The organism is Streptomyces sp. NPDC031426 (genome assembly GCF_055581585.1).
In genome coordinates this window covers 268,510-326,180 of record NZ_JBVIJE010000007.1, presented here as the reverse complement: position 1 = coordinate 326,180, position 57,671 = coordinate 268,510, and the positions used below count along the sequence as shown (strand labels likewise).

The 57,671-nt window shown below is 71.5% G+C and carries 47 protein-coding genes, 2 tRNA genes and 2 pseudogenes (2 of these 51 only partly in view); 27 read left to right on the top strand and 24 right to left on the bottom strand.

Annotated elements, in window-relative coordinates; all coding sequences use genetic code 11:
• Nucleotides 1-2,432: the 3' portion of a PAS domain-containing protein gene (locus ACZ5NH_RS16980; protein WP_468775936.1), read on the top strand. The gene continues 2,122 nt to the left of window position 1, outside the view; 2,432 of the gene's 4,554 nt are visible here — the last part of the coding sequence; the start codon falls outside the window, past its left edge; the stop codon is at nt 2,430-2,432.
• A gap of 75 nt (nt 2,433-2,507) precedes the next feature.
• On the opposite strand, the gene ACZ5NH_RS16975 is transcribed toward ACZ5NH_RS16980, so the two are convergent.
• From ACZ5NH_RS16975 to ACZ5NH_RS16945, 7 genes and pseudogenes are all read right to left on the bottom strand, one after another.
• Entirely contained in the window at nt 2,508-4,163 is a 1,656-nt protein-coding gene (locus tag ACZ5NH_RS16975; protein ID WP_468775934.1) for a long-chain fatty acid--CoA ligase, read from the bottom strand.
• Nucleotides 4,164-4,308: 145 nt separating this feature from the next.
• On the bottom strand, nt 4,309-4,902 hold the full coding sequence (locus tag ACZ5NH_RS16970; protein ID WP_468775932.1) for a SigE family RNA polymerase sigma factor: 594 nt from the start codon (nt 4,900-4,902) through the stop codon (nt 4,309-4,311).
• Between the two features lie 562 nt (nt 4,903-5,464).
• On the bottom strand, nt 5,465-6,640 hold the full coding sequence (locus ACZ5NH_RS16965) for a lipid-transfer protein (RefSeq protein WP_468775930.1): 1,176 nt from the start codon (nt 6,638-6,640) through the stop codon (nt 5,465-5,467).
• Nucleotides 6,637-7,050 (bottom strand): MaoC family dehydratase, encoded by a 414-nt coding sequence (locus ACZ5NH_RS16960; RefSeq protein ID WP_468776200.1) that lies wholly within the window; start codon nt 7,048-7,050, stop codon nt 6,637-6,639. Before ACZ5NH_RS16960 ends, ACZ5NH_RS16965 begins: the two co-directional genes overlap by 4 nt.
• Nucleotides 7,051-7,077: 27 nt before the next feature.
• A pseudogene (locus ACZ5NH_RS16955) lies at nt 7,078-7,250 on the bottom strand (acyl-CoA dehydrogenase family protein); the annotation flags it as partial.
• Nucleotides 7,251-7,340: 90 nt separating this feature from the next.
• Complete coding sequence (locus ACZ5NH_RS16950) at nt 7,341-8,276, bottom strand: bifunctional MaoC family dehydratase N-terminal/OB-fold nucleic acid binding domain-containing protein (protein ID WP_468775928.1); 936 nt, start codon at nt 8,274-8,276, stop codon at nt 7,341-7,343.
• A 197-nt stretch (nt 8,277-8,473) separates the two neighbouring features.
• The gene (locus ACZ5NH_RS16945; RefSeq protein ID WP_468775926.1) at nt 8,474-8,791 is read right to left on the bottom strand and encodes a hypothetical protein; all 318 of its coding nucleotides are present in this window, start codon (nt 8,789-8,791) and stop codon (nt 8,474-8,476) included.
• Between the two features lie 370 nt (nt 8,792-9,161).
• On the opposite strand from ACZ5NH_RS16945, the gene ACZ5NH_RS16940 reads away from it, so the two are divergent.
• Entirely contained in the window at nt 9,162-10,034 is an 873-nt protein-coding gene (locus tag ACZ5NH_RS16940; protein ID WP_468775924.1) for a bifunctional DNA primase/polymerase, read from the top strand.
• Nucleotides 10,035-10,101: 67 nt separating this feature from the next.
• Here ACZ5NH_RS16940 and ACZ5NH_RS16935 read toward each other — a convergent pair.
• A tRNA-Ser gene (locus ACZ5NH_RS16935) sits at nt 10,102-10,186 on the bottom strand.
• 219 nt (nt 10,187-10,405) lie between these two features.
• Entirely contained in the window at nt 10,406-11,914 is a 1,509-nt protein-coding gene (locus tag ACZ5NH_RS16930; RefSeq protein ID WP_468775922.1) for a S1C family serine protease, read from the bottom strand.
• Nucleotides 11,915-12,176: 262 nt separating this feature from the next.
• On the opposite strand from ACZ5NH_RS16930, the gene ACZ5NH_RS16925 reads away from it, so the two are divergent.
• The 3 genes from ACZ5NH_RS16925 (at nt 12,177) to ACZ5NH_RS16915 (ending at nt 15,793) form a co-directional block, all read left to right on the top strand.
• Entirely contained in the window at nt 12,177-13,007 is an 831-nt protein-coding gene (locus ACZ5NH_RS16925; protein WP_468775919.1) for a glycerophosphodiester phosphodiesterase, read from the top strand.
• A gap of 168 nt (nt 13,008-13,175) precedes the next feature.
• Nucleotides 13,176-13,814 (top strand): ATP-binding protein, encoded by a 639-nt coding sequence (locus ACZ5NH_RS16920; protein WP_388623828.1) that lies wholly within the window; start codon nt 13,176-13,178, stop codon nt 13,812-13,814.
• A 1,013-nt stretch (nt 13,815-14,827) separates the two neighbouring features.
• Nucleotides 14,828-15,793 (top strand): DUF5926 family protein, encoded by a 966-nt coding sequence (locus ACZ5NH_RS16915; RefSeq protein WP_388622591.1) that lies wholly within the window; start codon nt 14,828-14,830, stop codon nt 15,791-15,793.
• Between the two features lie 243 nt (nt 15,794-16,036).
• Here ACZ5NH_RS16915 and ACZ5NH_RS16910 read toward each other — a convergent pair whose 3' ends face one another.
• The gene (locus ACZ5NH_RS16910) at nt 16,037-16,654 is read right to left on the bottom strand and encodes a hypothetical protein (RefSeq protein ID WP_468776197.1); all 618 of its coding nucleotides are present in this window, start codon (nt 16,652-16,654) and stop codon (nt 16,037-16,039) included.
• 288 nt (nt 16,655-16,942) lie between these two features.
• Nucleotides 16,943-17,629, bottom strand: a complete 687-nt coding sequence (locus ACZ5NH_RS16905) for a bifunctional DNA primase/polymerase (RefSeq protein WP_388622592.1) — start codon at nt 17,627-17,629, stop codon at nt 16,943-16,945.
• A 494-nt stretch (nt 17,630-18,123) separates the two neighbouring features.
• Here ACZ5NH_RS16905 and ACZ5NH_RS16900 point away from each other — a divergent pair, with 494 nt between their 5' ends.
• The 3 genes from ACZ5NH_RS16900 (at nt 18,124) to pdxR (ending at nt 23,016) form a co-directional block, all read left to right on the top strand.
• The gene (locus ACZ5NH_RS16900) at nt 18,124-19,641 is read left to right on the top strand and encodes a PP2C family protein-serine/threonine phosphatase (protein WP_388622595.1); all 1,518 of its coding nucleotides are present in this window, start codon (nt 18,124-18,126) and stop codon (nt 19,639-19,641) included.
• 476 nt (nt 19,642-20,117) lie between these two features.
• Nucleotides 20,118-21,578 (top strand): aminopeptidase P family protein, encoded by a 1,461-nt coding sequence (locus tag ACZ5NH_RS16895; protein WP_468775917.1) that lies wholly within the window; start codon nt 20,118-20,120, stop codon nt 21,576-21,578.
• 67 nt (nt 21,579-21,645) lie between these two features.
• Entirely contained in the window at nt 21,646-23,016 is a 1,371-nt protein-coding gene (gene pdxR, locus ACZ5NH_RS16890) for a MocR-like pyridoxine biosynthesis transcription factor PdxR (RefSeq protein ID WP_468775915.1), read from the top strand.
• 21 nt (nt 23,017-23,037) lie between these two features.
• Here the strand turns inward: pdxR and ACZ5NH_RS16885 are convergent, their stop codons facing one another.
• Nucleotides 23,038-23,601: a GNAT family N-acetyltransferase gene (locus ACZ5NH_RS16885; RefSeq protein WP_468775913.1), complete on the bottom strand. Its 564-nt coding sequence runs from the start codon at nt 23,599-23,601 to the stop codon at nt 23,038-23,040.
• 7 nt (nt 23,602-23,608) lie between these two features.
• A complete protein-coding gene (locus ACZ5NH_RS16880) occupies nt 23,609-24,055 on the bottom strand; it encodes an ATP-binding protein (protein ID WP_388622606.1) in 447 nt (148 codons plus the stop codon).
• A 185-nt stretch (nt 24,056-24,240) separates the two neighbouring features.
• Between ACZ5NH_RS16880 and ACZ5NH_RS16875 the strand changes: the two genes are divergently transcribed.
• The 9 genes from ACZ5NH_RS16875 (at nt 24,241) to ACZ5NH_RS16835 (ending at nt 34,169) form a co-directional block, all read left to right on the top strand.
• Nucleotides 24,241-25,104: a hypothetical protein gene (locus ACZ5NH_RS16875; RefSeq protein WP_468775911.1), complete on the top strand. Its 864-nt coding sequence runs from the start codon at nt 24,241-24,243 to the stop codon at nt 25,102-25,104.
• Nucleotides 25,105-25,266: 162 nt separating this feature from the next.
• The gene (locus ACZ5NH_RS16870; RefSeq protein WP_468775909.1) at nt 25,267-26,001 is read left to right on the top strand and encodes a YcnI family copper-binding membrane protein; all 735 of its coding nucleotides are present in this window, start codon (nt 25,267-25,269) and stop codon (nt 25,999-26,001) included.
• 107 nt (nt 26,002-26,108) lie between these two features.
• Nucleotides 26,109-26,762 carry an SCO family protein gene (locus tag ACZ5NH_RS16865; protein WP_468775907.1) on the top strand — a complete coding sequence of 218 codons (654 nt, stop codon included), beginning with the start codon at nt 26,109-26,111 and terminating at the stop codon, nt 26,760-26,762.
• Nucleotides 26,759-27,229 (top strand): copper chaperone PCu(A)C, encoded by a 471-nt coding sequence (locus ACZ5NH_RS16860; protein WP_388622617.1) that lies wholly within the window; start codon nt 26,759-26,761, stop codon nt 27,227-27,229. The genes ACZ5NH_RS16865 and ACZ5NH_RS16860 overlap by 4 nt, the downstream gene beginning before the upstream one ends.
• Nucleotides 27,230-27,246: 17 nt before the next feature.
• Nucleotides 27,247-29,163: a copper resistance CopC/CopD family protein gene (locus ACZ5NH_RS16855; RefSeq protein WP_468775905.1), complete on the top strand. Its 1,917-nt coding sequence runs from the start codon at nt 27,247-27,249 to the stop codon at nt 29,161-29,163.
• A gap of 8 nt (nt 29,164-29,171) precedes the next feature.
• Nucleotides 29,172-30,455 carry an iron uptake transporter deferrochelatase/peroxidase subunit gene (efeB, locus tag ACZ5NH_RS16850; RefSeq protein WP_468775903.1) on the top strand — a complete coding sequence of 428 codons (1,284 nt, stop codon included), beginning with the start codon at nt 29,172-29,174 and terminating at the stop codon, nt 30,453-30,455.
• A 108-nt stretch (nt 30,456-30,563) separates the two neighbouring features.
• A complete protein-coding gene (gene pheA, locus ACZ5NH_RS16845; protein WP_451552787.1) occupies nt 30,564-31,499 on the top strand; it encodes a prephenate dehydratase in 936 nt (311 codons plus the stop codon).
• A 595-nt stretch (nt 31,500-32,094) separates the two neighbouring features.
• Nucleotides 32,095-33,372, top strand: coding sequence for a serine--tRNA ligase (gene serS / locus ACZ5NH_RS16840; protein ID WP_388622627.1), 1,278 nt, complete (start codon nt 32,095-32,097; stop codon nt 33,370-33,372).
• Nucleotides 33,369-34,169 (top strand): HAD family hydrolase, encoded by an 801-nt coding sequence (locus ACZ5NH_RS16835; RefSeq protein WP_468775900.1) that lies wholly within the window; start codon nt 33,369-33,371, stop codon nt 34,167-34,169. Before serS ends, ACZ5NH_RS16835 begins: the two co-directional genes overlap by 4 nt.
• 19 nt (nt 34,170-34,188) lie before the next feature.
• On the opposite strand, the gene ACZ5NH_RS16830 is transcribed toward ACZ5NH_RS16835, so the two are convergent.
• The 6 genes from ACZ5NH_RS16830 to ACZ5NH_RS16805 all read right to left on the bottom strand — a co-directional run bounded on the left by ACZ5NH_RS16830 (nt 34,189) and on the right by ACZ5NH_RS16805 (nt 38,387).
• Nucleotides 34,189-34,293, bottom strand: a tRNA-OTHER gene (locus ACZ5NH_RS16830).
• Between the two features lie 238 nt (nt 34,294-34,531).
• Nucleotides 34,532-34,783 carry an SGM_3592 family protein gene (locus tag ACZ5NH_RS16825; protein ID WP_468775898.1) on the bottom strand — a complete coding sequence of 84 codons (252 nt, stop codon included), beginning with the start codon at nt 34,781-34,783 and terminating at the stop codon, nt 34,532-34,534.
• A gap of 78 nt (nt 34,784-34,861) precedes the next feature.
• Complete coding sequence (locus ACZ5NH_RS16820; protein WP_451552784.1) at nt 34,862-35,581, bottom strand: ABC transporter permease subunit; 720 nt, start codon at nt 35,579-35,581, stop codon at nt 34,862-34,864.
• 10 nt (nt 35,582-35,591) lie between these two features.
• Nucleotides 35,592-36,503 carry an ABC transporter ATP-binding protein gene (locus ACZ5NH_RS16815; RefSeq protein ID WP_451552783.1) on the bottom strand — a complete coding sequence of 304 codons (912 nt, stop codon included), beginning with the start codon at nt 36,501-36,503 and terminating at the stop codon, nt 35,592-35,594.
• A complete protein-coding gene (locus ACZ5NH_RS16810) occupies nt 36,500-37,417 on the bottom strand; it encodes an ABC transporter permease subunit (RefSeq protein ID WP_468775896.1) in 918 nt (305 codons plus the stop codon). Before ACZ5NH_RS16810 ends, ACZ5NH_RS16815 begins: the two co-directional genes overlap by 4 nt.
• Nucleotides 37,407-38,387, bottom strand: coding sequence for an ABC transporter ATP-binding protein (locus ACZ5NH_RS16805; RefSeq protein WP_450986043.1), 981 nt, complete (start codon nt 38,385-38,387; stop codon nt 37,407-37,409). Before ACZ5NH_RS16805 ends, ACZ5NH_RS16810 begins: the two co-directional genes overlap by 11 nt.
• 267 nt (nt 38,388-38,654) lie before the next feature.
• On the opposite strand from ACZ5NH_RS16805, the gene ACZ5NH_RS16800 reads away from it, so the two are divergent.
• From ACZ5NH_RS16800 to ACZ5NH_RS16775, 6 genes and pseudogenes are all read left to right on the top strand, one after another.
• Nucleotides 38,655-39,497 carry a M24 family metallopeptidase gene (locus tag ACZ5NH_RS16800; RefSeq protein ID WP_468775894.1) on the top strand — a complete coding sequence of 281 codons (843 nt, stop codon included), beginning with the start codon at nt 38,655-38,657 and terminating at the stop codon, nt 39,495-39,497.
• A gap of 11 nt (nt 39,498-39,508) precedes the next feature.
• Nucleotides 39,509-41,260, top strand: coding sequence for an SDR family oxidoreductase (locus tag ACZ5NH_RS16795; RefSeq protein WP_468776194.1), 1,752 nt, complete (start codon nt 39,509-39,511; stop codon nt 41,258-41,260).
• A 163-nt stretch (nt 41,261-41,423) separates the two neighbouring features.
• A pseudogene (locus ACZ5NH_RS16790) lies at nt 41,424-42,308 on the top strand (MerR family transcriptional regulator); the annotation flags it as partial.
• A gap of 151 nt (nt 42,309-42,459) precedes the next feature.
• Nucleotides 42,460-43,008 (top strand): RNA 2'-phosphotransferase, encoded by a 549-nt coding sequence (locus ACZ5NH_RS16785; protein ID WP_450986002.1) that lies wholly within the window; start codon nt 42,460-42,462, stop codon nt 43,006-43,008.
• A 167-nt stretch (nt 43,009-43,175) separates the two neighbouring features.
• Nucleotides 43,176-44,078 (top strand): LLM class flavin-dependent oxidoreductase, encoded by a 903-nt coding sequence (locus tag ACZ5NH_RS16780; RefSeq protein WP_468775892.1) that lies wholly within the window; start codon nt 43,176-43,178, stop codon nt 44,076-44,078.
• Between the two features lie 72 nt (nt 44,079-44,150).
• Nucleotides 44,151-45,041 carry an HAD-IIB family hydrolase gene (locus tag ACZ5NH_RS16775; protein WP_468775890.1) on the top strand — a complete coding sequence of 297 codons (891 nt, stop codon included), beginning with the start codon at nt 44,151-44,153 and terminating at the stop codon, nt 45,039-45,041.
• Nucleotides 45,042-45,087: 46 nt separating this feature from the next.
• On the opposite strand, the gene cydD is transcribed toward ACZ5NH_RS16775, so the two are convergent.
• From cydD to ACZ5NH_RS16760, 3 genes are read right to left on the bottom strand one after another with little or no spacing between them, the layout of a single operon-like run.
• Nucleotides 45,088-48,918, bottom strand: a complete 3,831-nt coding sequence (gene cydD, locus ACZ5NH_RS16770) for a thiol reductant ABC exporter subunit CydD (protein WP_468775888.1) — start codon at nt 48,916-48,918, stop codon at nt 45,088-45,090.
• A gap of 59 nt (nt 48,919-48,977) precedes the next feature.
• Complete coding sequence (cydB, locus tag ACZ5NH_RS16765; protein ID WP_468775886.1) at nt 48,978-49,997, bottom strand: cytochrome d ubiquinol oxidase subunit II; 1,020 nt, start codon at nt 49,995-49,997, stop codon at nt 48,978-48,980.
• A 15-nt stretch (nt 49,998-50,012) separates the two neighbouring features.
• Nucleotides 50,013-51,521, bottom strand: coding sequence for a cytochrome ubiquinol oxidase subunit I (locus ACZ5NH_RS16760; RefSeq protein WP_468775884.1), 1,509 nt, complete (start codon nt 51,519-51,521; stop codon nt 50,013-50,015).
• A gap of 205 nt (nt 51,522-51,726) precedes the next feature.
• On the opposite strand from ACZ5NH_RS16760, the gene ACZ5NH_RS16755 reads away from it, so the two are divergent.
• Entirely contained in the window at nt 51,727-52,104 is a 378-nt protein-coding gene (locus tag ACZ5NH_RS16755) for a cyclophilin-like fold protein (RefSeq protein WP_388622662.1), read from the top strand.
• A gap of 13 nt (nt 52,105-52,117) precedes the next feature.
• Here ACZ5NH_RS16755 and hisC read toward each other — a convergent pair whose 3' ends face one another.
• Nucleotides 52,118-53,197, bottom strand: coding sequence for a histidinol-phosphate transaminase (gene hisC, locus ACZ5NH_RS16750; protein WP_468775882.1), 1,080 nt, complete (start codon nt 53,195-53,197; stop codon nt 52,118-52,120).
• A 431-nt stretch (nt 53,198-53,628) separates the two neighbouring features.
• Here hisC and ACZ5NH_RS16745 point away from each other — a divergent pair, with 431 nt between their 5' ends.
• The 3 genes from ACZ5NH_RS16745 to ACZ5NH_RS16735 all read left to right on the top strand — a co-directional run bounded on the left by ACZ5NH_RS16745 (nt 53,629) and on the right by ACZ5NH_RS16735 (nt 57,147).
• Nucleotides 53,629-54,741: a LacI family DNA-binding transcriptional regulator gene (locus tag ACZ5NH_RS16745; RefSeq protein ID WP_388622667.1), complete on the top strand. Its 1,113-nt coding sequence runs from the start codon at nt 53,629-53,631 to the stop codon at nt 54,739-54,741.
• Between the two features lie 282 nt (nt 54,742-55,023).
• On the top strand, nt 55,024-56,103 hold the full coding sequence (locus tag ACZ5NH_RS16740) for a metallophosphoesterase (RefSeq protein ID WP_468775879.1): 1,080 nt from the start codon (nt 55,024-55,026) through the stop codon (nt 56,101-56,103).
• Nucleotides 56,104-56,283: 180 nt separating this feature from the next.
• A complete protein-coding gene (locus tag ACZ5NH_RS16735; RefSeq protein ID WP_468775877.1) occupies nt 56,284-57,147 on the top strand; it encodes a hypothetical protein in 864 nt (287 codons plus the stop codon).
• Between the two features lie 195 nt (nt 57,148-57,342).
• Here ACZ5NH_RS16735 and thiC read toward each other — a convergent pair whose 3' ends face one another.
• On the bottom strand, nt 57,343-57,671 hold the final stretch of the coding sequence (thiC, locus tag ACZ5NH_RS16730; RefSeq protein ID WP_468775875.1) for a phosphomethylpyrimidine synthase ThiC. The gene runs 1,474 nt beyond the window's last position; the window shows 329 of its 1,803 coding nt (coding positions 1,475-1,803); its start codon lies beyond the right edge, outside the window — the gene reads right to left on this strand; its stop codon occupies nt 57,343-57,345.

The window sequence follows — 57,671 nt, the reverse complement described above, 5'->3', positions numbered from 1 at the left end:
CGACGGGCCGGCGCGCCCGCCAGGACTCCGGCGCCCCGCAGGCCGCCCTGCCGCCCGCGCCCGCACTGCCGGTGGCCGGCAGCGAGCCGACGCCGGGCGCGCAGGCTGTCCCGGGTGGCGAGGGTGTTCCGGCCGACGGTGGGCAGCCGACCGGGCGGCGCCGGCGTGCGCTGGCCGCCGCGGCGGAGCGTGCCGCCGCCCAGGAGGCGGGCGCACGTACGGTCTTCGCCCTGCCGCCGGCCGAGGCCGACCGCACCCCGGAGTCCGCGGACTCGGCGAACGGCGTCGGTACGGTTCCGGCGGCCGGTGTGGCCGGTGGCCTTCCGGGTGCCGGTGTGCCCGTGGGGCCGGGGGGCGCTGTGCCGGTCGGTACGGGCGCCGGACAGGTTGCCGGTTCCCTTCCGCTTCCCCCTCAGGCCTCCGTTCCGGCGCCGGTGCCCGCTCAGCTGCCGCCGTCCGGCGTGGCGGTACCGGGTGACGACGGCCGGCACGACGCCGTACCGCTCGACCAGACCGCGGATCACACCCCGCCGCAGCCGCATCCGACCAGCGCGCCGACCGGCCGGCGCCGCCGGGCCGCGGCCCAGCCGGCGAATCCCGCTCAGGGACAGCTCGCTCCCGCCCAGGCCGCTCCGGGGCAGCCGGTTCCCCCGCAGACGGCTCCGGCGCAGGGCGTTCCGGGTCAGGCCGCACCGGCCGTGCCGGGGCAGCTGACTCCCCCTCAGGGGGTTCCGGTCGCTCCCGGGCAGGCCGGGCCGCACCCGGCGGGGACGCCGACTCCCGGTCAGGGCACGCCCGTTCACGGCATTCCGGGGCAGGGTACGGCCGGTCAGGGCATCCCCGCCCAGGCCGGTCCCGCGCTGCCTCCTACTGCGGCACCCGGCGCTCCGGCCGGTGCCTCCGCGCCCGGTCAGCAGGCGGCCGTTCCGCAGCCGCCCGTACCGCACCCCGCCGCGCCCGCGCACGACACCGCCGGCCGGCCGGCTGCGGCGGCTCCAGGGCAGGCGGTCCCGGCCCAGCAGCCCGCCGCGCCGACAACCGCGACGCCGCCCGGTGGCACCCCGGGCGCCCAGCCGCTGCCCGCGGAGGCCGCTGCCGGACCGGTGCCGGCGGCCGTTCCCGCGCCCGCTGTGCCCCAGCAGTGGCCCGGCGCCGACGACACCTCCGGTGCGGGCACGCCCGTACCGCAGACCGGCACGCCGGCCCCCGGCACCCCGCTCCCCGCGAAACGCGCCGGGGGCCAGGCGCCCCGGGTCGCGCAGCCGTTGCCCGCCGAGGGTCCGGCGGCCGACCCGAACTCGACGCAGGGGCGGGCGATCAGCGTCCGCACGCTCGGTCAGGGTGTGCCGTTCTCCCGGCAGGCCGCTCAGGTGCAGCAGCCGACGGCGACCCCGCCGCCGCACGCGCCGGGCGGTTCCGGCCGCCGACGCAAGCTGGGTACGCCTCCGGACCCGGCCCAGCGTCCGGAGCAGCAGCCGGAGCAGGCGGGCCGGCCGCATCCGGCGGCCGAACAGCCGACGACCGCGCATCCGTCCCTGGCCGGGCAGTCGCGGCTGGCTCCGGGCACCGAGGGCGCCGGACGGTCGTACGCCATAGGCGCGCCGGACGCCGACGCCGCCGAGGGCCCCGAGCCGCTGGACGGCCCCGGGGGTGCCATCGAGATCGCGGACACCCCGCGGCCGCAGCCGCTCGACGACGAGCTGCCGCCGGAGCCGCTGGACAACCCGCGCCGGCTGCTGGTGTGGCCCGCGCCGGACGCGACGACCCAGCAGGCGCTGAGCGACCGCGGCTACCGGCCGGTGATCGTGCACTCCCGTGAGGAGGTCGACGCGCAGATCGCGGCGTTCCCCGCCGCGCTGTTCGTGGACCCGCTGACGGGGCCCATCACGCGTACGGCACTGCAGTCGCTGCGGCAGGCGGCCGTCGCGGCCGAGGTGCCGGTGCTGGTCACGGCCGGGCTCGGACAGGCGACGCGCGAGGCGGCGTACGGCGCCGATCCCGCCGTACTGCTGAAGGCGCTGGCGCCGCGGGACAGCGAGCAGCATCCGCCGCGGGTGCTGCTCATCGAGAAGCACGCGGAGATCGCGCTGGCGCTGACGGCGACGCTGGAGCGGCGCGGGATGCAGGTGGCGCGGGCCGCGAGCGACCACGACGCGGTGACGCTGGCGGGGCAGTTCCGGCCGAACCTCGTGGTGATGGACCTGATGCAGGTGCAGCGCCGGCAGGCGGGGGTCACCGGGATCATCGACTGGCTGCGCGCGAACGGGCAGCTCAACCGCACTCCGCTGGTCGTCTACACCGCCGCCGTCGACCAGGCCGACCTGCCCCGGCTGGCCTCGGGCGAGACGGTCCTGTTCCTTGCCGAGCGGTCCACGAGCGCGGAGGTGCAAGGCCGGATCGTGGATCTGCTGGCGCGGATCGGCACCAACTAGCTCACAGGTGCCCGGCGGCTGACACCGGGCACGCGCGCCGGGCAGCAGGCCCGCTGCCCCGCGCGCCGCGCGGTGTCACAGGCGGGTGACGTCCAGTTCCCCGTCCGCGTATCGCCTGCGCAGCACCTTCTTGTCGAACTTGCCGACGCTCGTCTTCGGCACCGACTCGACGATCGTCCAGCGTTCGGGCAGCTGCCACCTGGCGATGCGCCCCTCCTCGGCGAGGAAGACGCGCAGGGTCTCGAAGTCGGCGGTGGCGCCCTCCCGCAGGACGACCGTGGCCAGCGGGCGCTCGCCCCACTTCTCGTCGGGTACGGCGACCACCGCGGCCTCGGCGACGTCCGGGTGGGACATCAGCGCGTTCTCCAGCTCCACCGAGGAGATCCACTCGCCGCCGGACTTGATGACGTCCTTGGCGCGGTCGGTGAGGGTGAGGTAGCCGTCGGGGGAGATGGTGCCGACGTCACCGGTCTTCAGCCAGCCGTCCGCGCTGAACTTGTCGGCGGGGCGCAGCGGTTCGGCGTCGGGGCCGTTGTAGTAGGCGCCGCTGATCCAGGGGCCGCGCACCTCCAGCTCGCCCGCCGACTCGCCGTCCCAGGGGAGGCGTTCGCCATCGGGGCCGGTGAGCCGGGCCTCGACGCCGGCCGGGAAGCGGCCCTGGGTGAGGCGGTAGGCGAACTCCTCGTCGGTGCCGGCCGCGTGGGCCGGGGGACGGGCGACCGTGCCGAGCGGGGACGTCTCCGTCATGCCCCAGGCGTGGCAGACGCGCATGCCGAGCCGGTCGAAGGCCTCCATGAGGGAGGGCGGGCAGGCGGAGCCGCCGATGGTGACCTGGGTGAGGGAGGAGACGTCGCGGGGCCGGTTGGTCAGCTCGGCGAGCAGGCCCTGCCAGATGGTCGGCACGGCCGCGGCGTGGGTCGGCCTCTCGCCCTCGATCATCTCGGCGAGCGGCGCCGGCTGGAGGAACCGGTCCGGCATCAGCATGTTGACGCCGGTCATGAAGGTGGCATGCGGCAGACCCCAGGCGTTGACGTGGAACTGGGGGACGACGACCAGCGAGGTGTCCCGGTCGGTCAGGCCCATCGACTGGGTCATGTTGACCTGCATGGAGTGCAGGTAGATCGAACGGTGGCTGTACACCACGCCCTTGGGGTCGCCGGTCGTGCCGGAGGTGTAGCACATGGCGGCGGCCTGGCGTTCGTCCAGCTCCGGCCAGTCGTACGTGGTGGGGCGGTCCGCGATCAGCTCCTCGTACTCGTGGATCCGGGCGTGCGCGCCCTGGAGCGGGGAGCGGTCGCCGGGGCCGGAGACGACGATGTGCTCGACCGTCGGCAGCTTGGCCAGCAGCGGGGCGAGCAGCGGGATCAGGGAGCCGTTGACGATGATCACCTTGTCGGCCGCGTGGTTGACGATCCACACCAACTGCTCGGCGGGCAGCCGCAGATTGAGCGTGTGCAGCACCGCGCCCATGGACGGGATCGCGAAGTAGGCCTCGACGTGCTCGGCGTTGTTCCACATCAGGGTGGCGACCCGGTCGTCGCCCCGGACGCCGAGTTCGTCGCGCAGGGCGTTCGCCAGCTGTACCGCGCGCACTCCGGCCTCGGCGAAACTGCGCCGCTGGGGTTCGGTTTCCCCGGTCCAGGTGATGATCTGGGACCGCCCGTGCACCAGCGTCCCGTGCGTCAGGATGCGGGTGACGGTCAGCGGTACGTCCTGCATGGTGCTCAGCACGGAGTCCTCCCGGGGCGGCACTGCCTACGCGGTGGTAGAGGTTCCGCTGATTCTGCGCACATACCGCGCGGTATGTCACTAGGCGGTGTGTCACTCTGGAGAAAATCCGGGCAGGAAACCCGGGAAAACTCGGGGAAGTCCCCGCCTAGCGGACCAGTACCAGCTCCGGATCCTCGCGCAGCTTGGCCAGCGCGCGCGACACGGCCGACTTCACCGTGCCCACCGACACCCCGAGCACCTCGGCGGTCTGGGCCTCGCTCAGGTCCTCGTAGTACCGCAGGACGACCATCGCCCGCTGCCGCGTCGGCAGCCTGCCGATCGCCCGCCACATGGCGTCGTGCAGCGCCTGCCGCTCGGCCGGGTCGTCGTCGCCCGGCACGGGCTCCGGCTCGGGCAGCTCGTCGCAGGTGAACTCGTCCACCCTGCGCTTGCGCCACTGCGAGGTGCGGGTGTTCAGCAGCGCCCGGCGCACATAGCCGTCCAGCGCCCGCTGGTCCTCGATCCGCTCCCAGGCCGCATAGGTCTTGGCGAGTGCGGTCTGCAGCAGGTCCTCGGCGTCGCTCAGGTTCGCGGTGAGCGAGCGGGCGGTGCGCAGCAGGACCGGCTGACGAGCCCGCACATACGACGCGAACGTCGGATATGTCGGAGTCTCCCCGCCCGGCCGGAGCCGGGGATGCGGGAGGGTCTGCCGCCTTGGTGCGGCGGCGGCCGAGGCGCTGGTGCAGACGGGTGTGGTCATGGCTCCACGCTAGGAGTGGTCCACCCTGCGGCGGATCGCCCCCAGGTCCCGAAGCAGCGTCCCCCTCAGGTTGTAGGGGTGGGGCTGGCTCCACCTCCTGAAGGTGGAGCGCGGGTGCACCCCGTGTGCGGGTACGACCCTGACTCCGCCTCGATCGGACCTGGTTCCACCCCGATCAGGCCTGGCTCCGCCCGCTGGTACGACCCTGAGGCCGCGGCGGGCCCGGCCCAATCCCGGGGCAGTTCGGCCCTGCGGGTCAGCAACTCCGGGGGTGGGGGAGCCGGTCGGCGTCTCGGGCCTGGGCGGGGAGCCGGCCGACCTGTCGGGGCGGGGAGTCGGCCAGCTCGTCGGGGCGGGGAGCCGGCCGGCTCGTCGGGGCGGGGAGCCGGCCGGCCCGTCGCGGGACTGGGCAGCGGCCCGTCGCGGGACTGGGCAGCCGCCCGTCGCGGGACTGGGCAGCCGCCCGTCGCGGGACTGGGCAGCCGCCCGTCACAGGGCTCGGCAGCCGCCCGTCACAGGGCTCGGCAGCCGCCCGTCACAGGGCTGGGCCGCCGCCCGTCGGTCAGTCGTCGGCCGTCAGGACCAGCCCCGAGGTGGGCACCCCGGTGCCGGCCGTCACCAGGGTCCGTCTCACGCCCGGTATCTGGTTGACCGCCGTGCCCCGCAGCTGGCGCACCGCCTCCGCCATGCCGTTCATCCCGTGCAGATAGGCCTCCCCGAGCTGGCCCCCGTGGGTGTTGAGCGGCAGCCGCTCCTCGGCCACGAAGTCCGCCGCCTCCCCCCTTCCGCAGAACCCGAACTCCTCCAGTTGCATCAGCACGAACGGGGTGAAGTGGTCGTAGAGAATCCCCACATCGATGTCGGCCGGGCCGAGTCCGGACGACCGCCACAACCGGCCGGCCACCGCGCCCATCTCCGGCAGGCCGGTCAGATCGTCCCGGTAGAAGCTGGTCATCTGCTCCTGCGCCCGGCCGGCGCCCTGGGCGGCCGCCGCGATCACAGCCGGGGGATGCGGCAGGTCCCGGGCCCGCTCCACCGACGTGACGACCAGCGCCTGACCGCCGTCGGTCTCCTGGCAGCAGTCCAGCAGCCGCAGCGGCTCCACGATCCAGCGGGACGCCGCGTGGTCCGCGAGCGTGATCGGGCGGCCGTGGAAGTACGCCGCCGGGTTGGTCGCCGCGTACGTGCGGTCCATCACGGCCACATGCCCGAACACCTCCGGCGTCAGCCCGTACGCGTGCAGATACCGCTGGGCCGCCATCGCCACCCAGGAGGCCGGGGTGAGCAGCCCGAACGGCAGCACCCAGCCGAGCGCCGCACCCTCCGCCGACGGCTCCCGGCGCTGCACTCCGGCACCGAACCTCCGGCCCGAGCGTTCGTTGAAGGCGCGGTAGCAGACCACGACATCCGCCACGCCCGTCGCCACCGCGAGCGCCGCCTGGAGCACGGTCGCGCAGGCCGCACCGCCGCCGTAGTGCACCCGGGAGAAGAAGGACAGCTCGCCCATCCCACAGGCCTGGGCCACCGTGATCTCCGGGCTGGTGTCCATGGTGAACGTCACCATTCCGTCCACGTCCGCCGGAGCCAGCCCCGCGTCGTCCAGCGCGGCCCGCACCGCCTCCACGGCCAGCCGCAGCTCGCTGCGCCCGGAGTCCTTGGAGAACTCGGTGGCCCCGATCCCGGCGATCGCGGCGCGGCCGGCCAGGGTGTCGCGGGCCCGGACGCTCCGGCCACTCATGAGCGGGCCTCCACGTCCGGGTCCGGGTCCCTCGGGACCGTGATCGTCACCGTGCCCGTGACATGTCTGCCGAGGGCGTTGGCGCCGACGACCCGTACGGTGGCGGTGTCGCCGTCGACCGCCTCGATCGTGCCGGTCAGCACCATCGTGTCTCCCGGATAGTTGGGCGCCCCGAGCCTGATGGCGACTTTGCGGAGCGTCACCGTCGGGCCGAAGTGGTCCGTGATGTATCTGCCGACCAGGCCGTTCGTCGTCAGGATGTTCATGAAGACGTCCGGTGAGCCCTTCTGCCTGGCCAACTCGGCGTCGTGGTGCACGTCCTGGTAGTCCCGTGACGCGATCGCCCCCGCCACGATCAGCGTCCGCGTGACCGGGATCTCCAGTGGGGGCAGCTCGGCGCCCGCCGTCAGTGCCGTCGTCGGCGCGGTCCTCATGGCTCACTCCCCACTCGCGATCAACTCCCACGGTTCCTGGAGCACTTCGGCCTCACAGCCCAGATGGGCGTCCAGCTGTCTGCCCACAGGAAGTGCCGGTGCACCGGATGGTCGAGATCGGCTCCCGCCCCGCCGTGCGGATGCCGACCGGTGTGCACCACCCTCTGCCTCGCCTCCTTGAGGCGTTCGTGGGTGGGAGGTCGCCGAAGATCCGCGCGGCCGGGTCACGGGCCTCGGCCTGGGCCTCGGTGGGCGTGCAGTCCATGTCAGGCCCCGCCCTCGCCGTGGCCGTCGACGACCCGGAAGACCGGGAGGACCTGCGCGCCCTCCGCGTCCTCGTAGGTGCGGAACTCCACCTGGACGGGCAACCCGATGCGCACCTTGTCGTACGGCACCCCGATCACATTGCTCACCACCCGCACGCCCTCGGCGAGTTCGATGAGGCCGACCGCGTAGGGAGGATCGAAGGCCGGGAAGGGCGGGTGGTGCATCACCACGTACGAGTGGACCGTCCCCGCGCCGCTCGCCTCGACCGTGTCCCAGTCCAGGCAGCCGCACGCGTTGCAGCCCGGCAGCCAGGGGTGGCGCAGCGTGTCGCAGTCCGCGCAGCGCTGGATGAGGAGTTTGTGATCGGCCACGCCCTGCCAGAACCCGGCGTTGTCCCGGTTGACCACCGGGCGGGGACGGGGGGCCGGGGGTTTCCGGTGGGCCGGGGCGTACTTGAGGATGCGGAAGCGGTGCGTGCCCACGAGCTCGCCGTCGACGCGGATGTCCGTGCGGGTCGTGACGAAGTAGCCGGTGCCCAGCTTTGTCGTCTTGCGGTCGGAGACCGACTCGATCACCGAGTCGAAGGTGACCTGGTCACCCGGGCGCAGGGGCCGTGGATACTCCTGCTCGCAGTCGGTGGCCACCACGGCCGTACAGCCCGAGGAGTCGAGGAGGGACAGCAGTTCGTCGTAGGCACCCGTGCGGCCCTCGTGCCCCGACAGGCCCCCCATCGTCCAGGCCTGCAGCATGGTGGGCGGGGCGATGGCGTCCGGCCCGGAGTAGGCCGGGTTGGTGTCGCCCATGGCCTCGCACCAGTGCCGGATCATCGGCGCGTTCACCGGGTCCTTGCCCTTCCCGGCGACGGCGGCCGGCCGCCCCTCGTACGCCTTGAGCCGCGCGCCGAGCGGGTCGTGATCCCTCTCCGCCGTGCTCATCGCCGCCCTCTCGTCATCCCGAGCCACATCATTTCTGACTGTCCGTCAGATAGCGTGAAGTGTCAAGGTCGCGGCCGGCGCGGAACGGGCGCGGGAAAACGCCTGCGCGGCGGCACCGAAGTACCGCCGCGCGGACGTGTTACGACCCCGAAGCACACCCCACGAGGCCCCTTACCGGGAGGGACCTCGCCCGAGGCTCACCACAGGCGGGTGAAGTGGATGGCCACGTTCTCGTTGCCCTGCTGGACGGCCGTCCAGACGGAGCCGTTGACCTGGGCGGTGTTGCTCTGGTTCGAGGCACCGTTGCCGACCGCGTTCTGCTGCGTGGTCGACGAGTTGCCGTTGTTGTTGTGGCCGACTCCGCTGCCGATGATGCCCGCCACACCGGTGTTGGCGCTCGATCCGTTGTCCGCGAAGGAGCCGTTGCCGGCGGCCGCGACGCCGCTGAACAGGGCGGCTGCGAGCGGGAGCGCGGCGACTGCGGCGAGAACGCGGGCGGTACGGATGCTTGCCATGTTGTTCCTCCAGAACCGAGAACTCTGCGGCCCTAGGGCCGGAAGTACGTGAAGTACGCCTTGCGTCAGGGCAGTTGGCCGACTGCTCTGACAGTCGTGGACGACGTCGCGAGATCAGAGTTGCCCACCGGATCCCCGGCGAACCACCCCGGAAGATCTGATTCGCACGCAAGCGTGATGACAAGTCGATAAACCCCTATCGCCATCTTTCGTCACTTCACCTCCCATGAGGGATCAGGCTGCGCATTCCCTCACCAAGTGACACAAGCGATGAATCGTTCCGCCATATATCCGGCCAATCTCCCCCGCCCCCGGCGCGCCGCCACCGGCCCCTCTTCCCTTTTTCGAACGTACGTACGAACATGAAGGCATGGCCTACACCGACCGGCAGGCCACGACGCTGGCCCTCGCACACGCTCTGTCAGCCGCCGAACGCGGACTGGCCGTCATCCCCCTGTCCCGGACGAAGCTCCCGGCCCTGCGCTCCCCCCACCGCGACGACCCCGACCCGGCCGGACCCCGCTGCCACGGCGAGTGCGGGCGCCTCGGCCACGGCGTGTACGACGCCTCGACCGACCCCGTCCGCATCCGCGAGCTGTTCGCCGCCGCGCCCTGGGCCACCGGCTACGGCATCGCCTGCGGGTTGCCGCCGTACCACCTGATCGGCGTCGACCTGGACACCAAGTCCGGCACGAACTCCTCGACCGCACTTCGCGAACTGGCCCTGCGCCATCTGTTCACCATTCCGGAGACGGTCGTCGTCCGCACCCCGAGCGGCGGGCGTCACCTGTGGCTCACCGGCCCGCCGGACGTCGTCGTACCGAACTCCGCCGGGCGTCTCGCCCCCGGCATCGACATCCGCGGCGCCGGCGGCTACCTCGTCGGCCCCGGCTCCCGCACCGACCACGGCGTGTACACGACCGCCCCCGGCACCGCGCACCTGACGCCCGCCCCCTGTCCGCCGTCCCTGCTGCGCCTGCTGGTGCCGCCACCCCGGTCCCCGGATCCGCATCCTGCGGTCCCCGGCGACCACGGCCGCGGCCTGGTCCAGTTCGTCCTCTCCGCGCACGAGGGCCAGCGCAACACCCGCCTCTTCTGGGCGGCCTGCCGCGCCTACGAGAACGGCATCGGCCCCGCCCTGGCCGACCCCCTGACCGAGGCCGCCCGCCACACCGGCCTGTCCGAACGCGAGGCCCGCGCGACGATCGCCTCGGCAGCACGGATGACGGGACACCGGCCGTGACGGCGGGAAGCCGACACAGCACCTGAAAGGGGCGCCCCCTGAGGAGGGCGCCCCTTTGCAACATCCGCGGTGGGTGTGGGATTTGAACCCACGGTGACTCGCGCCACGACGGTTTTCAAGACCGTTCCCTTAGGCCGCTCGGGCAACCCACCTCGCTTCCGCCCACCTGGGGCGGAGCGGGTACAGCGTACCGGGATCGAACGTCCGGCGGGTGGTGTGGTCCGTTGCGGAGCCCCGGGGGCCGGTACGGAACCCAGGGTGGCCGCGTGGTGACAGGTGATCGGCGTCCGAGCCGGCGCGCATGGCCCGGCGCGGCGAGGGGTGCCGCTCTGGTGAGAGGCGCCCCCACGCGTGCGTGCGGTCGTCGGGCTTCAGTTGTCGCCGACGCGGGAGCCCAGGGTCAGGTCGGTCGTGTGTTCCTGGCCGCCGCGCTTGTAGGTGATCGTGACCTTGTCGCCGGGCTTGTGGGTCCAGATCTCGCCGATCAGGGTCGGGCCGCTGTCGATCACCATGTCGTCCAGCTTGGTGATCACGTCACCCGGCTTGAGGCCGGCCTTCTCGGCGGGGCCGCCGGACTCGACCGCGGCGGAGCCGCCCGCGCCCTGGTCGGTGATCTTCGCGCCGCCGGTGGAGTCCTCCAGCGAGACGGCGGCGCCGATCTTGGCGTACACCGGCTTGCCGGTCTTGATCAGCTGCTGGGCGACGTACTTGGCCTGGTTGATCGGGATGGCGAAGCCCAGGCCGATCGAGCCGGACTGGCCGGAGCCGAAGCCGCCGCTGCCGGTCGACTGGATCGCCGAGTTGATGCCGATGACCGCGCCGGCGGCGTCCAGCAGCGGGCCGCCGGAGTTGCCCGGGTTGATCGACGCGTCGGTCTGCAGCGCGCTCATGTACGACGCCTTGCTGGTGGAGCTGCCGTCACTGGAGGCCACCGGACGGTTCTTGGCGCTGATGATGCCGGTCGTCACCGTGTTGGACAGGCCGAAGGGCGCGCCGATGGCGATCGTCTCGTCGCCCACGGCCACCTTGTCGGAGTCGCCGAGGGCGAGGGGCTTGAGGTCGGTCGGGGGGTTCTTGAGCTTGATGACCGCCACGTCGTAGCCCTGGGCGTGGCCCACGACCTCGGCGTCGTACTTCCTGCCGTTCGGGAACGTCGCGGTCAGCTTGCCGCCGTCGAGCGCGTCCGCCACCACGTGGTTGTTGGTGACGATGTGGCCCTGGGTGTCGAAGACGAACCCGGTGCCCGTGCCGCCCTCGCCGTTGGTGCTCTCGGCCTCGATGGTGACGGTGCTGGGCAGCGCCCTGGCGGCCACGTTGGCGATCGTGCCGGGCGCGCGCTTGACCTGGGTGGCGCCGTTGTCGGAGGCGGAGACGGTGGTGGAGCCGCTGTTGTCGTTGTCCTTGGCCAGGGTGTAGCCGAGGCCACCGCCCAGGCCACCCGCGACCAGCGCGGCCACCAGGACGGCGGCCACCAGACCGCCGCGCCCGCTGCGCGGCTTGGGGGCGGGCTGCTGGTACGACGCTCCCCAGCCGCCGGCGCCGCCCGCTCCACCGAAGCCGTCGGCGGCACCGGCACTGCCGTCACCGTAGGACGCGCCCTCGCCGTAGGGCGGGTTGGCGGGCGGTGGAGGCGGCCAGGAACCGTGGGGGGCCGAACCAGGGGCAGACGGGCCGGAGGCGTGCGGGGCGGAGGGGTGCGCGGCGGGCCCGCCCGGCTGGGGTTCGGCCACGGCGGGAGACTCCTGGGGTACTGGCGGGAGGGGAGCCGTCGGCTCGTTCCCCCCGGGGGCGCCCTGCGGGGATGTGGCGGGAGAGGCCACCGGCACAGGAGGTGCGGACGGGGCCTGGGGTACCTCGTTGCCCTCGTTCTCGGTGCTCACAGCTCTTCTCCTCGGTCCACGGCTGTTGTGTTCGGTCGCACTCGGTCACGCTCGGCAGCTGTGCATGGTGGTGTGGTCAGTCTTCACTGGTTCCGTTTGTATGCAGACAGCTTTTCCCACGGGCCGTCAGAGCACCATAAGCGGTGGCTGTGGTTCTCCGACCAGTCTTTATATGGGGCCTTACCGGCAAAAGTTACATAAACGGGCACCTTGTGCCTCCCGAGCCGCCCCGCGCACCCCCGGACGGTGGCACCATGACGCGGTGACCCAAGCACTACAGCGCTCCGTCCAGGTCGTCGCCCACCGGGGCGCCTCCGAGGACGCGCCCGAACACACCCTGGCCGCCTACAAGAAGGCGATCGAGGACGGCGCCGACGCCCTCGAGTGCGACGTACGGCTGACCGCCGACGGCCATCTGGTCTGCGTCCACGACCGGCGCGTGAACCGGACCTCCAACGGCCGCGGCGCCGTCTCCGCGCTGGAACTGGCCGATCTCGCCGCCCTCGACTTCGGTTCCTGGAAGACGCGCGAGAGCTGGCACGGACGGGTCGAGGAGCCCGACTGGGAACACCGGCCGGAGGACCGCGAGGAGACCTCGGTACTCACCCTGGAGCGGCTGCTGGAGCTGGTCTCGGACGCCGGACGGCGGGTGGAGCTGGCCATCGAGACCAAGCACCCCACGCGCTGGGCCGGCCAGGTCGAGGAGCGGCTGCTGACGCTGCTGAAGCGGTTCGGCCTGGACGCGCCGGCCTCCGCCGCCGAGTCCCAGGTCCGGATCATGAGCTTCTCGGCGCGCTCGCTGCACCGCGTGCGTGCCGCCGCGCCGACGCTGCCGACGGTCTACCTTGTGCAGTTCCTCACACCGCGGCTGCGCGACGGACGGCTGCCCGCGGGCGTGCGGATCGCGGGACCCTCGATCCGTATCGTGCGCAACAACCCCGCCTATGTGGAGCGACTGCAGCGGGCCGGTCACCGGGTGCACGTGTGGACCGTGAACGAGCTCGAGGACGTCGATCTCTGCGTGGAGCTGGGCATCGACGCCGTCATCACCAACCGCCCGCACGCGGTCCTGCGTCACTTGGGACGGGTGTGACCTCAAGAGGCCGGTAAGGAGCTGTGCCCGTCCCTTGACCCCGCTGTGCGGCTGCTGAATTCTCCCGTCTCGGCCACACCAATGAAATCCAGCCATGCGACGACCACGGGAAAGACCTTCGTCACAAGGAGTGCTCCGGCGCGTTCGTTCCGTGCAGAGCTGTTGCGAATGCGTCACCGGAAGGGGATTGGCCGGTTTCCGGTACAGGCCAATGGGGCATCCACACCGTGGCGTGGGGCAAAGGAGGTCTCGGGGGTGGCGTTGGTGGTGGCACAGGAGGTGCCCACGTCGTCGAGCATGGCCGTACCCCATGGCCCTGCGGGCGTGGGGAAGGCGAGACACCGGATGCGTTCGCAGTTGCGCAGCGGTGGCGTGTCCGAATCGGTCATCGACGATGCCGTACTGATCCTTTCCGAACTGCTGAGCAACGCCTGCAAACACGGGCGGCCCCTGGGCGACGCGCCGGCCGGCGACGGCGATGTGCGCGCCGCGTGGCGGGTCGACGGGCGGGGTCGGCTCATCGTCGAGGTGACGGACGGCGGCGGTCCGACCCGCCCGGCGCCGGCCACCCCGTCGGTGACCGCGCACGGCGGCCGCGGGCTGAACATCATCACGGCGCTCGCCGACGACTGGGGCGTACGGGACGACATCCACGGCGAGGTGACGGTCTGGGTGGTGGTCCACAGGGACGTCCACGATCCCGATGCCGGGTGCCACCGAAACGGTCTTGCTACGCGCGTCACCTCCCCCGCGATCCCGCACCTGCCCGACCTGGACTTCGCGGACGCGTTCGAGGACTTGGACTGACGGACACGGCACGAGGGCCTGGGCTGATGGACACGGTCGAGGGGGCCGGACTGCTGGACACGGTCGAGGACCCGGGACCGACGGACACGGCACGAAGGCCTGGGCTGATGGACATCCCGAGCAGTTGAGTCGGCGGCGTGATCGAGCGCCTGAGTCACGCAGTGACTGACACCGGCCGGCGGACGCGGGCACGGAACTGGAGCCGACAGAGGTCGAGGACCGGAGCCACGCGCTGGTCGACCCGGCCGACGGACACGGCCGTTGACCTGGCCCGGCGGAGGGAACCCTGGGGCTGCACCGGTGGACGGAGGCAGCGAGCCTGGCTGGGCGGACGGAGGCCGAGAGCCGCACCGGCGGACGGAAGCCGGGATCCTGGCCCCGCGGACGGAACGTGAGACCCCGGACTGTCGGACGAAGGCCCAGCTCCGGCGCCGGCCGTCGAGGACCAGCGCCGTCAGTCATGGACCGTACCGGCAGTCGAGCGCCGTACCCGCCGTCGAGGACCGGACCGGCCGTCATGGACCGCACCGGCAGTCGTGGCCCGCACCGGCAGTCGAGCGCCGTACCCGCCGTCGAGGACCGTACCCGCCGTCGAGGACCGGACCGGCCGTCATGGACCGCACCGGCAGTCGTGGCCCGCACCGGCAGTCGAGGCGCCGTACCCGCCGTCGAGGACCGTACCCGCCGTCGAGGACCGTACCGGCAGTCGTGGACCGCACCGGCAGTCGTGGCCCGCACCTGCCGTCGCGCGCCCATACGTGCCGTCGCGCGCCCGTACCTGCCGTCGAGGGCCGTACCGACAGGAGTGGACCGCACCGGCAGGTGTGGGCCGGACCAACCGTCGCCCCCCGTCGGCAAGACCTCGGCCACGCCGCAGGACGCCCCGAAGTTGTCCACAGGTTCACACCGTTGGAGTCGAGCGGGCGTGCGTTGTCCACAGGTTCCAGCCGGTCATGGCCTGAACGGCTAGGCTCCCGCCGTACGAGAAGAGCCGTAACCGGGAGACACCCACGATGGCCAAGAAGCGACCCCAGACGAAGGCCGAGCGGCCGCAGCTCAGCGATGCGGAGGTCCCGGTTGTCGGCGCCCGCGAGCCCTGCCCCTGCGGCAGCGGCCGGCGCTACAAGGCGTGCCACGGCCGGGCCGCGGCGCACGCGGCGACCGAGCTGGTGCACCGCCCGTTCGAGGGGCTGCCCGGCGAGTGCGACTGGGTGGCGCTGCGCGAGCTGGTGCCGGCGGCGACGGTCGAGCTGACCCTCAAGGACGGCCTGCCCAAGGACGTCCCGTCGGTCACGCTGGCCACGGTGCTGCCGATGGCCTGGCCCGCGCTGCGCCGAGACGACGGGTCGATCCTGCTCGGCCTGCAGAACGACACGGCGTCCGGTGACCTCAGCCGCGACCTCGCCGACACCCTCCAGCGCGCCCTCCAGGCCGCGCCCGGCACCCCGGTGCAGGGCCGCCGCGCCCCGGCCGGCGGTCCGCGGCTGCAGGATCTGCTCGACCTACAGGCGCCGTTCGAGCCGGAGGTGCAGAGCGGCTTCGAGTTCTGGGTGCCGGACGCGGAGAACGCCACGCCCGAGGTGACCGCCTCCCTGGAGCGGGCGAACGCCGCCGCCATCCCGACGGCGAGGCTGAGCGGGGTGGACGCCGCGTACTGGTGCGAGACCCCGGAGAAGAACCACCTGCGCTGGGTGATGCCGCATCCGGAGGAGCAGCTTCTGGACGCTCTCGCGCGGCTGCACGCGGCGGGCCGTTCCCACCTCGGCGAGGGCACCCGGCTCGTGGGCTCCTTCCGTGCTCACGGTCTCACCGTGCCGGTCTGGGACCTGCCGAGCGGGGTCACGGCGGACGACGTGGAGAAGCCGGCCGCCGAGTTCGCCGAGCGGCTCGCCGCCGCCCTGGCCGCCACCGAGCCGCTCACGCCGGACGAGCGCCGGGCGCGCGGCGGCCTGACCAACCGGCAGGTCACGCTCAGCTGACGCCGTCGCGCGCGTCCGAGGACTGAACGGTCGGTAAGGCGCGCGCACTGCCTGCGGAACAGGTGACTCCTGTCACAACTCGCCCTTGGCGACAGGGAAATCGGTGGCCGAATGCCCCAGAGGGAATTTGCGAACCGCCGATCTCTTGTTACCGTTCCAGTAGCCCGGTTGCTGGTGCATCCCCCGTCGCCAGCAACCGGGTCTTTCCATGTCCGCGTACGGTGTACGGCGCGCTGTGGAGCGTCAACTCCCGTCGGCGGAGGGGGAGTTGCCGTCGGCGTCCGCCGAGTTGCTGCCCGAGCGCAGCAGCAGCGCACCGTCGGCCCCGTGCGCGGCGAACTCGGTGACGGCCGTGTAGGCGTCCATGCCGCCCCGGCTGTGCTCACGGGGTGTCTCGCAGGTGGCGGGCTCGTCGTCGACGCCGGTGACACAGCGCGTCTCCAGGCTGTGGCCGCCCGGACCCATCAGACTGAGCGCGGAGTCCAGCGACTTTCCGGTGGAGTTGCGGTAGTAGGTGCGGGCCCAGGTGTCGGTGCCCTCGGCCAGCACACAGGTCTGCGCCTCGATGCCGTCGGGGGAGGTGAGCTGGGGGCCGCACCGCGTGGCGGTGGCCAGGCCCAGCCCGAGCAGCCGAGGGGCCCCGTCGAGCGAGGACAGCTTGCCGTCCTCGTGCCCGGAGCCCTCGTCAGGCCGGCCTGAGTCCCCGTCGCTCCCTGAGGCGTCCTGCCGCCCTGAGGCCCGTACGGCGTCCGATGCCTTCCCGGCCACCACGTGCCGGACCACCTTGCCCACCTGTCCCGCGGACGCCGCGGCCAGCGGCAGCACGACCGCGGCCGTCACGGCGGCCACGAGCGCGAGCATCCGCAGCGTTCGAGAGTCCGGTCGGCGCACGCCCACCAGCAGCACACCCGCCGACCGCACGCCTGCCAGCCGCACACCCGCCGGCCACACACCTGCCGGCCGCACACCGGTCGGCCGTACGTCCGCCGACGGCGCACCCGCCGGCCGCGCCGCGCCCCGTGCCGATCGGCGGCCGTGCCGCCCGGCAGGCCTCCCGGAGAACCGAGTGCCCTGTCCCCCAGAATTTCGCAGCATGTGCGGAACATAACGAGCCGGCGGGGCTCGCGGCCCTGCCCGCGCCCGACACCCCTACAACTCGGGCGCGCTCACACCCGTACGAGTGAGGGCGTCGACCACGGCGTCCACCACGGCCTCCACGTCGGGCACCCAGGGCGCGGCCGAACCCGGCAGCGGTGCGCGCTCCCAGCGGACGGCGCCCTGGCCGGTCTCGGACGGGGGCAGGGCGAGATAGCCGCCCTCGCCGTGGAAGCGCAGCGAGCCGGGGACGAAGTCCTTGGCGTAGAGCAGTTCACCCAACTGCTCCATGGAGTACGGCTTCACCAGCAGCGCCCACCGGGTCGGGGAGGCGATCACCGGGCCGAGGCGCATGCCCCGCCGGTCGAGCAGGGCGAGGGCGCGGGAGGCGGCGAGCGCCGGCAGGCTGACAGCGCAGGGCGCCTTGCCCCCGGTGGCCAGGACGACCGGCGCGCTCGGCCGGTTGGTCCACCACCAGCGCACCATCCGGGCGTCGGTCGTGGCGGCGAGCAGGCCGGGATCGAAGGGGTGCGCACCGGGCACTGTGCACTCGGGGTCGGGGCAGGCGCAGCGGGCCCGGCCCTGCGGGTCCGGGGCCACGCCCGGGAGTACCGGCCACTGCCACTCGGTCGCGAAGGTCAGGGCCGCGCCGATCAGCTCAGGCCTCTCGTCGTTCCGCCCGGGCCTCCCGTCGTTCCGCCTGGACAGGAGCCTGCGTCGCCTTCCGAGGATCTCGCGCATGAGCGCTCGTTCCTTTCCGTTGCACCGCTGGCAACACCGTGGTCCACATCACATCATGTGTCGATCACTTCACTGTGCGTACCTGTTGGCGCATCACACCCCTGCGCACGGCAGGGGGAACCCCAAGGGGTCGAGCATGGGCCGCGTCCGCGTCCATAGTGCGTCTGACAAAAGCGCGGGTGCGGCGCGGGGGTGGCGAAGTATGGCGTTTTGCCGTCGCGCGTGGTTCTCTCCGCCTCCGCCGCGGGAGGATGGGGCTCGGCCGTCGGTGGTTATGACGCCCGGGTCCGTCGCCAGGTTCCGGGTGGCCCCCAACCACCCCTGGCCTTCACCGAGTACGTACCCATCACGACCGCTGTGACGCTCCGTGGAGCAAGGCCAGTCGACCGCAATGGACCGATACCTGGTGCAGTTTTCAGCCAACTTGGCGGTAAGGCAAGGGGTTCAGGGGAAACCTCGTACGGCTCATGGACACCAGGAATCCCTGCAGGACAATGCTGGACATCCCCTTACGAGTGCGTGTACATGTGGAGACACTGCTAGCGGCGCAGAATGCCATGGGGGTTCGCGATGCTTTTCAGCAATACGCACCGGTCCGAGAGCCGGACGCCATGAACGCCCCGCACCCTCCGAAAGTGGCTGGAATCGATCCAACGGTTCCGACGCCCGCACACACTGTCGCGCCCACTCCCCCCGCCGCCGGCCCCGGTCCCTCCCCCGATCCCGCTCCCGTCCCCGCGCCGAACACCCCCGCGCCCGGCACCCTCCTCCAGGACCGGCTGGCCGGCTGGGTCTCGGACCTCACGACCCTCCACGAACTCACCGAGCGTCTGTCCCGCACGAACGCACTGGAACCGGCCCTCCACGAACTCCTGCGCGCCGGAGCCGCCCTCGTCGGCGCCCGACGTGGCCTGGTCGCCCTGGAACCCGACGACGGACTCGGCCCCCGCACCACCCTCGGCCTCGGCCTCGGCCGCGCCGACCTCGGCCACATGGAGACCGTCCCACGCGGCGCGCTGCCGTACGACACCGGCACGGCCGCCGAGATCGTCCATCCCGACCTGCTCGCCGAGGCCGGCCTCGACCCCCGGCACCGTGAGGTGGCCGCCCGCCTCGGCTACGCCGCCAGCTACGCCCTGCCCCTCGCGAGCGAGGCCGCCGGCCGCCTCGGCGCCGCCGTCTGGTTCTACGACGAACCGGCCGAACCCCACGAGCGGCAGCGCCACCTCGCCGGCCTCTACGTCCGGCATGCCACCGAGCACCTCGCCCGGCTGCTGGAGGTGGAACGCGCCCGCGCGCACATGGCGACCATCACGGAGGAACTGCTCCCCACCCGGCTGCCCCGCGTCCCAGGCGTCCAGCTCGCCGCCCGGCACCGCACCGGCCCGCGCGGCGGGGGTGACTGGTACGACGCGCTGCCGCTGCCGGAGGCCGCGCTCGGCCTGTCCGTCGGCTCGGTCACCGGCTCCGGCCCGAGCGCCGTGGCCGCGATGGGCCGGCTGCGCGCCAGCTTGCGCGCGTACGCCGTGATGGAGGGCGAGGACCCGGTCGCCGTCCTGTCCGACCTGGAGCTGCTGCTGCGGCTGACCGAGCCCGCCCGCTCGGCCACCGCGCTGTTCGCCTACTGCGAGCCCGCCCTGGGCAAGATCACCCTGGCCGGCGCCGGACACAGCCCGCCGCTGCTGATCGGCGAGCGGCGCACCGAGTTCGCCGAGACCTCCGTCTCCGCTCCGCTCGGCATGCTCGCCTGCTGGGAGGCGCCGAGCGTCGAGATCGAGGCGGAGGCCGGGGAGACGGTCCTGCTCTACACCGACGGGCTGCTGCACCGTACCGGCGACCCGATGGACCGCGCCTTCGCCCACCTGCACGCGGCCGCCGCGAGCACCCCGCGCGCGCTGCGCCAGGACCCCGGCGCCATCGCCGACCACGTCCTGCGCACAGTCCTGCCGGACGGCCTGGACGCGGCCGACAGCGAGGAGGACGTGGTGCTGCTGGCGGCCCGCTTCGACTGAGCACCACCCCGCTGCGGCCGGCCCGCTTCCACAGACCACCACCCCGCTGCCGCCGGCCCGCTACGAACACCACCCCGCAGCGGGCTGACCGAGCACCATCCCACAGCGGCCGGCCTGCTACGACCGACCACCGCCCCGCAGCCGACGCCCCACTTCCACAGACCACGACCTTGCAGCGGCCGACCCGCTACGACCGACCACCACCCCGCAACCCACGGCCCGCTACACCGACCACCACCCCGCAGCCGACGCCCCACTTCCGCAGACCACACCCCGCAGCCGACAGCCCGCCTCGACCCAGCACCGACCCGCTGTCGCTTCGACCGAGCACCGGAATGCATGACCGGGCATAACAGGTCATCCGACCCGGGTCCGCCCACGGTACGAACGTACGATGATGGAGGCCCCCGCTCCGACACGATCGCGAGCAGCGCGGGCCGCCGGGGGAGATCACACGCCGTACCGAGGAGGAACACGTGTCCGACGAGCTCAACCCGGAGACCCCGGAGACTGAGTCCGAGGAGCCCATCAAGCAGCGGAAGAACGGCCTGTACCCGGGCGTCTCCGACGAGCTGGCCGAGAACATGAAGTCCGGCTGGGCCGACACGGAGCTGCGTGACCTGGAGCCGATCCCGCAGGCCGCCGAGACCGCCCGCCGCCGCGCCGCGCTCTCCGCCCGCTTCCCGGGCGAGCGCCTGGTGATCCCGGCGGGCAACCTGAAAACCCGCTCGAACGACACCGAGTACCCCTTCCGCTCCTCCGTCGAGTACGCGTACCTCACCGGCAACCAGACCGAGGACGGCGTCCTCGTCCTGGAGCCGAAGGACGGCGGCCACGAGGAGACGATCTACCTCCTGCCCCGCTCCGACCGCGAGAACGGCGAGTTCTGGCTCTCCGGCCAGGGCGAGCTGTGGGTCGGCCGCCGCCACTCGCTCGCCGAGTCCGAGGCGCTGTACGGCATCCCGGCCGCCGATGTGCGCGAGCTGGCCGGCAAGCTGCGCGAGGCCACCGGCCCGGTGCGCGTGGTGCGCGGCTACGATGCCGGCATCGAGGCCGCGCTGACCGACAAGGTCACCGCCGAGCGGGACGAGGAGCTGCGCGTCTTCCTGTCCGAGGCCCGGCTGGTCAAGGACGAGTTCGAGATCGGCGAGCTGCAGAAGGCCGTCGACTCCACGGTCCGCGGCTTCGAGGACGTGGTGAAGGTCCTCGACAAGGCCGAGGCCACGAGCGAGCGCTACATCGAGGGCACGTTCTTCCTCCGCGCGCGCGTGGAGGGCAACGACGTCGGCTACGGCTCCATCTGCGCCTCCGGCCCGCACGCCTGCACCCTGCACTGGGTCCGCAACGACGGCCCGGTCCGCTCCGGCGACCTGCTCCTGCTGGACGCGGGCGTGGAGACCCACACGCTGTACACCGCCGACGTCACGCGCACGCTGCCGGTCAACGGCACGTACAGCGAGATCCAGAAGAAGATCTACGACGCCGTGTACGAGGCCCAGGAGGCCGGTATCGCGGCGGTCAAGCCGGGCGCCAAGTACCGGGACTTCCACGACGCCGCCCAGCGCGTGCTCGCCGAGAGGCTCGTCGAGTGGGGCCTGGTCGAGGGCCCGGTCGAGCGCGTCCTGGAGCTCGGCCTGCAGCGCCGCTGGACCCTGCACGGCACCGGCCACATGCTCGGCATGGACGTCCACGACTGCGCCGCCGCGCGCACCGAGACGTACGTGGACGGCACGCTGGAGCCGGGCATGGTGCTCACCGTCGAGCCGGGACTGTACTTCCAGGCCGACGACCTGACCGTGCCGGAGGAGTACCGGGGCATCGGCGTCCGCATCGAGGACGACATCCTCGTCACCGAGGACGGCAACAGGAACCTCTCGGCGGGCCTGCCGCGCCGCAGTGACGAGGTCGAGGCGTGGATGGCCGCGCTCAAGGGCTGATCTGCGTTTCAATGGCCGGGGACCGGGAAGGTGCCCGGCCATTCGCGTGCCTGGGGGGAAGGTTCTCGTGAACGACTTCTGGTCCGGTGTCGGTGTCGATCTGCATCTGGAGCCGGACTCGGCGGACGGGCGCCGGATCGGACTGGAGCGGGCCCTGCGGGACGCCGTACGGGACGGGCGGCTCGTGCCCGGGACCCGGCTGCCGGCCACCCGGCGGCTCGCCACCGAGCTCGGCATCTCACGCGGCACCGCCAAGGCCGCCTACGACCAGCTCGTGGCCGAGGGATATCTGACGGCGCGCCAGGGCTCGGGCACCCGGGTCGCCGAACTGCCGCCCGTCGCCTCGGCGGAGCCCGGCACGGCGGCACGCACGCGTGCCCCGCGTTTCGATCTGCGTCCCGGCAGCCCGGACGTCGGCGCGTTCCCGGCGGCGGCCTGGCTGCGCGCGCTGCGCCGGGCCATAGCGACGGCGCCCTCATTGGCGTACGACTACGGCGACCCGCGCGGCCGGATCGAGCTGCGCACGGCGCTCTCCGGCTATCTGGGCCGGGCGCGCGGGGTGCTGGCGCCGCCGGAGCGGATCGTGATCACCTCCGGGTACGTCCAGGGTCTCGCGCTGCTCACGCGCGTGCTGGACGGCGCCGCCGTCGCCATGGAGGACCCCGGGCTGCCGTTCCACCGGGAGGTCGTGCGGCGGGGTGGCGGAACGGTCCTGCCGGCGCCGGTCGACGCGCGCGGGGTGCGCCCCGAGGACCTCGGCGAGGCCGCCGCCGTGGTGGTCACACCGGCGCATCAGTACCCGACCGGGGTGACCCTGCACCCGGAGCGGCGGCGGGCGCTCGGCGAGTGGGCACGCGCGCGTGGCGGGCTGATCGTCGAGGACGACTACGACGGGGAGTTCCGCTACGACCGCCAGCCGGTGGGCGCGTTGCAGGGCATGGCACCCGGCCAGGTGGTGTATCTCGGCACCGCCTCCAAGACGCTCGGCCCCGCGCTCCGCCTCGGCTGGATGGTGCTGCCGCCGCACCTGGTCGACGCGGTCGCCGACGCCAAGCTGCACAGTGACCACCACACCGAGACCATCGGCCAGCTGGCGCTCGCCGAGCTGATCGACAGCCACGCCTACGACCGGCACGTGCGCGCGTGCCGGCTGCGCTACCGGCGCCGCCGGGACCAGTTGCTGCACCGGCTGGGCGCGGGCCGGAGCGTGCACGGGATCGCGGCCGGCCTGCACGCGCTGATCGACGTGCCCGACGAGGCGGAGGTGCTGGCCCGCGCGGAGGCGGAGGGCCTAGCGCTCGGCGCCCTCGGCGACCACTGGCAGGTACCCGGCGGGCGCGAGGGTCGGCCGCAGGGCCTGGTCGTCGGCTACGGCACGCCCCGCGAGCGGGTGTATCCGGAGGCGCTGGAGGTGCTGGCGCAGGTGCTGGACACCTGAGAGGGGCCCCTCACCAGCGCCTCACAAGGCGGGATCGTGGTCGTGCAGGATCCGCTGGAACAGCCGGCAGTCCCGCCACTGCCCGTCGATGTGCAGGTACTTCGGGGCCATGCCGATCGGTTCGAACCCGCATTTCGTCAGCACCCGCTGCGAGCCGGTGTTCCCGAGCAGCGTGGAGGCCTCGATCCGGTGCAGCCCCACCGTGTCCCGCGCGATCCGGCAGACCCGCTCCACGGCGGCCGTGGCCAGACCGCGCTTCTGCTGGTCGGCGGCCACCCAGTAACCGAGGGACGAACTGCGGAAGGGCCCCTGGACGATCCCGGTCAGGGTGATCGTCCCGACGATCCGCCCGTCCGCCGCCTGGAACACGAGGGGAACCGCGTGGCCCTCGGAGAACACCCGCAGCAGCCCGTCGATCCGCTCCCGCTGCCCCGCCTCGGTGAAGAAGGACTCGGGCCGGCGCGGCTCCCACGGCCGCAGATGATCGCGGTTGTCCACGTAGGCCGCGCTCAGCGCGACCGCGTCGGTCCGGGCCAGAAGCCGCAGCGTGACCCCGGCCGCTATGTCGCCGCTCTCGATCTCCATGCCCTCACTATGCCGTCAGCAGCGAGGGATCCTTGGTCCATTTGAGGATCTTGTCGAAGCTGACCACCGTGCCGCCCCGGCCGGGCTTGGCGCCGATGTGGACGTGGTCGGCGAGTTCCCGGATGAGACACAGGCCGCGACCGTGCTCGGCGTCCGCGCGGGCGGGCCGGATCTCCTGGGCACGGGAGAACCCCGGTCCGGAATCGGCCACTTCGATACGGCACTTCTCGCCGTCGAGATACGCGGTCACCCGGTACGCCTCCGAGACGCCGCCGTGCGACGCGTTCCCGCCGTGCTCGACGGCGTTCGCGCAGGCCTCCGACAGTGCGACGGACAGGTCGAAGGAGACCTCCGGGTCGACGCCCGCCGTCTCCATGGTGCCGATCAACAGCCTCCGGGCGAGCGGCACGCTCGCGGCCTCGCGGCGCAGATGGAGTGACCACCAGATGCTCATGCTCCAGCCTCCTGGCCGCGGCTCGACATACCGATACGTATTGCCGCCCGTAGGGGGCCGTAAGCACACAGTCGACGTGACTCCGCCCATACAGCCGATGCGCAGAGGGAGGAATCGGTGTATGAGGGACGTTTTCCCGGCCCTGCCGTGGGGGCCCGTGAGCGCAGTGCGATGATGAGGCCGCCATGACTGCCCCCCACCCACGCACGGCGCGTCCCGGAGCCGGGCTCCGGATCCTGCGGGCCGCGGTGTTCGCCGCGGTCTGCGTCGCGCTGGCCGCGTGCGGGCACACCGTCGCCTCCTGTGCGGGCGTGCCCCTGTGGACGCTGGGCGCGGGCTTCCTCGGCTGTCTGCTGCTCGTGGTGCCGCTCGCCGGGCGGGCCCGCTCGCTGCCGGGCATCGCCGCGCTCCTCGCACTCGGCCAGACCGCGCTGCACACGCTGTTCGGGCTGGCCCAGCACGGCACCGCCATGGTCTCCGGCGGGGCGGCGACGGGGTCGATGGGGTCGATGAACTCCACCGGCTCGACGGGCTCCCCGCTCAGCGACACCGCGCTGGTCGAGCAGGCCGCGCGGCTGCTGTGCGGATCGAGCCCGGCCGCCCTGACCCCGGGGCACGCCTTCCACCTGCTGGTCGCCGCGCACCTCGTCGACCGTTCGGGCCGGCCCGTGGCGGTCATGGGCGGCATGCACCACCCGTACGACGCCACCGGCGCCTCCGCCGCGCTGCTGCCCTCGCTGCCGATGCTGCTCGGCCACGTCCTCGCGGCCGTCGCCGCGGGCTGGCTGCTGCGCCGCGGCGATCTGGCGCTGCTGCGGCTGATCGACCTGTCGGCGCACGGAGTCGCGGAGGGGGCGCTCGTACGATCCCTGCGCGCCGCACTCGCGCTGGCGCGCGCCCTGTGCGCCGGACTGCTCCCCGCCGCCGAGCCCCTCATGTGCGGCCGTCGTACCGCCCGGGACGAGGCACCCGACCCGCATACCACCGCGCTCCAGCACACGGTGATCCGGCGCGGCCCGCCCGCCGCCGGCTTCCGTCTCGCCGCCTGACGCGACGCGCGCACCACTGCACCGATCCGGTGATCCGGAGCAGAGGGCCGCCGCCGTCGCGCGGCACGCGCGCGTGCGCACCGTGAACCCACCGAAGGGCACGGCCACGCGCACGCGTACCTCTCTTCGTCACCAGAACTCTCAGAGTGGAGTGCTCCTGCCATGCAGGCTTCTCGTATCGCTTCCCGTGCCCTCGCCGCCGGCGCCGTCGCGGGCACGGCCGTACTGGCGCTGTCCGTCCCCGCCTTCGCACACGTCTCCGTGCAGCCGGAGGGCACCGCGGCCAAGGGCGGTTACGCGGTCGTCGACTTCAAGGTCCCCAACGAGCGCGACAACGCCTCGACCACCAAGATCGAGGTCAGCTTCCCGGCCGACCACCCGCTCGCCTCGGTCATGCCCGAGTCCGTCGCCGGCTGGAACGTGCAGGTCACCAAGTCCAAACTGGACAAGCCGCTGACCGTGCACGCCGAGAAGATCGACGAGGCCGTCACCAAGGTCACCTGGACCGCCGCCGACGGCAAGGGCATCCGGCCCGGCTACTTCCAGAAGTTCCCGCTCTCCCTCGGCGCCCTGCCCGAGAACACCGACCAGCTCGTCTTCAAGGCGGTCCAGACGTACTCCAACAAGGAGGTCGTGCGCTGGATCGAGGTGCCGCAGGCCGGCCAGGACGAGCCGGAGAACCCGGCGCCCGTGCTGCAGCTGTCCGCCGCGACCGACGACCACCACGGCACGGCGAACGCCGAGGACGCCTCCGACAGGGCCGCGACCGCGGCCGCCGCCGACTCCGGCTCCCACGACACCGACACCACCGCGCGCGTGCTCGCCGTGGTCGGCATCGTCGTCGGCGTCGCGGGCGTCGCCTACGGCGTCCTCGCCGGTCGCCGCCGGACCGCCTAGGCCCTTCCGGACCGCGCACCGGGGGGCGTGCGGCGCGTGCGACGCTGTCGTGGCTGTCGTACGACCCCCGGTGCGCGCCGGATTACTCACATCTGGGACATTTTTCTATGCGCAAGAAGACGTTCGCCGCGGCCGCGCTGCTCGCCGCCGCCACCCTGACCCTCTCCGCCTGCGGCGGCGGGAGCGACGGCAAGTCGCCGGTCTCCGTGGTCTCGGAGGAGTCCGACTCGGGCAAGGCCGCCACCGTCCTCGACCAGCCCTTCCAGAAGCCGGACCTGGTCCTCACCGACACGCACGGCAAGAAGTACGACCTCCGCCAGGAGACCCAGGGCCACCCGACCCTGCTGTACTTCGGCTACACCCACTGCCCCGACATCTGCCCGACGACGATGAGCAACATCGCCGTCGCCAAGAAGGCGCTGCCCAAGGCCGAGCAGAACGACCTGCGGGTCGTGTTCGTCACCACCGACCCCGGCCGTGACACCCCGGCCGAGCTGGGCAAGTGGCTCAAGGGCATCGACCCGCAGTTCATCGGTCTGACCGGTGACTTCGCCACTGTCCAGGCCGGTGCCCGCTCCGTCGGCATCTCCGTGGAGCCGACGACGAAGGACAAGAACGGCAAGCTCGTCTCCGTCCACGGCACCCAGGTCATCGCCTTCTCCCCGAAGACGAACGGCGGTTATGTCCTCTACGGCGAGGACGCCACGGTCGACGACTACACCAAGGACCTGCCCAAGCTCGTCAAGGGGGCGACTCCGTGAGGCGCCGCCCCGCCCTCGTGACCGCGGCCGCCGCGCTCGCCGGTGCGCTGTCCCTCGCCGGCTGCTCGGGCTCGTCCGGCTCCGGCTCTTCCCAGGCCGAACTGTCGGTGAGCGGGCCGTACATGCCGCAGCCGGTCTCCGCCGACATGGCCGCCGGCTTTCTGACGATCACCAACAAGGGCGGCGCCGAGGACGAGCTGACCGCGGTGACCAGTGACGCCGCCGGCCAGGTCACCATGCACAGCACCATGGGCGGCGCCATGCAGGAGAAGAGCTCCTTCGCCATACCCGCCCATGGTCAACTCGTGTTCAAAAGCGGCGGCAACCATCTGATGTTCGAGAAGCTGAAGCGCAAGCCGAAGCAGGGCCAGACGGTCGCCGTGAAGCTCACCTTCGCCAGGTCCGGGCCCCTCACCGTCGAGATGCCGGTGAAGTCCGCCACGTACAACCCGTCGACCGGCCACTGAGGGAGGGACCGACCACCGTGACGCGGACCATCACCCCCACGGGACACCGGGGCAGCCTGCGCACCCTGGTGCTGCTGCTCCTCGCCGTGATCGGCGCACTGCTCGCGAGTGCCGGACCGGCCTCCGCGCATGCGGCGCTGACCGGCAGCGACCCCGCACCGGGGGTGGTGGTCAAGCAGGCGCCCAGCCAGGTGTCGCTCACCTTCTCCGAGAAGGTGGCGATGAACGACGACTCCCTGCGCGTCCTCGACCCCCGGGGCAAGCCGGTCCAGACCGGCACACCGGGCAACCTGAGCGGTACGACGTACGCCGTGAAGCTCAAGAGCGGCCTGGGCAAGGGCACCTACACGGTGACCTACCAGGTGGTCTCGGCCGACAGCCACCCCGTCTCCGGCGCCTACACCTTCTCCATCGGGGCGCCCTCGCCGACCGTGGTCTCCGGCACCGGGCCGGTCGCGGGCGGTGGAGCCGTGGGCGCTCTCTACGCGTTCGGCCGCTACGCCTCGTACGCCGGGTTCATCGTGCTCGCCGGCGGCGCGGCCTTCGTGCTCGCCTGCTGGCAGCGCGGCGCGGGCGTACGGGCCCTGCAGCGGCTGGTCGTCGGCGGCTGGCTCACGCTCACCGCGGCCACCCTGTGGCTGCTGCTCCTGCGCGGCTCCTACACCACCTCCGGGAAGTTCGCCGACGTCTTCGACCTCGGTCTGCTGGGCCAGGTGCTGCAGACCAAGACCGGCGCGGCGCTGGTCTCCCGGCTGCTGCTGCTCGCCGCCGCCGCGCTGTTCATCGCCGTCCTCTTCGGCGCCTTCACCAAGCGCGACGAGGGCGAGGAGAAGCGCGATCTGACCTTCGGGCTCGCCATCGGCGGTGTGGTCGTCGCGGCGGGGCTCGCCAGCAGCTGGGCCATGGCCGAGCATGCCTCGGTCGGGCTTCAGCCGGGCATCGCCATGCCCGTCGACGTCGTCCACCTGCTCGCCGTCGCCACCTGGCTGGGCGGGCTCACCGCCCTGCTGGTCGCCCTGTACCAGGCGCCCGCCGAGACACCGGTGGAGGCCGCCGCCGTCCGCCGCTTCTCCCGGTCGGCCTTCGGCTCCGTGGTCGTGCTCGTCGCCACCGGTGTCTACCAGTCATGGCGGCAGCTGGGCTCCTGGTCGGCGTTCACCGACACCCGGTACGGGCAGTTGCTGCTGGCCAAGATCGGGCTGGTGGCGCTGCTGATCGGCATCGCCTCGATATCGCGACGGTGGACGGGGCGGCTCGCCGACAACGCCGCCGTCGATGCCGACGCGGAGGCCGAGAAGGAGCGCGTCACCGCGGCGAAGGCGGCCGGAAAGAACACCGGCTCCGGCGACTCCCAGCGCGCCGCCCAGCTCGCGCGGCAGCGGGCCGCGATGGACGCCGCCCGGCAGAAGCGGCTACGGGACGGCGACGCGAACCGCTTCGGGCTGCGCCGTACGGTGCTCGCCGAGGCCGGTGTCGCGGTCGTGCTGCTCGCCGTCACCACCTGGCTGACCCAGACCGAGCCGGGCCGCACCGAGCTGGACGCCAAGGCGGCCTCCTCGTCCTCCTCCGCCTCGGCCACGGCGCCCTCGAACGGCGCGCTGACCCTGGACATGCCCTTCGACACCGGCGGCACGGACGGCAAGGGCGTCGTCAGCATCGACCTCGACCCCGCGCGCGTGGGCGGCAACGAGATGCATGTGTACGTCCAGCGGCCGGGCGGCCGGGCCTTCGACATCCCCGAGGTGAAGGTGGCCTTCACCCTGGAGGCGAAGAAGATCGGCCCGCTTCCCGTGACTCCCGACCACATCACCACCGGCCACTGGTCGGCGAGCGGAGTGCAGATCCCCATGGCCGGCGACTGGAAGATCGCCGTCACCGTGCGGACCTCCGACATCGACCAGGTGACCGTCTCCAAGAACGCGCAGATCGGCTGACCGACACCATGCCCGACCAGTCCATCCCTCAGGCCCGTACCGCCGCCGAGGTGTCCGAGCCGGCCGAGTCCGCGGGCAGCCACGGCATCTCCCGGCGCGCCCTGCTCGGCACCGCCGGCGCCACCGGGCTCGTGCTCGGCGCGGCCGGAGGGGCCGCGGGCTATGCCGCCGCGCCCGCCCCGGCCACCCCACTGACCTCGGTGGGCTCCGACCGGGCGATGTTTCACGGGAAACATCAGCCCGGCATCACCGAGGGGCTCCAGGCGCGCGGTCATCTCGTCGCCTTCGATCTGGCGGCGGGCGCCGGGCGCAAGGAGGCCGCGGCCCTGCTGCGCCGCTGGTCGACGACGGCCGAGCGGCTGATGGCGGGCGAGGCCGCGCCGCACGACGACACCGATGTGGCCCGCGACGCCGGGCCCTGCTCGCTGACGCTCACCTTCGGCTTCGGGCACTCCTTCTTCGGCAGGACCGGTCTGGACAAGGAGCGGCCGAGCGCACTGGACCCGCTGCCGGACTTCTCCTCCGACCACCTCGACAAGACGCGCAGCGACGGCGACCTGTGGGTGCAGATCGGCGCGAACGACGCCCTGGTCGCCTTCCACGCCCTGCGCGCGATCCAGAAGGACGCGGGCGGCGCGGCCCGCCTGCGCTGGCAGATGAACGGCTTCAACCGCACCCCGGGCGCCACCGCGCACCCCATGACCGCCCGCAACCTCATGGGTCAGCTGGACGGCACCCGCAATCCGAAGCCGGACGACCCCGACTTCGACCGGCGGATCTTCGTGCCCGCCTCGGGCGAGCCGGCCTGGATGGCGAACGGTTCCTATGCCGTCGTACGCCGCATCCGCATGCTCCTCGACGACTGGGAGAAGCTGTCGGTACCGGCCCAGGAGGCGGTCATCGGCCGCCGGAAGTCCAACGGGGCGCCGCTGTCCGGAGGCGACGAGACGACCCCGATGGACCTGGAGAAGACCGACGCCAAGGGCGAGTACGTCGTCCCCCTCAACGCCCACGCCCGGATCACCCGGCCCGACAAGAACGGCGGTGCGGCCATGCTGCGGCGCCCCTTCTCCTACCACGACGGCTTCGACGCGGACGGCACGCCCGACGCCGGTCTGCTCTTCGTCTGCTGGCAGGCCGACCCGCTGCGTGGCTTCGTCCCGGTGCAGCGCAAGCTCGACCGCGGCGACGCGTTGTCGCAGTTCATCCGGCACGAGGCGAGCGGACTGTTCGCGGTGCCGGGTGGGGCGGCGGAGGGGGAGTACGTGGGGCAGCGACTGCTGGAGGCCTGATCAGCAGGAACCAGCCCTTTCGTGGATTTCCCAGTTTCAAACCACTCGGTCGAGTGGCATTCCTGAGACGCATACGACGGGCTCCCGAACGGCCATTAGGGTGAGGACATGCCAGCGAGCTATGCGTATCTCGGCCCCGAGGGCACCTTCACCGAAGTGGCCCTCCGGACGCTCCCGGAGTCGGCCACCCGGGAGCTCGTCCCGTATGTGTCGGTGCAGTCCGCGCTGGACGCGGTGCGGGCCGGCGAAGCCGAGGCCGCGTTCGTGCCGATCGAGAACTCCGTCGAGGGCGGCATCACCACCACCCTGGACGAGCTGGTCGCGGGCGAACCGCTGACGATCTACCGCGAGGTGCTGCTGTCGATCACCTTCGCGCTGCTGGTCCGGCCCGGCACCGCGCTCACGGACATCAAGACGGTCTCCGCCCACCCGGCGGCCCAGCCCCAGGTGCGCAACTGGATGCGCAAGCACCTCCCGGACGCGCACTGGGAGTCGGCCGCCTCCAACGCGGACGCCGCCCGCCTGGTCCAGGAGGGCCGCTACGACGCCGCCTTCGCGGGCGAGTTCGCCGCCTCGCGGTACGGCCTCGAGGCCCTGGAGACCGGGATCCACGACTTCCCGGAGACCGCGCAGACCCGGTTCGTGCTGGTCGGCCGGCCGGCCCGGCCCGCCGCGCCGACCGGTGCCGACAAGACCTCGGTGGTGCTGTGGCAGCGCGACGACCACCCCGGTGCGCTCCGCGACCTGCTCGGTGAGTTCGCCTCGCGCGGCATCAACCTCATGCTGCTGCAGTCCCGGCCGACCGGCGCCGGCATCGGCAACTACTGCTTCTGCGTCGACGCCGAGGGCCATATCTCCGACCGGCGGATGGCGGAGGCGCTGATGGGCCTGAAGCGGATCTGTCTGCAGGTGCGCTTCCTCGGCTCCTATCCGCGTGCGGACATCGGGCCGGCCGAGGCTCCTGCGACCCGGCAGGGGACCTCGGACGAGGAGTTCATGGCGGCGGCGGACTGGGTGGCGCGCTGCCAGGACGGCCGGTTCTGAGGCGGCCGTAGACTGCTTCCGGCCAGTACTACCTGCGTATCTTCGTTATCCACAGAAGTTATCCACAGGTCCGCTTCTCGACCTGGGGACAAGTCGACAAGGGCGTGTGAGTCGGTCGACAAATCGTCCCTCGTGCCCCCGATGCGGCCACTATCCCGCACCTCACCCTTCGTCCACTCGTTTCCGTTGATTCATCTTTTGGAGCGACCCCTTTCCACTCAAAAGTGGGTGTGAACCGTGTTTGTCCTGGGAATTCTCCCGTCCGCCACGATGTTCCGGAATGATCAATTCCGAAATCCACAGACCTTCCACACAGCCTGTGGATAACTCCGCGGAGGGGTGTGGATCGCTGTGGACAGCGGGCTCACGAAGTGCCGTTCTCCACAAGGAAATCCGGTCAACCCGGCGCCGGGACGCTGCCCCGTCCCAGGGAGTGAGACACTTTTCCTTGACAGGTTCCGACGACTGTTTCGGTACGTTCCGACACGTTCCGCAATTTGCACATAGCGGAACGTAAGCGACAAACGGGGGCGAATCGGAGCACCAGGGAATAGGGATTCGTGAACGGCAAGCCCGCACCGGTAGCCTTGGCCTCGTGATTGACCTTCGCCTGCTCCGTGAGGACCCCGACCGTGTGCGCGCGTCCCAGCGCGCCCGTGGAGAGGACGTCGCGCTCGTCGACTCCCTCCTGTCTGCCGACGAGCGGCGCAGGTCCTCCGGCGTCCGCTTCGACGAGCTGCGTGCCGAGCAGAAGCAGCTCGGCAAGCTCATCCCCAAGGCCACCGGCGACGAGAAGGCCGAGCTGCTGAAGCGGGCGAGCCAGCTCGCCGCCGACGTGAAGGCCGCCGACGCCGAGCGCGACGCGGCCGACGCCGAGACCCAGGAACTGCTGCTCCAGCTCGGCAACCTCGTCCACCCCGACGTCCCCGTCGGCGGCGAGGAGGACTTCGCCACGCTGGAGACGCACGGCACGATCCGTGACTTCGGCGCCGAGGGCTTCGAGCCCAAGGACCACCTGGAGCTCGGCCAGCTGCTCGGCGCCATCGACGTCGAGCGCGGCGCCAAGGTCTCCGGCTCCCGCTTCTACTTCCTCACCGGCGTCGGCGCCCTGCTGGAGCTGGCCCTGGTGAACGCGGCGATGGCCCAGGCCACCGCGGCCGGCTTCACCCCGATGCTGACCCCGGCGCTGGTCCGCCCGCAGTCCATGGCGGGCACCGGCTTCCTCGGCCAGGCGGCCCAGGACGTCTACCACCTCGACAAGGACGACCTGTACCTGGTCGGCACCTCCGAGGTGCCGCTGGCGGCCTACCACATGGACGAGATCCTCGACGCCGACAAGCTGCCGCTGCGGTACGCCGGCTTCTCGCCCTGCTTCCGCCGCGAGGCCGGCTCGCACGGCAAGGACACGCGGGGCATCTTCCGTGTGCACCAGTTCGACAAGGTCGAGATGTTCTCCTACGTCGCGCCCGAGGACTCCCAGGCCGAGCACCAGCGGCTGCTGGAGTGGGAGAAGCAGTGGCTGACCTCGCTGGAGCTGCCGTTCCGCGTCATCGACGTCGCCTCCGGTGACCTCGGCGCCTCGGCCGCCCGCAAGTTCGACTGCGAGGCGTGGATCCCGACCCAGGGCAAGTACCGCGAGCTGACCTCGACCTCGGACTGCACCGAGTTCCAGTCCCGCCGCCTGTCGATCCGCGTCCGCGACGGCAAGCAGGTCAAGCCGCTCGCCACCCTGAACGGCACGCTGTGCGCGGTACCGCGCACGATCGTGGCGATCCTGGAGAACCACCAGCAGGCCGACGGCTCCGTCCGCGTCCCCGAGGTGCTGCGCCCGTACCTGGGCGGCCGGGAGGTCCTGGAGCCGGTCGCCAAGTGACCGGATTTCCCTACCGATTGATCGCGACCGACCTCGACGGAACGCTCCTGCGCTCCGACGAGTCGGTCTCACAGCGCACCCGAGACGCGCTCGCCGCGGCCGCCGCGGCGGGCGCGGCCCACATCGTCGTCACCGGCCGCGGGGTCCCGTGGACCCGCCACATCCTGGACGACCTCGGCTACGAGGGCCTCGCCGTCTGCGGCCAGGGCGCGCAGGTCTACGACGCCGGGGCGCACCGCCTGCTGACGTCGGTGACCCTGGACCGGCAGCTGGCGGGCGTGGCCCTGGCGAAGATCGAGTCCGAGGTGGGCCCGCTGTACCTGGCGGCCAGCCGCGACGGCCTCGACGGCGAGGTACTGGTCGGCCCGGGCTACGCCGTCACGGGCACCCTCCCCGCCACTCCCTTCACGGACGCGTCCGACCTCTGGACGGCTCCGCTGACCAAGATCTACATCCAGCATCCGACGATGGGCGACGACGAGCTGGCGGAGGCCGCCCGGCAGGCCGCCGGCGGCTTCGTCACCGTGGCCTTGGCGGGCACGGGCATCGTGGAACTCCTTCCGCTGGGCCTGTCCAAGGCCACGGGGCTGTCTCTCGCCGCCCGCCGTCTCGGCCTGAAGGCCGCGGACACCATCGCCTTCGGCGACATGCCCAACGACATCCCGATGTTCGCCTGGGCCTCCCGGGGCGTGGCCATGGCCAACGCCCACGAGGAGCTGCGCGCGGTGGCCGACGAGGTGACCTCCTCCAACGAGGAGGACGGGATCGCGGTGGTGCTGGAGCGGTTGCTGAGCTGAGCCTTTTCAGCTTCTTCTGCGGAGGATGCACGAATCGAACGTGCGCGGGCTTTCCAGGCCCGACCACGGCTGCTTTTGATCAAACACAGTGCAAACCGGTGCCTTACCACTCGGCCAATCCTCCGGGTGGGCGGCCCACGCGAGAGCGACATCGCGTGCTCGAAGCGGCCGCCCCGGGCTGCCCCTCGGGCTCCTCGGTGGGGTAACTACACCGGAGCCGGCCTCGGGCTGCCCTGTCGGGAGCGGGGCGTACTGCCGTGCATGGACATCGCCCAGCTCCTCTCCCAGATCGTGGAGCCGGGACGATCCCGGCGGATGGGGCACAACCACTCTGCCCCGCCGCCGGGTTGAACGCCACTGAATTACCGGCGGCGCCACCTGCGCCTGCGCGCCTTGCTGAAGAACCAGCCCGTCGGCGGCTCGTCCGAGCGCCAGGGCTGCGGCTGCGGCCCCTCGGCCCGCCAGCGGGCGGCGAGCATCCGGGCCCGCGCGGACGGCTCGGAGGTCTCGGCGCTCCGTATGAAGGCCTCGTCCAGGACCAGTTCGTCCAAGCCGTCCCAGACGTCGCCCTCGGAGCGCGCGTGCCCGTCGTTTCCCGGTATCTCCTCTGTCATCGACGGCCTCCCAGTCATACATGCGCTTTGTCCAGTGTGCCCGGATCGGTGTGAGGTCCCCGTCAAGCCGCCGGAGGCCTACTCCTCGCCCGCCAGCTTCAGCGTTCGCAGCTTCTGCCCGGCGTACCAGGTGGCCAGCACGGTCACCGCCACCAGCAGCACCGTGGCCGTCGGCAGGCCCACCTGCGAGGTCACCAGGTCACCGCCGGCGACCTTGTGGGCGACGGCCAGCGACCACTGCTGGACGCTGAGCGTGCGCGCGCCGGGCACCAGCGAGCCGAACAGCGCCTCCCAGACCAGCGCGTAGACGAGCCCGAAGACCACCGCGTGCCGGGAGACCGTGCCGAGCAGCAGGAACAGCGCCGAGTAGGCGATGGAGGAGACCAGCGCGGCGACCGTGTAGGCGACGGCGACCTGCTGGCCGTTGCCGTTGAGGATCAGGCCCGCGATCAGGGTCGGGACCGCCGAGAAGACCATGGTCACGGCGATGGCGACGATCAGCTTGGTGAAGATGATCGTGGGCCGTTTCAGCGGCTTGGACAGCAGATAGACGACGGAGCCGTCGTCGATCTCCGGTCCGATCGCGCCGGTGCCCGCGATGACGCCGATGATCGGCACCATCGTGGCGATCGCGAAGCCGCCGAGCACGTCGGAGGCGGTCTGGTCGTCGGCTCCGGTCAGGCCGCGTACGGCCACGGAGATGACGATCAGCAGCAGCGGCAGCGCGCCGAGGATGAGGGCCCGGCGGCGGCCGAGCAGGGCCCGGTAGGTGAGCCGGGCGACGGTGGGGTCATACATCTTCGGCCTCCTACGCCGCGACCAGATACGAGAAGACTGACTCCAGGGACTCGTCGGACGGCGAGACCGTGAGCAGCCGGATGCCGTGGTCCCGGGCGACGCGCGGCAGCAGGGCGGTGAAGCGGCCGAAGTCGACGGCCTGGACGCGCAGCGCGCCCTCGGTCAGGTCGACCTCGATGCCGGCCGTCGAGGGGTCGGCGATCAGCGCGGCCGCGAGGGCGCGGTCGTCGCTGGAACGGACCAGGTAGCGGTGCGGGCGGTCGGTCATCAGCCGGCGGATCTTGCGGAAGTCGCCGCTGGCCGCGTGCCTGCCGGCGACGACGACCTCGATGTGCCGGGCGAGCTGTTCGACCTCTTCGAGGATGTGCGAGGAGAACAGCACCGTGCGGCCCTCGTCACCCATCTTCCGCAGAAGGTCCATCAGTTGCATGCGCTGGCGCGGGTCCATGCCGTTGAACGGCTCGTCCAGCAGGAGCAGCGACGGCTCGTGGACCAGCGCGCTGGCCATCTTCACGCGCTGCCGCATGCCCTTGGAGTACGTGGAGATCCGCCGGTCCTGCGCGTACTCCATCTCGACCGTTGCGAGGGCGCGTTGGGCGGCCTTGGGGCCGAGACCGTGCAACTCGGCGTTGGCGACCACGAATTCACGGCCGGTGAGGAAGTCGTACATCGCCTCGCGCTCGGGGACGATGCCGATGTGCCGGTAGATCTGCTCGTTGCGCCACACCGGCTGTCCGTCGAGGGTGACCGTGCCGGTGGAGGGGGCGAGGAAACCGCCCATCATGTTGATCAGGGTGGACTTTCCGGCGCCGTTGGGTCCGAGCAGGCCGGTGACGCCGGGGCCGATGGTCATGGTGATGTCGTTGACGGCGACCACGTTGCCGAACCAACGCGAGACGTGGTCGATGCTGAGCGTGGTCACAGTCCCACCTTCTTGTAGCGGCGCATCAGCAGGCCGTAGCTGCCGGCGATCAGGGCGAGCAAGACCAGGACGTAGACCATGCCCTGCCCGGTCGAGGGGCTGACCGCTCCGGGGTTGCGGGCGGTCGCGCCCAGGAAGGCCGACTGGACGCCGTCGATGAGGGTGATGGGCGAGAACAGGCCGATCCAGGGGATGGCGGAGGTGTGGTTCTGCACATCGGCGATGGCCTGGAGCGTGGAGACCGCGCCGTAGGAGATGATCAGTACGGCGATCACGGCGGCGATGCCGAAGCCGCGGCGCGGGGTGACGGCGGCGATGACCAGGCCGATGCCGGCGAAGAGCAGGGAGAGCAGGGCCACGGAGACCAGTCCCTCGGCGAATTCCTTCGTCTGGTGGGCGAAGCCCAGTTTGGCCAGCAGCGCGCCCACGTACATCACGAGCAGGGGAGCGGCGGTCAGGATGAAGACCGCCGAGGCGAGCGCGGCGAACTTGGCGCGTACGTAGTCGGCGGTCTCGATGGGCCGCGAGAAGTACAGCGGTACGGTCTTGAAGCGCAGGTCGCGGGAGACGGCCTGGGGTGCCTGCGCGGCGACGTACAGGCTGATCACGGCCTGCAGCATGATCGCGTAGCGGGTGTAGGCCACCGGCAGTTCGTGCGCCTTGGTGAAGACCGCGACGGCCACCATGATGGCCGCGGGCACACACATCACGGCGAACAGCAGCATCGGCAGCACCTTGGTCTTGGCCGAGCGGCCGAGGCCGTAGGCGCCGCGCAGGGACTGTGCGTACAGGGAGCGGCGGGCGTAGCCACGGCCGAGCCGGGGGCCGTCGTAGCCGCGGTAGCCGATGTCGTGGATGCGGGTCTGGTCACCCGCGGGTGAGGTCAGGGGCTGCACGGGGTGCTCAACCGCCATGGCCGACGGCCTCCTTCCGCTGGTCGTCGCCGCTGTGTTCGGCGCTGCTGGTGAACACCTCGGAGATGTGGTGCCGGCGCTGCTCCATGCGGACCAGGCCGAGGCCGAGGTCGGCGACGACGTCCCGGACCAGGTCGTACGTCTCCTCGCCCTGGGCGGTCAGCAGCAGGATGTGTCCGGCGCCGGGCAGTCCGGCGCCCTCGTTCTCGGTCTCCACCCCGCGCGCGTGGAGCTCGTCGCGGACCGCGCGGGTGCCGTCGGGGTGCGTGTCGCTGTCGGTGACCTCGATCGCGAGCGTGGTCGTGGTCTGGGTGAAGTCGGTCGTGGAGCTGGAGCGCAGGAGCTTGCCGCCGTCGATGACGACGACGTGGTCGCAGGTGCGCTCCAACTCGCCGAGGAGGTGGGAGGTGACCAGGACCGATATGCCGAACTCGGTGTGGATGCGCCGGATCAGGCCGAGCATCTCGTCCCGGCCGACCGGGTCGAGGCCGTTGGTCGGCTCGTCCAGGAACACCAGCTTCGGGTCGTGCACCAGTGCCTGGGCGAGCTTGACCCGCTGCTTCATGCCGGTCGAGTAACCGCCGATGGGGCGGTAGCGCTCCTCGTACAGACCCACATGGCGCAGGGTGTCCGCGGTGCGCTCGCGGGCGGCGGTGGGCGGCAGGCCGGACATGCGCGCCATGTGGACGACGAACTCGGTGGCCGAGACGTCGGGCGGCAGGCAGTCGTGCTCCGGCATATAGCCGACGCGCTCGCGGATGGCTCCGCCCTTGGAGGCGACGTCGAGGCCGAGCACCTCGGCGCGGCCCTCCGTGGCGGGGGACAGACCCAGCAGGATCTTGATCAGGGTGGACTTGCCGGCGCCGTTGGCTCCGACGAGTCCGGTCACACCGGGCCCGATGTCCACGGACAGCCGGTCGAGCGCGGTCACCCGGGGGAACCGCTTGCTCAGGCTTTCGGTCGCGATCACAGTCACAGCTACGACGGTAGTGATTCAGGCCACGCCGGTCGTCAGACCTCAGAGCCGTATTGGCGTCAGACCCAGGTATTACGGGGCCCTAGGGGACGCCACGCCTAAGGGTTACCCCGGGTTCTCCACAGCCCGTCATCCCTCCTATTGACGCTGTCTCTAACAACTGTCACATTCACCAGTGTCAAGTTACGGACGAGTACGGCGGTCCACAGACGAGTCGGCGCATCGACGGGACAAGTCGACGACGCGACGGGACGGGGCGGCATGACGACGGCAGTGAGCAGTGAACTCCCGGTGGACTTGCGGGGGTTCTGGCGGGTGCAGCGCCTCGCCTACGAGTGCGCGGAGGCGGTGGCGGCGCGGCTGGAGCCGGGCGTGACCGAGCGCGAGGCGGCGCGGATGCAGCGGGAGTGGCTGCGCGAGCGCGGGGTGCGGGACTGGTTCCACCTGCCCTTCGCCTGGTTCGGCGACCGCACGGCGTTCGTGAACTTCCGCATACCCCTGCAGTTCTTCCCCACCGACCGCGCCCTGGCGCCCGGGATGCCGTTCATCCTGGACATGGCTCCGGTGTACGAGGGATACACGGCGGACATCGGCTACTCGGGCTCGCTCGGCGTCAATCCGGTGCAGGACCGGCTGATGGCCGACCTGGAGGCGCACCGTGAGCTGATCCTGCGCGAGGTGCGCGAGCGGCGGCCGCTGCGCGAGATCTACGAGGACGTGGACCGGCTCATGGTCCGCCAGGGTTACGCCAACCGGCATCGCGCGTACCCGTTCGGCGTGATCGCCCACAAGGTGGACCGCGTGAAACAGCGCCGCTTCTCCCCCCACCTGTTCGGGTTCGGCACGCAGTCCCTGAAGGGTCTGGCCGCCGACGCGCTGCACGGCCACCGCGAGGGCTGGTCACCGCTGTGGTCGCCGTACCGCTTCTCCGACCATCCGCCGCAGCCGGGCCTGTGGGCGGTGGAACCGCACCTCGGCTTCCGGGGCACGGGTGCGAAGTTCGAGGAGATCCTCGTGGTCACCGACTCGAGGGACCCCGAGCAGAGCGCGTTCTGGCTGGACGACGATCTGCCGCACGTGCGGCGCTGGGCGGAGGAGAAGTGACGGCGGACGTGATGCTGAAGGGCGCGCGGGAGCGCCGGGTGGCGACCGGCGGGGTCGAGCTGTGCGTGGCCGAGCTGGGCGATCCGGAGCAGCCCACGGTGGTGCTGGTACACGGCTATCCGGACAGCAAGGAGGTCTGGTCCGAAGTCGCCGTCCGCCTTGCCGACCGCTTCCATGTGGTCCTGTACGACGTCCGGGGCCACGGCCGTTCGACGGCGCCCAAGCCGCTGCGCGGCGGCTTCACACTGGCCAAGCTCACCGACGACTTCCTGGCCGTCGTGGACGCGGTGAGCCCGGACCGCCCGGTGCACCTGGTCGGGCACGACTGGGGTTCGGTGCAGTCCTGGGAGTTCGTCACGGTCGGCCGCACCGAGGGCCGTATCGCCTCCTTCACCTCGATCTCCGGCCCGTCCCTGGACCACTTCGGGCACTGGATCAACGCGCGCGTGCAGCGTCCGACGCCCCGCCGGCTGGGCCAGCTCCTCGGCCAGGGTGCCAAGTCCTGGTACGTGTATCTGCTGCACACTCCGGCCCTGCCGGAACTGGCCTGGCGCGGCCCGCTCGGCAAGCGCTGGCCGAAGATCCTCCAGCGGGTGGAGAAGGTCCCCTCCGGCGACTATCCGACCTCCTCGCTGCCCTCCGACGCGGCACACGGCGCCTGGCTGTACCGGGACAACGTCCGCGCCCGGCTGCTCAGGCCGCGCCCGGACGCGTACGCGCACGCGCCCGTGCAGCTCATCACGCCCCAGCAGGACGCGTTCCTCTCGGAGCGCCTGTACGACGACCTGGAGCGGTGGGTGCCCCGACTGACCCGCCGTACGCTCCCGGCCAAGCACTGGGTCCCGCGCAGCCGGCCCGATCAGCTCGCCTCCTGGATCGAGGAGTTCATCGTGTCCGTGGACGGCGGCCGCCCCGAACCGAAGGCCACCGGCCGCCATGCCGACCGGTTCGGCGGCCAGTTGGTCCTGATCACCGGGGCCGGCAGCGGCATCGGCCGGGCCACGGCGTTCGCGTTCGCGGAGGCCGGCGCGCGCGTGGTGGCCGTCGACCGCGACGCCGAGTCCGCCGCCCGCACCGCAGAGCTGTCCCGGCTGATCGGCGCGCCCGAGGCCTGGGCGGAGACGGCCGACGTCTCCGACGAGCAGGCGATGGAGAAGCTCGCGGAGAAGGTGCACCGCGAGTACGGCGTGCTGGACGTGCTGGTCAACAACGCGGGCATCGGACTGTCGGGCTCGTTCTTCGCCACCACCTCCGAGGACTGGCGCAAGGTCCTGGACGTCAATCTCTGGGGTGTGATCCACGGCTGCCGGCTCTTCGGCGCACGGATGGCCGAGCGTGGCCAGGGCGGCCATATCGTCAACATCGCCTCGGCGGCCGCGTTCCAGCCCTCGCGAGCCCTGCCCGCGTACAGCACCTCCAAGGCGGCGGTGCTGATGCTCTCCGAGTGCCTGCGCGCCGAACTCGCCGGGCAGGGCATCGGGGTGAGCGCGATCTGCCCCGGCATCGTCAACACGAACATCACCGCGACGGCCCGCTTCGCCGGAGTGGACGAGGCGGAGGAGCGCCGCCGCCAGAAGAACTCCGCCCGCCTGTACGGCCTGCGCAACTACCCGCCGGAGAAGGTCGCCGAGTCGATCCTGGACGCCGTTGCCCGCAACCGGGCGGTCGTCCCGGTGACCCCGGAGGCACGGGGCGTGCATCTGTTGTCGCGCGTCATGCCGGGGGCGCTGCGGCGACTCGCGCGCGTGGAACCGAAGTTGTAAGAGCCGCCGAGGGGTGCGGGACCGTCGCCGGTGCCGGTGCCGGTGCCGGTCCGGGTCCGGCCGGTCGCGCTCCCCGTGCCCTTCGGGGCTTTCCGCAGCCCCACCCCGGTCACCTGCCGGGGAACCCCAACGTGTCCGACATTCCACCCAGAAGGCCTATCGCATAGAGGGCTTGGCCCACCGGACCCGCACCACCGTGAGAACCATCCGCGCCTACCAGGACCGCGGCCTTCTCCCCCGCCCCGAACGCCGGGGCCGCGCGAATCTCTACTCCGAGGCGAACATCACCCGGCTCCACCAGATCGCCCACCTCCTCGACCGGGGCTACACCCTGGCATCGATCAAGGAGCTGCTGGACGCCTCGAACACCGGCCGTGGCCTGAGCGGGGTCCTCGGCCTGGTCACCGAGGTGGAGGGGCCGTGGACGGACGAGCGCCCCGACCGCATCACCCGCGCGGAACTGGACGCCCGCTTCGGCGGCACACCCGACGCCGCCTCCGTGACCGAGGCGGTCGAACTCGGCGTACTGGAGCGGATCGACGGGACCCGGACGCGTTCCTCGTGCCGAGCCCCAAGAGACTCTCCGTGGCGGTCGAGTTGCACGCGGCAGGTGTATTGCCCTCCGCGATCGCCGGTCACCTAAGGGAGTTGAGGGGGCAGGTCGAGCACATCGCCGCCCGTTTCCTGGAGTTCACCACCGAGCACGTCTTCGCCTGTTACCTGCAAGACCCCGGCCACCGTACGGACACGCACGCGGCGGAAGCCGCAGCGCTGGGGCGCCCGGCTGCGCCCGCTGGCACAGCGGACGGTGAACGCCGAACTTGTCCGTGCCATGCGCGCATTGGCCACTCGGCATCTGCGCACACATGTGGTTGCGGGGCCACCCGCGCAAGACCCCTCCGGGAGCCGTGCCGTCGCACTGCCCGCTGAGACGATAGGCGCTGTGGAAGGGCTTGTTGGACGTGAAGCTGTCTCCGAGTTCACCGCGCTGGCAGCCGAACGCGAGGTGGGGGCCCGCGTCTTGGATCGTCTCGCCTCAAGCCCTATGTGCCGGACGGAACTTCGCGAATCACCCCAATGGGCACGCGCCTTGTCCACAGGTCCGTCAACTCTCCTGTGGATAACGCTACTTGGTTGTGGACCAAACCTGCGAAGGAAAACAACCTGCGTGATCCATGTCTCTCCCGCACTCTGGACACATGGACGAAAGACGCACCGTGAAGGTGTCGAAGTACCTCTCCAAACACCTGCGCCACCAACCGGAGCGCATCGGGCTCACCCTGGATCCGGGCGGCTGGGTGGAGATCGACACCCTGATCGCCGCGGCCGCCGCCCACGGCTTCCGGTTCACGCGCGAGGAACTGGACCACGTGGTGGCCGCCAACGACAAACAGCGCTTCGCGATCGAGGGCAGCCGGATCCGCGCCAGCCAGGGCCACAGCATCGAGGTCGACCTCGGCCTGCCCCCGTCGACCCCGCCGCCGTATCTCTACCACGGGACCGTCGCCGGCAACCTGGACGCGATCCGGGCGGACGGGCTCAGGCCCATGAGCCGGCACGACGTCCACCTCTCCGCCGACCGCGAGACCGCCACCCGGGTCGGCGCCCGGCGCGGCCGCCCCGTCGTGCTCACCGTCGACGCCGGAGCCATGCACCGCGACGGCCACATCTTCCACGTCAGCGCCAACGGCGTCTGGCTGACGAAGGCCGTACCCCCGCGCTACCTGCGCTTTCCGGGCCCGCGCTGAACGTGCGACCCCGCGGTCGACGGCCCCCCGGCCTACACGGGCACCGTCCCGCCGTCATGATCCGTGGTATTGACCCAAGTCCGAGCCCATGCGCCAGTCCGTGGCTGAGCAGCCGCGTACGGTGACCGTTTGGTCCGTTGTCGGCGGGTCCCCGTACTCTCGGACGCATGAGTCTGCGTCTGAGCACCGTGATCCTGCCGTACCGCCGCTGGAGCGAGGGCGGCCGTTCGGCCTGGGTGCGGGCCGAGCAGCTCGGCTTCCACACCGCGTACACCTACGACCATCTGTCCTGGCGCAGCTTCCGTGACGGCCCGTGGTTCGGCGCGGTCCCGACGCTGACCGCCGCCGCTTCCGCCACCGAGCGGCTGCGCCTCGGCACGCTGGTGACCTCGCCGAACTTCCGGCACCCGGTGACCCTCGCGAAGGAGCTGATCTCCCTCGACGACATCTCCGGCGGCCGGATCACGCTCGGCATCGGTGCCGGCGGCACCGGCTTCGACGCGACGGCGCTGGGCCAGGAGCCGTGGAGCCCGCGCGAGCGCGCCGACCGGTTCGCCGAGTTCGTGCCGCTGCTGGACCGGCTCCTCACCGAGGACGTGGTGTCGCACGAGGGCCGCTTCTACTCGGCGCAAGAGGCCCGGAACATCCCGGGCTGTGTGCAGCGGCCCCGGCTGCCGTTCGCGGTGGCGGCCACCGGCCCGCGCGGCCTCAAGCTCGCCGCGCGGCACGGCCAGGCGTGGGTGACCACCGGCGACCCGAAGCTGTACGAGAACGGCACCCCGGATGAGTCCGTCGAGGCCCTGCGCGGCCAGCTCGCCAAGCTGTCCGAGGCCTGCGCGGACGCCGGGCGGGACGTGGCCGGCTTGGACAAGATCCTGCTCACGGGCTTCACCCCGGACCGCGCCCGGCCGCTTCGGTCCCTGGACGCCTTCGTGGACTTCGCCGGCCGGCACCGGGAACTCGGCTTCACCGAGATCGTGATCCACTGGCCCATCCCGGACTCCGACTTCGCCGCGGACCAGAAGGTCTTCGAGCAGATCGCCATGGAGGCCACCGCCCAGCTGGACTGACCGGTACAGCGGCGAGGGCCGGGCGTCATCTGTGTCTCATCTGTGCGGAGTTCCGCACGGCCGTGCGGGCATATGCGCGAGAATGACGGGGTGACCTCAGCGACGACCAGACAGCCCGGGACCCCGTCCGCCGCCGTACGGCCGCGGCTGATCGCCACCGACCTCGACGGCACCCTGCTGCGCGACGACAAGTCGGTCTCCCCGCGGACCGTGGCCGCGCTGGCCGCCGCCGAGGATGCGGGCGTCGAGGTCTTCTTCGTCACCGGCCGCCCGGCCCGCTGGATGGACGTCGTCAGCGACCACGTCCACGGTCACGGCCTGGCGATCTGCGGCAACGGCGCCGCCGTGGTCGACCTGCACGGCGGCCCCGGCACCCACCGCTTCGTGAAGGTGCGCGAACTGGCGCGCCACAACGCCCTGGACGCCGTACGGCTGCTGCGCGAGGCGGCGCCCGGCACGGTGTTCGCGGTGGAGCAGACGTACGGCTTCCACCAGGAGCCGGACTACCCCAAGCTGCACATGGAGACACCGGACAACCTCCTGCCCGCCGAGCGCCTCCTCGCCCCCGACGGCCCGGACGCCGACCAGCCCGTGCTCAAGATCCTGGCCTACCACCCGGATCTCGACCCGGACGCCTTCCTCACCCTCGCCCGGCTCGCGATCGGCGGCCGCGCCAACGTCACCCGCTCCAGCCCCAGCGCCCTGCTGGAACTGAGCGGCCCCGACGTCTCCAAGGCCAGCACGCTCGCCCTGTGCTGCGCCGAGCGCGGTATCTCGCACGAGGAGGTCGTCGCCTTCGGCGACATGCCCAACGACGTCGAGATGCTGACCTGGGCCGGCCAGTCGTACGCGATGGGCAACGCCCACCCGGACGTCGTCGCCGCCGCGTCGGGCCGAACGGTCGCCAACAACGAGGACGGCGTCGCCGTGGTGATCGAGCAACTGCTCGCCGACCGCTTCTGAAACGCCCCCTTCAACACGGCCAGTAGGGCGGATACGGCCACACGGGTCACCGCGCCCCGACCAGTGACTCCGTCTCCGCCTCCCGCCGCGCGAGCGCCCGCAGCGGCCCGTCCACCGCGAGAAGCTCCGCGTAGGTTCCCCGCTGCACCACCCGGCCCGCGTCGAGCACGATCACCTCGTCCACCGCCTCCAGCCCCGCCAGTCGGTGCGTGATCAACAGCGTCGTACGGCCCTCGGTGGCGGCCAGCAGATCCGCGGTCAGCGCGTCGGCCGTCGGCAGGTCCAGATGCTCGGCGGGCTCGTCGAGGACCAGGACGGGGAAGTCGGCCAGCAGGGCGCGCGCCAGCGCCAGCCGCTGCCGCTGACCGCCGGACAGCCGGGCCCCGTGCTCGCCGACCAGCGTGTCCAGACCGTCGGGCAGCCCGTCCACCCAGTCCAGCAGCCGGGCCCGGTCCAGCGCCCGGCGCAGATCGGCCTCGTCGGCGTCCTTCCTGGCCAGCAGCAGGTTCTCGCGCACCGAGCTGTCGAAGAGATGCGCGTCCTGCGCACACAGCCCGACGAGCCGCCGTACGTCGTCACCGGCCAACGCGTACGCGTCCACACCGGCGAGCGTGTACGAGCCGTCCATCGGGTCGAGCAAGCGCAGCAGCACCTGGGCGAGGGTCGTCTTCCCGGCACCGGACGCCCCGACCACCGCGATCCGCCGCCCCTCCTCCAGCGTGAGATCGAAGCCGGCCAGTGCCTCCCGCCGCTGCCCCTCGTACCGCGCGGCCAGTCCCTTGACCACCACCGGGAACGGCGAGGCAGGCGCCTGCCGGGGCCGCTCGGGTTCGCGCACGGGCTCGGGAGCGTCCAGTACCTCGTGGACACGCTCCGCGCTCTGCCGCACCCGCTGCCGGTGGCGCACGGCGAGCGGCAGTCCCAGTACGGCCTCGAAGGCGGCCAGGGGAGTGAGGACGACCACGGCCATCGCCACGCCGCCGAGCCGGCCCGCGGCCACCGCCTGGGCGCCGAGCAGGGCGGCTGCCGTGACGGTCAGGCCGGAGATCAGCGCGGTGAGCCCATCGCCGAGCGCCGTCACGGCGGCGGTACGGGAGGCGATCCGGGTGAGAGTGCCGTCGGCGCGCCGGGCCGCGTCCGTACGGGCGGGCAGCGCCCCGGCGACGGTCAGCTCGGCGGTGCCGGTGAGCACGTCGGTGACGCGGGTGGCGAGGGCGCCCCGGGCCGGGGCCAGCCGGCGCTCGGTCCGCCGGGCCACGGTCGCGGTGACGAGCGGGACACCGACGCCGGCCGCCACGAGACCCGCGGCGAGGGCGGCGCCGGCCTCGGGGAGCAGCCAGACCGTGAAGCCCACGGAGGCGGCGGAGGCGACGACGGCGACGGATGCGGGCAGCAACCAGCGCAGCCAGTAGTCCTGCAGCTCGTCGACGTCCGCGACCAGCCGGGTGAGCAGATCGCCGCGCCGGGCAGACCGCAGCCCCGCAGGCGCGAGCCGCTCCAGGCGCCGGTACACGGCGACCCGGGTGTCGGCCAGCATCCGCAGCACGGCGTCATGCGACACCAGCCGCTCGGCGTACCGGAACACGGCCCGCCCGATCCCGAAGGCCCGCGTGGCCGTCACCGCCACCATCAGATACAGCACCGGAGGCTGCTGCGACGCTCGCGAGATGAGCCATCCCGAGGTCGCCATCAGCCCGACGGCACTACCGAGCGCGAGGCTGCCGAGCACCGCCGCCCACATCAGCCGCCCCCGCCGCGGCCCGGCAAGCGCACGAACCCGCGCCAGCACACGCCCGGACCGGGCCGAGGCCACCTGCCCGCGCGGGACCGCCGCCGGCCCAATCCCCACCTGCCCCAGCCGATCCCGCTCCGGCTCACCGACCCCGAAGTCCTGCGAGCCACCATCCAGCTGGCCGAACCCGGGACCTTGCGGCCCCACTTCCAGCCCACCGAGGCGACCTGCCTGCAGGTCACCATCCAGCCCACCGAAGCGACCGGCCTGCAGGTCACCATCCAGCCCACCGAGCCCAGCCAGCGAGGGTCCACTCTCCACCCCACTGAGCCCGGAGACCGACGGACCACTCTCCAGGCCACCGGGCCCGGACACCGAAGGGCCACCTTCCAGCTCACCGAGTCGGGTGGCGAGTGGGCGAGGACGGGAGTCCAGGGGGCGGAGCCCCCTGGCTGGCCGGCCACAGCTCCGGGCACTCGACAGCCCCGCGCTCAACAGCCCCGCGCTCGACAACCCGCCGCTCTCCAGCCGCACCACCCGATCCGCAACCTCCAGCAAGGCCGGCCGGTGCACCACCACCAGCACCGTTCGGCCCACCGAAAGCTTCCGTACCGCCGCCACGACCTCCGCCTCCGTCCCCCCGTCCAGCGAGGCCGTCGGCTCGTCCAACAACAGCATGGGCCGGTCGGCGAGAAAGGCGCGGGCAAGAGCCAGCCGCTGCCGCTGCCCCGCCGACAGCCCGGCCCCGTCCTCCCCGAGTACGGTCTCTGCCCCGTCAGGCAACGCATCCACGAACTCCAGCGCACCGGCATCCCGCAGCGCCTGCCGTACGGCTCGGTCGTCCGCCTCGGGCCGCGCCAGCCGTACGTTCTCCGCGATGGTCCCGGCATACAGATGCGGCCGCTGCGGCACCCACGCGATCCGCGACCGCCACTCCTCCAGATCGAGGTCAGCAAGATCGACTCCCCCCACCCGCACTCGACCCTCGCTGGGCGAGACGAACCCGAGCAGTACGTTGAGCAGCGTCGACTTACCCACTCCGCTCGGCCCCACCAAAGCGACCGTCTCACCGGGCTCGACGCTGAACGACACCTCCGTCACGGCGTCCGCCGAACGACCGGGGTAGCGAACAGTGACCCCCTCGAAGGCCACGGCGCCAGACGCGACCGCACCCGTGCCGGACGCCGGAACCGGCGTCTGCAGCACGCTGAAGATCTCCTCCGCCGCAGCCAGCCCCTCTGCGGCCGCGTGGTACTGCGCGCCGACCTGCCGCAACGGAAGGTACGCCTCGGGCGCCAGCACGAGGATCACCAGGCCGATGTACAGATCCATGTCACCGTGCACGAGCCGCATGCCGATCGTCACCGCGACCAGGGCGACCGACAGCGTGGAGAGCAACTCCAGCGCGAAGGAGGAGAGGAAGGCGATTCGCAGGGTCCGCATAGTGGCCTGCCGGTACTCGCCAGTGATCCGGCGGATGGACTCGGCCTGCGCCTTGGCCCGGCCGAACACCTTCAGTGTGGGCAGTCCGGCGACCACGTCCAGGAAGTGCCCGGACAACCGCGACAGCAGCCGCCACTGACGGTCCATCCGGGACTGGGTGGCCCAGCCGATCAACATCATGAACAGCGGGATGAGAGGCAGGGTGCCGACGATGATCGCCGCCGACACCCAATCCTCGGTGACGATCCGCGCCAGCACCGCCACCGGTACGACCACCGCGAGCCCCAACTGCGGCAGATAGCGCGAGAAATAGTCATCGAGGGCGTCGACCCCGCGCGTGGCCAGCGTGACCAGCGAACCGGTGCGCTGCCCCGCCAGCCACCCGGGACCGAGCGCCGCCGCCCGGTCGAGGAGCCGCCCCCGCAGTTCGGACTTCACCGCCGCACTCGCCCGGTGGGCGGCGAGTTCGGTGAGCCACGCGACAACCGACCGGCCCACGGCCACGACGGCCAACAGCAGCAGGGGAGTGCGCAGCTCAGCGGCTGACTGCCCGTGCTGGAACGCACCGACGACGACCTCGGCGATGAGCATCGCCTGGCCGATGACCAGCCCTGCACCGACGGCTCCCAGACCGACGACCGCCACGAGGAAGAAGCGCGTGGCGCGGGCGTACCGCAGCAGACGTGGATCGATTGGTTTCACGTGAAACGTGCCCTTCGGCCCAGATGGTGTGTTTCACGTGAAACACACCCTCGACGGACTCAGTGCGCGGTGTCGGCCGCAGCCTCGGGAGCGATGTGCTGCGTGCCGATCCGCTTGCGGAAGACCCAGTAGGTCCAGCCCTGATAGAGCACCACCAGAGGCGTGGCGACGGCCGCCAGCCACGTCATGATCTTCAGGGTGTAGGGGCTCGACGAGGCGTTGGTGACCGTGAGGCTCCAGTCCCCGTTGAGCGTGGACGGCATGACGTTCGGGAAGAGCGAAAGGAAGAGCATGGCCACGGCGGCCACGATGGTGACGCCGGACAGCGTGAACGCCCATCCCTCACGCCCGAACTGGTTGGCCACCAGTGCGGACACCAGGGCGGCGACCGCCACAACAAGCGCCACCAGGCTCTTGCTGTCACCGCTGTGGGCCTGCGTCCACAGCAGGAAGGCGAGCGCCACGACGGCCGTGACGAGACCGACCCACAGCGCCAGCTTCCGTGCCCGCACCCGGATGTCTCCCACGGTCTTGAGCGCGGTGAAGACCGCCCCGTGGAAGGTGAACAGCGTGAGCGTGACCAGTCCGCCGAGCAAGGCGTAGGGGTTGAGCAGGTCCCCGACGCTGCCGACGTACTCGAAGTGCTGGTCGATCTTCACTCCCCGCACGATGTTCCCGAAGGCCACGCCCCACAGGAACGCCGGGATCAGCGAGGTCCAGAAGATCGCCGTCTCCCAGTTGCGCTGCCAGTTCTCCTCGGGCCGCTTGGCCCGGTACTCGAAGGCGACACCCCGGACGATCAGGCAGACCAGGATGACCAGCAGCGGCAGATAGAAGCCGGAGAAGAGGGTGGCGTACCACTCCGGGAACGCGGCGAAGGTCGCGCCGCCGGCCGTGAGCAGCCACACCTCGTTGCCGTCCCAGACGGGCCCGATGGTGTTGATCAGCACCCGCCGCTCCGGCCGGTTGCGAGCCAGCAGCTTGGTGAGGATGCCGACCCCGAAGTCGAAGCCCTCCAGGAAGAAGTAGCCGGTCCACAGGACGGCGATCAGGACGAACCAGACGTCGTGAAGTTCCATGACTGTTCCCTCGGCCTAGTACGAGAAGGCCATCGGCTTGTCGGCGTCACGGGTGTCGCCGCCGATCTTCGTGGGCGGGTTGAGGTCGGCCTCGGTCAGCTCGGGCGGGCCGGCCTTGACGTACTTCGCGAGCAGCTTGACCTCGACCACCGCGAGGATCGCGTACAGCGAGGTGAAGACGATCATCGAGGTGAGGACCTCGGCCTGGGAGACACCGGGGGAGACCGCGTGCCGGGTCTGCAGGACGCCGTAGACGACCCACGGCTGGCGGCCCATCTCGGTGAAGATCCAGCCCCAGGAGTTGGCGATCAGCGGGAAGGCCAGGGTCCAGGTCGCGATGCGCCAGTACCAGGGCGTGAGCTTGGGGCTGAGCGCCTTGTTCTTGAAGAGCACCAGATGCGGCACCTCGTCCTCGCCGACCCGCAGATGCTGCGGCAGCATGAACTTCTTGCGCGTCAGCCACAGTCCGGCCAGGCCGATGGCGAAGGAGGCCATGCCGAAGCCGATCATCCAGCGGAAGCCCCAGAAGGCGACCGGGATATTGGGCCTGTAGTCGCCCGGGCCGAACTTCTGCTGCTCAGCCTTATTGATGTCGTTGATGCCGGGGACGTACGAGGTGAAGGAGTCGTCGGCGAGGAAGGACAGCAGCCCCGGGATCTCGATGGCCACCGTGTTGTGGCCCTTCTCCACATCGCCGTAGGCGAAGATCGAGAAGGGTGCCGGCTTCTGGCCGTCCCAGAGGGCCTCGGCCGCCGCCATCTTCATCGGCTGCTGCTTGAACATGACCTTGCCGAGAGTGTCACCACTGACCGCGGTGAGCAGACCGGCGATCACCACGGTGACCAGGCCGAGCCGGAGCGAGGTCTTCATCTCACGGATGTGCTTCCTGCGTGCCAGGTGGTAGGCGGCTATGCCCACCATGAAGGCGCCACCGGTCAGGAAGGCCGCGGACAGGGTGTGGAAGGCCTGGCTGAGGGCGGTGTTCTGGGTGAGCACGGCCCAGAAGTCGGTCAGTTCGGCCCGGCCCTTCGCCTTGTCGATCTTGTAGCCGACCGGGTGCTGCATCCAGGAGTTGGCCGCGAGGATGAAGTACGCCGACAGGATTGTGCCGATCGAAACCATCCAGATGCAGGCCAGATGGATCTTCTTGGGCAGCTTGTCCCAGCCGAAGATCCACAGGCCGATGAAGGTGGACTCGAAGAAGAATGCGATCAGCGCCTCGAAGGCGAGCGGCGCACCGAAGATGTCACCGACGAAGCGCGAGTAGTCGGACCAGTTCATGCCGAACTGGAACTCCTGCACGATGCCCGTGACGACACCCATGGCGATGTTGATCAGGAAGAGCTTGCCCCAGAACTTCGTCGCCCTGAGGTACTTCTCCTTCTCCGTGCGCACCCAGGCCGTCTGCAGCCCGGCCGTGAGGGCGGCCAGGGAGATGGTCAGCGGGACGAACAGGAAGTGGTAGACGGTGGTGATGCCGAACTGCCAGCGCGCCAGAGTCTCCGGCGCCAAAGCCAGGTCCACGTCGTCACTCTCCTTACCGGCGTGGTACAGCGGCGGTTTGCCCTGTTTATCGCACACATACAGGACAATCGCGCCGCGCTTGTGAACGCGTTCACATTCACAAGCCATTATGACTCACTGATTTTCGGCAACCAAGGGGGGGTCCCCCTTCGCCTCCACGTCAAGGCCTTGGCGATGACTTCAACATCTTGTTGAATTGCGCGCCATGCAGATACGTATCTCCTGGCCCGCGGGCAACATCACCGCGACCCTCGACGCAGACACCCCAACCGCCCAGGCCCTCGCCAAGGCACTGCCGCTCACCTCCAGCGCCTGCACATGGGGCGAGGAGGTCTATTTCGATACAGGTGTCTCTGTTTCACGTGAAACGGACGCACGGCAGGTCGTGGAGCCGGGCACGGTGGCCTTCTGGACGGACGGCGACGCGCTCGCCCTCCCCTACGGCCCGACACCGATCTCGCGAGGCGCCGAGTGCCGCCTCGCGAGCCCGTGCAACGTCCTGGGAAGTCTGGATGGGGACGCCCGCGTTCTGGCGACCGTACGAGCCGGCGACCCCATCCGTGTGGAACTGATCGACGAGTAGAGCCCGGGCCGGACTACAACTCCTTACGGAACGCCTCCGCCACCTTCAGGAAGATGTCGTTCGCCTCGGTCTCGCCGACCGTCACCCGCACACCCTCGCCCGGGAACGGCCGGACCACCACACCGTGCTGCTCACAAGCCTGAGCGAACGCGACCGTACGCTCCCCCAGCCGCAGCCAGACGAAGTTCGCCTGCGTCTCCGGCACCGTCCAGCCCTGGGCGCGCAGCGCGTCGACCACGCGCGTGCGCTCGCACACCAGCGAGCCGACCCGGCCGAGCAACTCGTCCTCGGCCCGCAGCGAGGCGATCGCCGCCTCCTGTGCGAGCTGGCTGACGCCGAAGGGCACCGCCGTCTTGCGCAGCGCCGCCGCGACCGGCTCATGGGCGATCGCGAAACCGACGCGCAGCCCGGCGAGCCCGTACGCCTTGGAGAACGTACGCAGAACACAGACGTTGGGCCGGTTCCGGTACAGCTCGACGCCGTCGGGCACCTCGGGGTCGCGGATGAACTCGCGGTAGGCCTCGTCCAGCACCACCAGGACATCGCCGGGCACCCGGTCGAGGAACCGCTCCAGCTCGGCCCGCCGCACCACCGTGCCGGTCGGGTTGTTGGGATTGCAGACGAAGATCAGACGCGTCCGGTCAGTGATCGCGTCCGCCATCGCGTCCAGGTCGTGCACATCGCCGGGCGTGAGCGGCACCTGCACCGACCGGGCGCCGCTGATCTGCGTGATGATCGGGTACGCCTCGAAGGACCGCCAGGCGTAGATCACCTCGTCGCCGGGACCGCTGGTGGCCTGGATGAGCTGCTGGGCGACACCCACCGAGCCGGTGCCGGTGGCCAGGTGGGAGAGCGGGACGCCGAAGCGCTCCGACAGCTCGGCCATCAGCCCGGTGCACGCCATGTCCGGGTAGCGGTTGAAGTCGCAGGCGGCCGCCGTCACGCTCTCCATCACGCCGGGCAGCGGCGGGTACGGGTTCTCGTTGGAGGACAGCTTGTAGGCGACCGGCCCGCCGACCGCGGCAGGCTTGCCCGGCTTGTAGGTGGGGATACCCTCCAGCTCGGCGCGCAGCTTGGGGCTCGTCTCGCTCACCGCAGTCCTCCTCGCGACCACCGGCGGACCGTCGACGCCGCCGGCTTCCAATACTCCTCACCTTATGAGGATTCGGCCTCGGTGCGTACAGCTTGCGGCCCTGCAAAACGTGAACCGCATCCGTCCCGGCGCCATCCCGGGTCATCACCGTACGAAGGCGTACGTTTCAGGGGGCGCGCCGTACATATATCTATGCGCCGGTGGCTTGCGCCGTGGCGCGCATCACCCGTGCAGGTGAGTTGAGACCTCTTCGAGACATCGGGCACTTGGCAGGTCCATACGCGTCGCCACGTCACGTCTTGCTGCAGGATCGTTCAACTGGCTTTGTTTCTAATGGCGTTGACCCAGTACGACCATGCAGAAACGTGCCTGTCAACTCGTGCATATGCGTCCGCACTACCCCACCGCATGAGCCCTACTATCGGCTCGCCATGACAGCAGCAGGGAAGCACCAGGTGAGCCGCGCGGAAACCTCACGTCGAGGCAGCCGGCCGGGCCGGGCGGGCATCAGAGACGTGGCCGCCGCCGCCGGAGTCTCCATCACGACCGTCTCTGACGCCCTCAACGGCAAGGGTCGGCTCCCGGATGCCACCCGGCGCCATGTCCGCGAGGTCGCCGACCGGCTGGGATACCGTCCCTCCGCCGCCGCCCGCACCCTCCGTACCGGCAAGTCGGGCCTGATCGGCCTGACCGTGACGACGTACGGGGATGAACCTTTCACCTTCACGGAGTTCGCGTACTTCGCCGAGATGGCACGGGCCGCCACCTCGGCCGCGCTCGCCCGCGGCTACGCCCTCGTGATCCTGCCCGCGACGTCCCGCCACGACGTGTGGTCCAACGTCGCGCTCGATGGCACCGTTGTCATCGACCCCTCCGACCAGGACCCGGTGGTGACCGAACTCGTCCGGCAGGGCCTGCCCGTCGTCTCCGACGGCCGTCCGGCCGGCTCGCTGCCGGTCACCGCCTGGGTCGACAACGACCACGAGGCCGCCGTACTCGGCATCCTCGACCACCTCGCCGCCGCCGGCGCCCGCCGCATCGGCCTGCTCACGGGCACGACGACCGACACGTACACCCACCTGTCCACCACCGCCTACCTGCGCTGGTGCGAGCGGGTCGACCAGGACCCGGTCTACGAGGCCTACCCGGCGCATGACCCGTGCGCGGGCGCCGTCGCCGCTGACCGGCTGCTCGCCCGCCCCGACCGGCCCGACGCGGTCTACGGCCTGTTCGACCCCAACGGCACCGACCTGCTGGCCGCCGCCCGGCGCTACGGGCTCCGCGTCCCCGAGGACCTGCTGCTCGTGTGCTGCAGCGAGTCCATGGTGTACGCCAGCACCGAGCCGCCCATCACCACGCTCTCCCTGAAGCCCCGCCGCATCGGCACGGCGGTGGTCCAGCTCCTCATCGACGCCATCGAGGGCGTGGAGTCGGACCAGCCGGTCGAGCAGGTGATACCGACCGAGCTGATCGTGCGCACCTCCTCGCAGCGGCGCCCGCCGCGTACGACGGTCAGCCCGCCGCGGACGCCGGACGAGAAATAGCGCCGGAAAGCGGGGCGCTCACCCCGAACGCGCGCCCGCCGAGCGAGGGGGGCTCGGCGGGCCGGTGACCGGCGGGCCGGGTGTTCGGCCGGTGCGGAGCCGGCCGAACACCTGCCCAAACGGGGCGAAAGCCGCGGTGAACTGGAGTCTTGTTCCGATTCACCACCCCTGGGTCATCACACGGCGCGATGCGCATTCCTATGATGGGCCCACGACACCGCGGACCGCTGCGACCAGGCAGTCCGAAGGGGTGCAGATGCGGCGCGATGGTGGAGGGGTCTGATGACTCAGGGGGCCGGTCAGGGACCCGAAGTGGAGCGGACGGCAACGCTGCGCGACTTCCGGGTACCTGCGTACGTCCACGAGACCGGACCGTACGTCAGCACCGCCCACCCGGGCGACACCGCACCGCCCGCCGACCAGGCGTTCCCCGACGACTACACACCCACCCAGCGCGACCTCCCGGTCATCAACCGCACGGAGACGGTCCAGGTCCCCGTCGAGACGGCACCCGCGGCCCCGGCCCCGCAGCCCGCGGCCGGGCCCGGACCGCTGTTCGTCGTCGGGGACGTCCACGGGTACCTCGACGAACTGATGGCCGCACTGCAGGAGCAGGGGCTGATCGACGCCTCGGGCCAGTGGTGCGCCGGCACCACCCGGCTGTGGTTCCTCGGCGACTTCACCGACCGCGGACCCGACGGCATCGGCGTCATCGATCTCGTGATGCGGCTGTCCGCCGAGGCCGCGGCGGCCGGCGGTTACTGCAAGGCCCTCATGGGCAACCACGAGCTGCTGCTGCTCGGCGCCAAGCGGTTCGGCGACACCCCGGTCAACTCCGGCGCGGGCACCGCCACCTTCCAGGCGGCCTGGCTGCTCAACGGCGGCCAGAAGACCGACATGGACCGCCTCCAGGACCACCATCTGCAGTGGATGGCCCGCCTGGACGCCGTCGAGGAGGTCGACGGCTATCTGCTCGTGCACTCGGACACCACCGCCTACCTCGACTACGGCGACTCCATCGAGGCGGTCAACGACACCGTCCGCGAGACCCTCACCCGCAACGACGCGGACGAGTGCTGGGATCTGTTCCGCAAGTTCACCAAGCGCTTCTCCTTCCGCGACGAGGGCGGCGCCGACGCCGTGCGCTCCCTCCTCGATACGTACGGCGGCACCCGCATCGTTCACGGGCACAGCCCGATCCCCTACCTCCTCGGCGAGGTCGGCTCCGAGGACGGCGAGGACAGCACCGGCCCGGTCGTGGAGGGCCCGCACGTCTACGCCGACGGGCTCGCCATCGCGATGGACGGCGGGGTGACCATGGCCGGAAAGCTACTGGTCCGGCAACTCCCCCTGCCAACCTGACCGTTCGGCGGGCTGACTTCCCCGGCGGAGTACTCGCAGGCCGGAGGGCAATTTCCGGCAACCCCCTGTCACCGTGTGCCGTCACGGCTCTACCATCGGCTTATCCGTAGCAGGCTCCCCTCCGTTTCTGCCCGACGGCTCGCCGGCGTGCGAGCCCCAAGCCCTACGGAGCATCGGGGGATGCACATGAACAGCGTTCCGCAGCACCTGCAGAGCGAGGACCGCCAGGAATTCGAGCGGCTCCTCGATGAGGCGCTGCGCTCCGCACCACAGCGACCGGAACTGGCCGCTGTCGGACAGCGGCTCAATCCCGAACAACTGCGCACCATGGCGCTCGACGCCACCGCACTGATAACGGCCGCCGCCGCGGCCGAATACCAGCACTTTGTGAAGATCCGCCAGGAACTGCGCCAGCCGGCGATGACCCCCTCGGCCTCCGGTGACTCCGCTCCCGCGGACCCGAGTTCGGCCACCACCGAGATCGTGACCACCTTGGGCGAGGCGGCCGAGAGCACCGGCGCGGGCGCCGTCGCGGTCATCGCCGTACTGGCTCCCGTCCTCTCCGGAACCGCCGCGGTGATCTTCCTGCTCTTCGGCTACATCCTGAGGACACTGAGCCCCGGACAGGCCTTCGCCCAGACCATGCTCACCGCCGGCTGGGTGTTCGGCGCGGTCACCGCGGCCACGGTCCTCGTCGCCGCCGTCGGCCTGCTCCTCACCGCCCTGCGCAACGGCAACTCGCCGCAGGCCCAGGCACTGGACGCGGCGCACCGGGAACTGGACAGCGCCAGAGAGGCCTGGCGGGACGCCCTGCTGGAGCGCGGCATCCTGCCGTTCCTCACGGAGGCGCTCGCCGAGCCCCGACCGGCCGCCCCCGTGCACCGCACGACCCCGCCCGCCCCCCGCGGCCGTATGCCCCGCCTGGGGTACGACCGCCCCGGTTTCAGCAGCCCCGACGACGGCACGCAGTCGGGCCGGCCGAGCTTCACCAGCCCGGACTACACGAGCCCCGACTTCGGCGGCCCGGAGCACCAGCCCGAGTAACCCCACCGGCAGCCCGGCCACGGCTCGCGCCCCGAGCGACGTGGGCCCGACCGGGCGGCCCACCGGTGCGCCACCGCCGACCTCTGGAGGGCCGTGGCTCCGGTGGACGCAACACTCACCGGACGCCAAGCGGAGTCCGCGCCTCACGTGGTGCCTCACGGCGGCTCGGAAACGCGGACCGCTTGCTCCTCACCCTCAGTCCGCGATCGGCAGATACACCCGGTTCCCCGCCTCGGCGAACTCCTTCGACTTCTGGAGCATCCCCGCGGCGATCTCCTCCTGTGACGCACCCTCGGCCGCCGCACCACCGAACCGCTCTGTGATGGTTTGACTGATCTTCATGCTGCAGAACTTCGGCCCGCACATGGAGCAGAAGTGGGCGGTCTTGGCGGGCTCGGCCGGCAGGGTCTCGTCGTGGAACTCCCGTGCCGTGTCCGGGTCCAGGGCGAGGTTGAACTGGTCCTCCCACCGGAACTCGAAGCGGGCGTCGGACAGTGCGTCGTCCCACTCCTGGGCGCCCGGGT

Coding starts and splice junctions, on each gene's coding strand:
- ACZ5NH_RS16970 (WP_468775932.1), bottom strand. CDS start 4,902: ATGACCACACCCGTCTGCACCAGCGCCTCGGCCGCCGCCGCACCAAGG.
- ACZ5NH_RS16965 (WP_468775930.1), bottom strand. CDS start 6,640: ATGAGTGGCCGGAGCGTCCGGGCCCGCGACACCCTGGCCGGCCGCGCC.
- ACZ5NH_RS16950 (WP_468775928.1), bottom strand. CDS start 8,276: ATGAGCACGGCGGAGAGGGATCACGACCCGCTCGGCGCGCGGCTCAAG.
- ACZ5NH_RS16945 (WP_468775926.1), bottom strand. CDS start 8,791: ATGGCAAGCATCCGTACCGCCCGCGTTCTCGCCGCAGTCGCCGCGCTC.
- ACZ5NH_RS16940 (WP_468775924.1), top strand. CDS start 9,162: ATGGCCTACACCGACCGGCAGGCCACGACGCTGGCCCTCGCACACGCT.
- ACZ5NH_RS16920 (WP_388623828.1), top strand. CDS start 13,176: ATGCGTCACCGGAAGGGGATTGGCCGGTTTCCGGTACAGGCCAATGGG.
- ACZ5NH_RS16915 (WP_388622591.1), top strand. CDS start 14,828: ATGGCCAAGAAGCGACCCCAGACGAAGGCCGAGCGGCCGCAGCTCAGC.
- ACZ5NH_RS16910 (WP_468776197.1), bottom strand. CDS start 16,654: ATGCTCGCGCTCGTGGCCGCCGTGACGGCCGCGGTCGTGCTGCCGCTG.
- ACZ5NH_RS16905 (WP_388622592.1), bottom strand. CDS start 17,629: ATGCGCGAGATCCTCGGAAGGCGACGCAGGCTCCTGTCCAGGCGGAAC.
- ACZ5NH_RS16900 (WP_388622595.1), top strand. CDS start 18,124: ATGCTGGACATCCCCTTACGAGTGCGTGTACATGTGGAGACACTGCTA.
- ACZ5NH_RS16885 (WP_468775913.1), bottom strand. CDS start 23,601: ATGGAGATCGAGAGCGGCGACATAGCGGCCGGGGTCACGCTGCGGCTT.
- ACZ5NH_RS16880 (WP_388622606.1), bottom strand. CDS start 24,055: ATGAGCATCTGGTGGTCACTCCATCTGCGCCGCGAGGCCGCGAGCGTG.
- ACZ5NH_RS16875 (WP_468775911.1), top strand. CDS start 24,241: ATGACTGCCCCCCACCCACGCACGGCGCGTCCCGGAGCCGGGCTCCGG.
- ACZ5NH_RS16870 (WP_468775909.1), top strand. CDS start 25,267: ATGCAGGCTTCTCGTATCGCTTCCCGTGCCCTCGCCGCCGGCGCCGTC.
- ACZ5NH_RS16865 (WP_468775907.1), top strand. CDS start 26,109: ATGCGCAAGAAGACGTTCGCCGCGGCCGCGCTGCTCGCCGCCGCCACC.
- efeB (WP_468775903.1), top strand. CDS start 29,172: ATGCCCGACCAGTCCATCCCTCAGGCCCGTACCGCCGCCGAGGTGTCC.
- pheA (WP_451552787.1), top strand. CDS start 30,564: ATGCCAGCGAGCTATGCGTATCTCGGCCCCGAGGGCACCTTCACCGAA.
- ACZ5NH_RS16825 (WP_468775898.1), bottom strand. CDS start 34,783: ATGACAGAGGAGATACCGGGAAACGACGGGCACGCGCGCTCCGAGGGC.
- ACZ5NH_RS16820 (WP_451552784.1), bottom strand. CDS start 35,581: ATGTATGACCCCACCGTCGCCCGGCTCACCTACCGGGCCCTGCTCGGC.
- ACZ5NH_RS16810 (WP_468775896.1), bottom strand. CDS start 37,417: ATGGCGGTTGAGCACCCCGTGCAGCCCCTGACCTCACCCGCGGGTGAC.
- ACZ5NH_RS16800 (WP_468775894.1), top strand. CDS start 38,655: ATGACGACGGCAGTGAGCAGTGAACTCCCGGTGGACTTGCGGGGGTTC.
- ACZ5NH_RS16795 (WP_468776194.1), top strand. CDS start 39,509: ATGCTGAAGGGCGCGCGGGAGCGCCGGGTGGCGACCGGCGGGGTCGAG.
- ACZ5NH_RS16785 (WP_450986002.1), top strand. CDS start 42,460: ATGGACGAAAGACGCACCGTGAAGGTGTCGAAGTACCTCTCCAAACAC.
- ACZ5NH_RS16780 (WP_468775892.1), top strand. CDS start 43,176: ATGAGTCTGCGTCTGAGCACCGTGATCCTGCCGTACCGCCGCTGGAGC.
- ACZ5NH_RS16775 (WP_468775890.1), top strand. CDS start 44,151: ATGCGCGAGAATGACGGGGTGACCTCAGCGACGACCAGACAGCCCGGG.
- cydB (WP_468775886.1), bottom strand. CDS start 49,997: ATGGAACTTCACGACGTCTGGTTCGTCCTGATCGCCGTCCTGTGGACC.
- ACZ5NH_RS16755 (WP_388622662.1), top strand. CDS start 51,727: ATGCAGATACGTATCTCCTGGCCCGCGGGCAACATCACCGCGACCCTC.
- ACZ5NH_RS16745 (WP_388622667.1), top strand. CDS start 53,629: ATGACAGCAGCAGGGAAGCACCAGGTGAGCCGCGCGGAAACCTCACGT.
- ACZ5NH_RS16740 (WP_468775879.1), top strand. CDS start 55,024: ATGACTCAGGGGGCCGGTCAGGGACCCGAAGTGGAGCGGACGGCAACG.
- ACZ5NH_RS16735 (WP_468775877.1), top strand. CDS start 56,284: ATGCACATGAACAGCGTTCCGCAGCACCTGCAGAGCGAGGACCGCCAG.